The sequence below is a fragment of the Bradyrhizobium niftali genome (genome assembly GCF_004571025.1).
GTDB lineage: Bacteria > Pseudomonadota > Alphaproteobacteria > Rhizobiales > Xanthobacteraceae > Bradyrhizobium > Bradyrhizobium niftali.
This window is the reverse complement of sequence record NZ_SPQT01000002.1, coordinates 1-57,671: the sequence shown is the minus strand read 5'-3', so window position 1 is coordinate 57,671 and position 57,671 is coordinate 1. Positions and strand designations below refer to the sequence as shown.

42 protein-coding genes and 1 pseudogene (1 of these 43 running past the window's edge) are annotated in these 57,671 nt (G+C 64.2%); 28 read left to right on the top strand and 15 right to left on the bottom strand.

The window, feature by feature from the left end:
• The 5 genes in view from E4K65_RS05330 to E4K65_RS05310 are tightly spaced (at most 13 nt apart) and all read left to right on the top strand, a layout consistent with a single transcriptional unit that may run on beyond the window.
• A protein-coding gene (locus tag E4K65_RS05330; protein WP_135173270.1) for a tail fiber domain-containing protein crosses the window boundary here: on the top strand, nt 1-2,005 show its 3' portion. Its footprint begins 269 nt before the window's first position; the window shows 2,005 of its 2,274 coding nt (coding positions 270-2,274); its start codon lies beyond the left edge, outside the window; its stop codon occupies nt 2,003-2,005.
• A gap of 7 nt (nt 2,006-2,012) precedes the next feature.
• Nucleotides 2,013-3,506: a hypothetical protein gene (locus E4K65_RS05325; protein WP_135173269.1), complete on the top strand. Its 1,494-nt coding sequence runs from the start codon at nt 2,013-2,015 to the stop codon at nt 3,504-3,506.
• Nucleotides 3,503-5,518, top strand: coding sequence for an ATP-binding protein (locus E4K65_RS05320; RefSeq protein ID WP_167770554.1), 2,016 nt, complete (start codon nt 3,503-3,505; stop codon nt 5,516-5,518). Before E4K65_RS05325 ends, E4K65_RS05320 begins: the two co-directional genes overlap by 4 nt.
• 13 nt (nt 5,519-5,531) lie before the next feature.
• A complete protein-coding gene (locus tag E4K65_RS05315; RefSeq protein WP_209312038.1) occupies nt 5,532-9,182 on the top strand; it encodes an eCIS core domain-containing protein in 3,651 nt (1,216 codons plus the stop codon).
• Nucleotides 9,179-9,793, top strand: coding sequence for an immunity protein Imm33 domain-containing protein (locus E4K65_RS05310; RefSeq protein ID WP_135173267.1), 615 nt, complete (start codon nt 9,179-9,181; stop codon nt 9,791-9,793). The genes E4K65_RS05315 and E4K65_RS05310 overlap by 4 nt, the downstream gene beginning before the upstream one ends.
• 50 nt (nt 9,794-9,843) lie before the next feature.
• Here the strand turns inward: E4K65_RS05310 and E4K65_RS05305 are convergent, their stop codons facing one another.
• Nucleotides 9,844-10,932, bottom strand: a complete 1,089-nt coding sequence (locus E4K65_RS05305) for a sigma-54 interaction domain-containing protein (protein WP_135173266.1) — start codon at nt 10,930-10,932, stop codon at nt 9,844-9,846.
• A 2,905-nt stretch (nt 10,933-13,837) separates the two neighbouring features.
• Between E4K65_RS05305 and E4K65_RS05300 the strand changes: the two genes are divergently transcribed.
• Genes E4K65_RS05300 through E4K65_RS05290 form a run of 3 tightly spaced genes read left to right on the top strand, consistent with a single transcriptional unit; the run spans nt 13,838 to nt 20,620 of the window.
• On the top strand, nt 13,838-16,804 hold the full coding sequence (locus tag E4K65_RS05300; protein WP_135173265.1) for a CHAT domain-containing protein: 2,967 nt from the start codon (nt 13,838-13,840) through the stop codon (nt 16,802-16,804).
• Nucleotides 16,804-17,268 (top strand): hypothetical protein, encoded by a 465-nt coding sequence (locus E4K65_RS05295; protein WP_135173264.1) that lies wholly within the window; start codon nt 16,804-16,806, stop codon nt 17,266-17,268. Before E4K65_RS05300 ends, E4K65_RS05295 begins: the two co-directional genes overlap by 1 nt.
• Nucleotides 17,252-20,620: a CHAT domain-containing protein gene (locus E4K65_RS05290; protein ID WP_135173263.1), complete on the top strand. Its 3,369-nt coding sequence runs from the start codon at nt 17,252-17,254 to the stop codon at nt 20,618-20,620. The genes E4K65_RS05295 and E4K65_RS05290 overlap by 17 nt, the downstream gene beginning before the upstream one ends.
• A 189-nt stretch (nt 20,621-20,809) precedes the next feature.
• Here the strand turns inward: E4K65_RS05290 and guaA are convergent, their stop codons facing one another.
• Nucleotides 20,810-22,408 (bottom strand): glutamine-hydrolyzing GMP synthase, encoded by a 1,599-nt coding sequence (gene guaA, locus E4K65_RS05285; protein ID WP_167770553.1) that lies wholly within the window; start codon nt 22,406-22,408, stop codon nt 20,810-20,812.
• A gap of 150 nt (nt 22,409-22,558) precedes the next feature.
• Here guaA and E4K65_RS05280 point away from each other — a divergent pair, with 150 nt between their 5' ends.
• The 3 genes from E4K65_RS05280 to E4K65_RS05265 all read left to right on the top strand — a co-directional run bounded on the left by E4K65_RS05280 (nt 22,559) and on the right by E4K65_RS05265 (nt 24,100).
• Nucleotides 22,559-22,930, top strand: coding sequence for a nuclear transport factor 2 family protein (locus E4K65_RS05280; RefSeq protein ID WP_135173261.1), 372 nt, complete (start codon nt 22,559-22,561; stop codon nt 22,928-22,930).
• Nucleotides 22,931-23,290: 360 nt separating this feature from the next.
• Complete coding sequence (locus tag E4K65_RS05270; protein ID WP_135173260.1) at nt 23,291-23,623, top strand: DHCW motif cupin fold protein; 333 nt, start codon at nt 23,291-23,293, stop codon at nt 23,621-23,623.
• Between the two features lie 267 nt (nt 23,624-23,890).
• Nucleotides 23,891-24,100 carry a cold-shock protein gene (locus E4K65_RS05265; RefSeq protein ID WP_008141931.1) on the top strand — a complete coding sequence of 70 codons (210 nt, stop codon included), beginning with the start codon at nt 23,891-23,893 and terminating at the stop codon, nt 24,098-24,100.
• 213 nt (nt 24,101-24,313) lie between these two features.
• Here E4K65_RS05265 and E4K65_RS05260 read toward each other — a convergent pair whose 3' ends face one another.
• On the bottom strand, nt 24,314-25,615 hold the full coding sequence (locus E4K65_RS05260) for an RsmB/NOP family class I SAM-dependent RNA methyltransferase (RefSeq protein ID WP_135173259.1): 1,302 nt from the start codon (nt 25,613-25,615) through the stop codon (nt 24,314-24,316).
• Between the two features lie 36 nt (nt 25,616-25,651).
• Complete coding sequence (locus E4K65_RS05255) at nt 25,652-26,074, bottom strand: MAPEG family protein (RefSeq protein ID WP_135173258.1); 423 nt, start codon at nt 26,072-26,074, stop codon at nt 25,652-25,654.
• Between the two features lie 156 nt (nt 26,075-26,230).
• Between E4K65_RS05255 and E4K65_RS46965 the strand changes: the two genes are divergently transcribed.
• From E4K65_RS46965 to E4K65_RS05205, 10 genes and pseudogenes are all read left to right on the top strand, one after another.
• Nucleotides 26,231-26,845, top strand: a complete 615-nt coding sequence (locus tag E4K65_RS46965) for an acriflavin resistance protein (protein ID WP_167770552.1) — start codon at nt 26,231-26,233, stop codon at nt 26,843-26,845.
• 70 nt (nt 26,846-26,915) lie between these two features.
• On the top strand, nt 26,916-27,755 hold the full coding sequence (locus E4K65_RS05245; RefSeq protein ID WP_135173256.1) for a metallophosphoesterase family protein: 840 nt from the start codon (nt 26,916-26,918) through the stop codon (nt 27,753-27,755).
• Between the two features lie 141 nt (nt 27,756-27,896).
• Nucleotides 27,897-29,191, top strand: a pseudogene (locus tag E4K65_RS05240) (alanine racemase).
• A gap of 11 nt (nt 29,192-29,202) precedes the next feature.
• Nucleotides 29,203-29,862 carry an amino acid ABC transporter permease gene (locus E4K65_RS05235; RefSeq protein WP_135173255.1) on the top strand — a complete coding sequence of 220 codons (660 nt, stop codon included), beginning with the start codon at nt 29,203-29,205 and terminating at the stop codon, nt 29,860-29,862.
• 10 nt (nt 29,863-29,872) lie between these two features.
• On the top strand, nt 29,873-30,523 hold the full coding sequence (locus tag E4K65_RS05230) for an amino acid ABC transporter permease (protein ID WP_135173254.1): 651 nt from the start codon (nt 29,873-29,875) through the stop codon (nt 30,521-30,523).
• A complete protein-coding gene (locus E4K65_RS05225; protein ID WP_135173253.1) occupies nt 30,510-31,238 on the top strand; it encodes an amino acid ABC transporter ATP-binding protein in 729 nt (242 codons plus the stop codon). Before E4K65_RS05230 ends, E4K65_RS05225 begins: the two co-directional genes overlap by 14 nt.
• 31 nt (nt 31,239-31,269) lie before the next feature.
• Nucleotides 31,270-32,067 carry a transporter substrate-binding domain-containing protein gene (locus E4K65_RS05220; protein ID WP_135173252.1) on the top strand — a complete coding sequence of 266 codons (798 nt, stop codon included), beginning with the start codon at nt 31,270-31,272 and terminating at the stop codon, nt 32,065-32,067.
• Nucleotides 32,068-32,122: 55 nt separating this feature from the next.
• Complete coding sequence (locus tag E4K65_RS05215) at nt 32,123-32,467, top strand: RidA family protein (protein WP_092183004.1); 345 nt, start codon at nt 32,123-32,125, stop codon at nt 32,465-32,467.
• A gap of 124 nt (nt 32,468-32,591) precedes the next feature.
• Entirely contained in the window at nt 32,592-33,620 is a 1,029-nt protein-coding gene (locus E4K65_RS05210; RefSeq protein ID WP_135173251.1) for a succinylglutamate desuccinylase/aspartoacylase family protein, read from the top strand.
• Nucleotides 33,621-33,661: 41 nt separating this feature from the next.
• Nucleotides 33,662-34,726 carry a LacI family DNA-binding transcriptional regulator gene (locus E4K65_RS05205; protein WP_135173250.1) on the top strand — a complete coding sequence of 355 codons (1,065 nt, stop codon included), beginning with the start codon at nt 33,662-33,664 and terminating at the stop codon, nt 34,724-34,726.
• A gap of 10 nt (nt 34,727-34,736) precedes the next feature.
• Here the strand turns inward: E4K65_RS05205 and E4K65_RS05200 are convergent, their stop codons facing one another.
• Together E4K65_RS05200 and E4K65_RS05195 are read right to left on the bottom strand one after the other, a co-directional pair.
• Nucleotides 34,737-35,045 carry a hypothetical protein gene (locus tag E4K65_RS05200; RefSeq protein WP_135173249.1) on the bottom strand — a complete coding sequence of 103 codons (309 nt, stop codon included), beginning with the start codon at nt 35,043-35,045 and terminating at the stop codon, nt 34,737-34,739.
• 160 nt (nt 35,046-35,205) lie between these two features.
• A complete protein-coding gene (locus E4K65_RS05195) occupies nt 35,206-36,228 on the bottom strand; it encodes an NADP-dependent oxidoreductase (RefSeq protein ID WP_027543093.1) in 1,023 nt (340 codons plus the stop codon).
• A 184-nt stretch (nt 36,229-36,412) separates the two neighbouring features.
• Between E4K65_RS05195 and E4K65_RS05190 the strand changes: the two genes are divergently transcribed.
• Complete coding sequence (locus E4K65_RS05190; protein ID WP_135173766.1) at nt 36,413-38,494, top strand: methyl-accepting chemotaxis protein; 2,082 nt, start codon at nt 36,413-36,415, stop codon at nt 38,492-38,494.
• A 12-nt stretch (nt 38,495-38,506) separates the two neighbouring features.
• On the opposite strand, the gene guaB is transcribed toward E4K65_RS05190, so the two are convergent.
• Nucleotides 38,507-40,000: an IMP dehydrogenase gene (guaB, locus tag E4K65_RS05185; RefSeq protein WP_135173247.1), complete on the bottom strand. Its 1,494-nt coding sequence runs from the start codon at nt 39,998-40,000 to the stop codon at nt 38,507-38,509.
• Nucleotides 40,001-40,470: 470 nt separating this feature from the next.
• On the opposite strand from guaB, the gene E4K65_RS05180 reads away from it, so the two are divergent.
• Nucleotides 40,471-41,961, top strand: a complete 1,491-nt coding sequence (locus E4K65_RS05180; protein ID WP_027543096.1) for an MFS transporter — start codon at nt 40,471-40,473, stop codon at nt 41,959-41,961.
• 11 nt (nt 41,962-41,972) lie between these two features.
• Here E4K65_RS05180 and E4K65_RS05175 read toward each other — a convergent pair whose 3' ends face one another.
• Nucleotides 41,973-42,836, bottom strand: coding sequence for a Bug family tripartite tricarboxylate transporter substrate binding protein (locus E4K65_RS05175; RefSeq protein ID WP_235885494.1), 864 nt, complete (start codon nt 42,834-42,836; stop codon nt 41,973-41,975).
• Nucleotides 42,837-43,009: 173 nt separating this feature from the next.
• Here E4K65_RS05175 and E4K65_RS05170 point away from each other — a divergent pair, with 173 nt between their 5' ends.
• On the top strand, nt 43,010-43,996 hold the full coding sequence (locus E4K65_RS05170) for a LysR substrate-binding domain-containing protein (RefSeq protein ID WP_167770551.1): 987 nt from the start codon (nt 43,010-43,012) through the stop codon (nt 43,994-43,996).
• Between the two features lie 10 nt (nt 43,997-44,006).
• Here the strand turns inward: E4K65_RS05170 and E4K65_RS05165 are convergent, their stop codons facing one another.
• Nucleotides 44,007-44,693, bottom strand: a complete 687-nt coding sequence (locus E4K65_RS05165; RefSeq protein WP_135173244.1) for an RlmE family RNA methyltransferase — start codon at nt 44,691-44,693, stop codon at nt 44,007-44,009.
• Nucleotide 44,694: 1 nt separating this feature from the next.
• On the bottom strand, nt 44,695-45,768 hold the full coding sequence (locus E4K65_RS05160; RefSeq protein ID WP_135173243.1) for a Ppx/GppA phosphatase family protein: 1,074 nt from the start codon (nt 45,766-45,768) through the stop codon (nt 44,695-44,697).
• A 211-nt stretch (nt 45,769-45,979) separates the two neighbouring features.
• On the opposite strand from E4K65_RS05160, the gene E4K65_RS05155 reads away from it, so the two are divergent.
• Nucleotides 45,980-48,352: a xanthine dehydrogenase family protein molybdopterin-binding subunit gene (locus E4K65_RS05155; protein WP_135173242.1), complete on the top strand. Its 2,373-nt coding sequence runs from the start codon at nt 45,980-45,982 to the stop codon at nt 48,350-48,352.
• 160 nt (nt 48,353-48,512) lie between these two features.
• Here the strand turns inward: E4K65_RS05155 and E4K65_RS46960 are convergent, their stop codons facing one another.
• On the bottom strand, nt 48,513-49,313 hold the full coding sequence (locus E4K65_RS46960) for a hotdog family protein (RefSeq protein ID WP_167770550.1): 801 nt from the start codon (nt 49,311-49,313) through the stop codon (nt 48,513-48,515).
• Nucleotides 49,314-49,419: 106 nt separating this feature from the next.
• Between E4K65_RS46960 and E4K65_RS05140 the strand changes: the two genes are divergently transcribed.
• From E4K65_RS05140 to E4K65_RS05130, 3 genes are read left to right on the top strand one after another with little or no spacing between them, the layout of a single operon-like run.
• Complete coding sequence (locus tag E4K65_RS05140; protein WP_135173241.1) at nt 49,420-49,923, top strand: YaiI/YqxD family protein; 504 nt, start codon at nt 49,420-49,422, stop codon at nt 49,921-49,923.
• A 2-nt stretch (nt 49,924-49,925) separates the two neighbouring features.
• Entirely contained in the window at nt 49,926-51,737 is a 1,812-nt protein-coding gene (locus E4K65_RS05135; protein WP_135173240.1) for an ABC-F family ATP-binding cassette domain-containing protein, read from the top strand.
• A gap of 28 nt (nt 51,738-51,765) precedes the next feature.
• Entirely contained in the window at nt 51,766-52,845 is a 1,080-nt protein-coding gene (locus tag E4K65_RS05130; RefSeq protein ID WP_135173239.1) for a D-TA family PLP-dependent enzyme, read from the top strand.
• Between the two features lie 183 nt (nt 52,846-53,028).
• Here E4K65_RS05130 and E4K65_RS05125 read toward each other — a convergent pair whose 3' ends face one another.
• From E4K65_RS05125 to E4K65_RS05110, 4 genes are all read right to left on the bottom strand, one after another.
• On the bottom strand, nt 53,029-54,261 hold the full coding sequence (locus E4K65_RS05125) for a BaiN/RdsA family NAD(P)/FAD-dependent oxidoreductase (protein ID WP_135173238.1): 1,233 nt from the start codon (nt 54,259-54,261) through the stop codon (nt 53,029-53,031).
• Between the two features lie 153 nt (nt 54,262-54,414).
• Nucleotides 54,415-55,332, bottom strand: a complete 918-nt coding sequence (locus tag E4K65_RS05120) for an SDR family NAD(P)-dependent oxidoreductase (protein ID WP_135173237.1) — start codon at nt 55,330-55,332, stop codon at nt 54,415-54,417.
• Nucleotides 55,333-55,451: 119 nt separating this feature from the next.
• On the bottom strand, nt 55,452-55,931 hold the full coding sequence (locus E4K65_RS05115; RefSeq protein ID WP_135173236.1) for a MaoC family dehydratase: 480 nt from the start codon (nt 55,929-55,931) through the stop codon (nt 55,452-55,454).
• A complete protein-coding gene (locus E4K65_RS05110; RefSeq protein ID WP_135173765.1) occupies nt 55,932-57,662 on the bottom strand; it encodes an AMP-binding protein in 1,731 nt (576 codons plus the stop codon).
• Nucleotides 57,663-57,671: the final 9 nt, after the last annotated feature.

Below are 57,671 nucleotides of genomic sequence, written 5' to 3'. Positions count from 1 at the left end.
AGGCAAGCCGTCGGGGGCTTGGTTTGTCTGGATTGGCCAGCGCGCTCAACAGCAAGCACAATTGCGCGCGTCCTACGGCGTCTGCGACGGCAACGAAGCCTTCGCGCGCGTGCAGGAGCAAGTTGAAGTACTTGTGACAGGCGTGCTGCCGCTGACTGACCAGCAGAGCGGCGTCGCCGTCGCCGACGCGGTAAGACCGGATGCGCGGCTGGCACGGCGCCTGTTCAATCCGGACGGGCCGTTTCAGCTTGACGGTTCGGTCCCGGAACAGGACGCATCTCCACTAGGACTGAAGGCAAAATGGCTTGTGCCCGTTGGTCTCGTCGGCTGGGACAGCGCCAAGAAGAGCGTGCGCGCCTTGTCGGATATAGAAAAGCAGGGCGCCAGGCTATTCCGGCGACACGCCGGCGCGGTAGCGGAAGAACTGCTGGCGCCGGGCGGCCTCCTTCGCGTACGGGATCGCTCCAGCGTCGTTGCAGCCGGCACGCCCGACAGCGCCGTGACAGCCGCCGCCGACGCCATCGCTGCTTCAGCCGGCGACCTCGAGATGGTCAATGGTCGTGCTTCGTTTCGCGAGCTGTTGTGGGTCGATGGCAACAGCCGGATGAAGGGCGACGTCAGGGTTTTCGGCGGCAAGTTCGAGTGGCGAGCCGCCGACGGCGCGGCGCCGAATGGTCCCATGTTCATGCAGCGCATCCTTACGCCAAAGGCGGACGCCGAACTTCGCCTTGCGCTTGGCAGCCCGGCTGCCAAGACGCCGATGAGCCGGCTCGTAATCGGTCCGGTCGTGCCGGGTTCCTCACCCGAGCAGGTGCAACCGACGCTCTGCGCCGGTTCGGACGGTCGGGTCGGAATTGGGACGGCGGCACCGCAGCTCACGCTCGATATTCATGGCGATTTTGGCAACCTGTCGGGCGAGACCACCGCCCATCTCGGATCGTGCTATATTAATGGCGCCGGCAACGGGACCCTGACATTCATCAGCGGCAATCAAACGATCATACTTGGCGACAAGGACCACAAGGTTGGCATCAATACCAGTCCGGCACCCGGCAATGCCCTTCATATAAAAGGCACTGTCCAGATTGACGGACCTGGGGCCCTGAAAATCGCGGGATCGGAATTTATCGATGCCAACGACGCCATCTTGCGCATACGCAGCGGCGGCAATGTCGTCGCTTTCGATGGCGGCGATCGTGTCGGCATCGGCACAGCAACGCCCGCCCCGGATTTCGCGCTCGACATCAATGGCACCTTTGGATCCAACGCCAACCCGGCGCGCATGCGCTTGCTCGGTTCGGAGGTGATCGATACCGGCGACGGGATTCTGCGGGTGCGCAGCGGCGGCAACATAGTCACCTTCGACGGCGGGGATCGAATCGGCATCGGCACCGCAACGCCCGCCGCAGACCTCTCGCTGGACGTCAACGGGGCCTTTGGCTCCACCGCCAACCCGGCGCGGATGCGATTGCTGGGTTCCGAATTGATCGATGCCGGCGATGGAATTCTTCGGATTCGCAGCGGCGGCAATATCGTGACCTTCGACGGCTCGGATAGTGTCGGAGTGGGAACATCGGCGCCAGCGTACCTTCTGGACGTCAACGGCGATGCCCGGATCGCCGGCACACTGCACTACTTCAGCCTGGTCTTCTCGTCCGACCGCCGGCTCAAGACGGATATCGGCGGCATCAGCAATGCGCTGGATCGCGCCCTGGCGTTGAAGGGTGTCTCCTACCGCTGGAAAGAAATCCCCAAAGGCCAGGATGCCAATGCCACGCACTTCGGGTTCGTGGCCGACGATGTGGAAAAGGTGTTTCCCGATTGGGTTGGCCGCGGCCCCGATGGCATGAAATTCGTCCGCGGCGAAAGCCTCGCGGCGCTCACGATCGAGGCCATTCGCGAACTTGCCGAACGCGTGCAAGCGCTGAGTACAGAAAATGCCAGGCTGAAGCAGCGGATCGCAAAGCTCGACAGCCAACATGCGGCGAAGCCGAAGAAAGAATGAGGCGGCCATGCGGCTGGAAATCGGGCGGATGAGCCTCGACTGCCTGGTTGATGCAAATCATTCGAACCCGGCACGCGCAAGCGAGCGAGTACAGGCGCTGTCCCGGCGCATGCCTAGCGCGATGGCGTCATGGCTAGATGGATTGGCCGGCGGTGACGAGATCGTCCTGATCCGTTCCCTCAATCTCGACGTAACGATCGATGTCGATCACTCCGATGCCCTAAATCTCGCACGCTGGTCGAAAGCATTTGCATCTGCCCTCGCCGGCAAGCTAGCCGCGAATGGACAGGGGGTCGTGCGCTTCACCAATCGTGCAGAACAGCTTGCGCAATTTATCCGCGATTTTGGGCGCGGCGATGCTTGGAGCCTCTGGTTTCACCGCCCCTTCGAGGGATTGCGGGGGTTGCCGGCGCCACAGGCGCTCGCCGCCGCGTTGTCCGAGAATCCCCTGGTCGCGCTTGATGCGCTAGCGTCGCTGGACGACGCCACCCTGTTGCGAACCGGCGATGTGCTCGGATCGTGGTCCGAACGTTTCATTGCAGCTTTCCCGGCAGCCGCCGATGCCGTTCCTCCCGATAAACAGATCATCGACTGCCTCTGCGAGGGAGCGCTGCGGTTTCCACCCTCGTCGCGGACGGCAAGACTTCTTGCTACAATGGTCGCCTATAAGGCGGCCACCAGCGTTGCGCCCGGCCCCGACGAACTGGCGCTGTGTAGCTCGGTAGTCGAAATTCTCGAACAGGTAGAAGCCCGGCGCGACGCCGAAGGCTCGACGCCGGCGTTCCTCCCCCCGTCCGATGGCGATCGCGAGGCAAGTCGAACGGGCGAGGTCCGCCTACGGACGCAGTCGGCGCTTTATTCTGCGCGCATCGCAGCGCGCGCATGCGCACTCGATATCCGTCGCATCAGCACGACGATCGGCGGACCTTTGTTGCTTCTTCGTGAAGTCGACCGGCTTGACTTTTCCGCGGTGCCCCCGGTCGCTCCGCACGACGATTTTTCAGCCCAGCACGTCTTCCGCACGCTCGTTCTAGCCAGGCTCGCCGGCCCCAGCCTGGACGCCGAATTTCTGCGCGACCCTTTCTGGCGCAATCTGCTCGCCGTGCCCGCGAACCTGCAGACAAGCACACTGCGCGACTGGGCAAATAGCGCCTTGCGCGGTCCGAGAACTGCACGAGGCAAGATCCAGCGACCACCGGACTGGCCGAGCGAACTCGGACTCGAACGGACCGCCAATCGGCTCCTGACGCAGGCGGCAGGCGAAGTACTGGCGCAATTCGCGCACCGGCTTCCCGGCTTCTCCGGGTCGAGCAGCCTGCATCTTTGGCAGAATTTCCTCAACGTCCGTGCGACCGCAGCGATCAGCATCGAACAATTCGACGCAAGGATCGCGCGACCGCCGCTCGATCCGATTCTCGCCATTTCCGGCGCCGCGGTCTGGACTGAAACCTTCGGATGGACCCGGCCGCCCCGAGTCAGCGTTGCGCGAGAAACCTCATGAGCGAATTGCCCCTGATATCCGAGCGTGCTTGGCTTGATCTTCGCCTGGAGCGCGACTTGCGGGCATTGCGCGCGGCTTACGAAATGTCGGCGGAGGAATTCAAGGGCTTGTGGGTCAGCGACGATCTCGTGGAAGCCTTGCTGCGCACCGACGCCGGCCGCCAATCCCGTGATGCCGCCGAACTTCGGCCATGCCCGCGCAGCGAGCCACTGGCCGCGGCTGCGGATCGGTTCGGATTGAACGAGGTCGAATACGCGCTGCTGACTGTCGCGCTCGCCGCGGAGGTAGACGGCAAGTACGAGCCGATCTTCGCCTATTTGAATGGCGCAGCGTCGCGGCGGTGGCCGACGCTTGGTCTTGCCAGACGTCTGTTCGGTCTTGAATCGGTGGCTTCGCTGTCGCCAAACAACCGCCTGATGACGACCGGTCTTCTGAGTATGGTTGAGGTCGATGGCACGCGGCCGGAGGTCGCACGCGAGTTTCGCGCCGGCCGGGCCCTCACGCAGTTTGTGCAAGGTCTCGACCCGTTGTTGCCGGCCGATACCGTGTGGCTGTCTCCGGTCAACGGTGATCCTGGTCCGTTGAAGCCATTTTCGGAAACCGCCCGGCATTTCGCCAACCCCGTGCTGTTGACCGGACAGGGTGACTGTGGCCGGATCGGCGCACTTCGCGCGCTCGCCGGCAAGCGAGATCGCCGATTGCTGCACGCGAGGCTGGCTTTTGCCGATTCCGCGGCGAGCAACGTCCTGACCGAGCTCGATCTGATCGCTCGCCTCTCCGCCGCGCTTGTTGTGATCGATGGTACAGAACCACAAGGACCGGACGCGATTGCGACCATGACTCGGATGGCGGGCCGTCTTGCACGCATGACTTCGCCGACATTCGTCATGGCCGAACCGGGCTCTCTGCTGTGGCAGTTGAGCCCGCACAGCCGCACCGCACAGGTACATTTCTCGGAACCAAGGCCCCGGGATCGCGAACGAATTTGGCGGCGGGCAATCGCGAACCACGTGTTCGAGGTCGAGCCTGATACCCCGGATCAGCTTGCGCTACGTTTCCGTCTCGGCCCCGATCAGATCGCCGAAGCCGCGGCCGCAGCCGGACTGCTCTTGCGCAGCGACCGGCCTGACATAACCACCGATCGGGAAGCTTTGTTCGCGGCGGCCCGCGAGATTTCCGGACACGAACTTGCGCGGCTGGCGCGGCGCATTCCCTCGACGCATCGGCTCGCCGATCTCGTACTGCCTCCGGTCACACTGGAGAGAGTGAAAGCTGTCGTCAATGCCGTGGAGCATTATGACCTAGTGCACAGCGAATGGGGATTGACCGCCGACGGACGCGCGACCGGCGGGCTGGCCACGCTTTTCCAGGGCCCTTCGGGCACGGGCAAGACAATGACGGCCAGTGCGATCGCGGCCGAGGCGGGACTGGATCTATATCGCATCAACCTGTCTTCGGTTGTGTCAAAATACATCGGCGAAACCGAGAAGAATCTGGAGACGATTTTTTGCGCCGCGCGCCGCGCCAGCGCCGTGCTGATGTTCGACGAGGCAGACGCCATCTTCGGCAAGCGCGCCGAGGTCAAGGATGCCCATGACCGCTACGCCAACATCGAAACAGCCTATCTGCTGCAGCGGATCGAGGAGCATGACGGGCCAGTGATCCTTGCGACCAACCTTGCCAAGAACATCGATCAGGCTTTCTCGCGCCGGCTCCACTACATTGTTGAATTTCCGCGGCCGGACGCCGACAACCGCAAACGCCTGTGGCAACGGATGCTGGCACCGCCAGTGCCGGTGGGTGACGATGTCGACTGCGCCGTCCTCGCCCGCGACTTCGAACTGACCGGCGGCGACATCCGCAAGGCGGTGCTGGAAGCGGCCTATATGTCGGCCGGCGATGGCGGCGTCGTTTCGATGCGCCACCTTACCGCAAGCGCCGTGCGCGAGGCGCGCCGCCAAGGACGGCTGTTCTCGGCGGAAGGCAGCCATGCGATCCAAGAGGTGGCGTGAAACGAGCGGCAGAATGACGGACAAACTTGCCAAGCTGGAAAAAGGCAATACCGCTGCGGCCTCGTTGCTTGCGAGCACGCCCGCTGCCACCGTCAACGCACAGGCGCCCGATCATGATATCCTGTCGCGGCTGATGCAGGCCGGCGTGTTACGGCCCAAATTGAAGATCGGCGGCGCCAACGATCCCGAGGAGCGCGAAGCCGACTGCATGGCCGACAACGCCGTAAACGGCGGCGCCTGCTGTGAGTCCTGCGCGAAGGCACAACCTGGCGAAACACTGCGAATGAAGCCGATCGGCTCGGGGCCAACTGACGCGAGCGGCGGCGGATCGGGCGACGACTCCATCATGAACGGCCTGGGCTCCGGCGAGCCGCTCAACCCGCGCCTTCAGAACCTGTTCCAGCCGCGCTTCGGTCCGGACCTCTCCGGTGTAAGGCTGCACACTGGGAGCGATGCGCAATCAGCAGCGGAATCGATCGGTGCGCGCGCCTTCGCAGTCGGCAACAACATTGCCTTCGGCGCCGGCCAGTTCCAGCCGGAGACGAACGACGGACAGCGGCTGCTGGCGCACGAACTCGCACATGTGGCGCTGGGGCACCCCGGCATACGGCGCGATCCGCTGCCGGACGCAAAGAATTCCCCTTCCTCTAGCTTCACCGACGCCGGTCCGGTCCGGGCCAGCTCCGACTTCTATTCCTTCCGCGGCGTTCTGATGACGACCGATGCCGCGTTCATGCTGGGTGAGCTTCGCCGGTTGATCCGACGCACCGGAATTCTTGGCGGCGATCTCTGGTACGAGGCGCTCCAAGGGCATGGCCGCGACGTCGATCTGCCGTTTTCAGCGCACGCTCGTGGGTATGGTGGCCTGCGTACGCGCACCCCCTTGGACGTCAAGCGCGAAATGGAGGAGGAATCATACCGCAACAGGCTCGCGCCAATAGCGGTCCCGCTGGCGATATGGGGTTATCCGATCGTTCGCGCCGAGGCTGTCGCCTTCATAACCAAGTTCCGCAGTGAAATGAAGAGGACGCTCGAGACTGTCCTGCAGGAAAGCGAACGCAGGATCGGGGTCGAACGAACGCTTTATGGGATCAAGAAGGAAGGCGGTGGCTTTTTCTCCGGTCCGCCAACCTATGAAGCGCAGAATACCGTCGCATTTCAAGCGCTGGTCGGGGCGGCAACGGATTTGCTGGAAATTCGAAAGCGCTCCGAAGTCCTGAGGAAGCAACAGTGGGGACTGATGAGATTGCGGGGTGGTCACGCCGGCCCCTACCTGCCCGAGGAAAACAGACCTCAATACGAGGACTTAGGCCGGCAAATCAACGACGTTGAGGCAGAATACACTAAGGCGCGGATTGGCGCCGCATTGCGTCATCCGGCACTTGGCGCCATTCTCGATGATGCCGACACGCCTTGGATTGCTACCGCTCGCCTCGAAAAACTCGCCAAGGGCGACCTGAAAACGATCCCTGGCACTCATCCCTTCGGACCATCCGGTGCTGCGTACATGATTGGCCAAGTGCTGGACAACAGGCAGGACAGCATTGATACCGTTCGCAAGAAGATTGATGACGATCCAGACAAATTGTGGAACATCGCTTCGATCGTATCTCTGACTCGCGTGACCATGGGCACTGCCAACCTGACGATGGCAGACAGAGTTGTTGACGACAAGCTCGCCGAGCTGGCCTTTGACGAACAGCTCAAAGGCCTTTTCCTGGGCATTGTAGCGCTTGTACTCGCTATCCCAACCGGCGGCACCAGCCTAGCCGTTGGCGCCGCTGTGGCCGGCGCCACCATCAGCGCAATCACCGCGCTCAAGAGCATTCAACAATATCAATTGGAGATGGCGCTCACCAACACAGATCTGGACAAGCGCGCCTCAGCAATAGCAACCGAAGAGCCGTCTCTGTTTTGGGTCGCCCTCGACGTGGTGTTTGCTGTCGCGGACGGCGCTGCTGCGCTCAAGGCTTTTCGCTCGCTCAAGAGCGAAGCCAAAGCGGCTATGGCCGCGAAAGGCGCCGAGGCGGCCGAGGCCGAGGAGCGCCTTGTCAAAGCGGCCGATAATATCGACGGAGGCGCGAAGCCGGCAGCGGAAGGCGGCGCAAAGCCATCCCTGGGTCAAAGGCTGCGCGCCACGCTCGCCCGCATGCGGAAGACAGCTCCGGAGGGCCAAGCTCTCAGCGCCGGTGGAAAAGCGGAAGCCGCCGCCATAGCGCGCGCTACGGAAAGCATCGGGAAGGAAGCTGCCGAGACAGTCACTGCCATCGCAGGCCACGAGGTCAAGGTCACGAAATCCGGCCATTTGGTAATATGCACGGAGTGCTCGTGGCTGCGCGAACGGTTTGGACCCGAGCTTGCAAAGGACAAGAATCTGCTCGCGCGGGTCGAGAAGGCAGAGGAGACGGCGAAGGCTGGCTCGGTAACGCAAAAAACCCGCGCAGAAATCGAGGGCTTGGCGAAGGACCTCCAATCGGCCCAAAAGGCCAGAGTAACCGAGGAACTTGGAGCCGATGCCGCCAAGGCGCTCGAACATATCAATACCGAAATGGACAAGCTCCGCGGCACCTTCACGCCCGAACTAAAAGCCAATCCCGGGCTGGAAGCCGAAGCCGCGAGAATCGAGGCCATTGTCGATCCCATCGACAAGGCGACCGAACTCGCCGCCTTGAAGAAGAAACTGGAAGCCGCCGCGCAACTGGGGGGCGAGATCAAGCTTGCGCCAAGCGCCGTCTCGGCCGGGCAACGGGTAGCCGAGACGCAACAGGCCCTGTCGACAGCTACTGCGCAGTTATCCGGCGCCGAAGCCAAGCTTCGTGCGGCGGAAGCCGATCATACCACTGCAAGAGCATTCGCTGCTAAGAACCGTGGCAATCAGGCTGCCAAGGCGCAAGTCGAGAAGGCGAAAAAGGCGGTAAGCGAAGCCAGAGCGGAGTTGAAAACTGCTCAGAAGAGCGAACAGGTGGCTCGCGTGGAGGCCGAAAAAGTGGCCGCCTCGCGCACGGCGATGTCGAAACTGGAAGACGAGATCGCAGCAATTGATGATCAAATTCACCAGGAACTCTTCCCGGAAGGTGGTTTTTCAAAAGAGCAAATCCGAGCAGGTCGGCGGCCCGGGCTAGTCCCGCCCACCGCGACAGGCGGGAAATATCACGACCTTGTCGCTCAGCGTGCAAAGAAGCTGCAGGAGCTCCAGGGACAAACCGAAGGGCTGACCAAAAGCCTGGCTGAGCGAGTAAACGCCGCAACGCCTGGTGCCGAAGCAAAACCGGTTGCCATGAAGAACGCCACTGAGATCAAAACACCCGGTCTCGCACCAACCAAGGGGGCCCCGATAGACGTTACCACCGGCGCACCGATCAAGGGTGACGAATGGGCGGTCGATCATATCGTATCCCGCAACGAAATCGCCGCAGATCCGCGGTTCAGGCGCTTGTCGCCAAAGGAAATGGACGAAATCCTGCTAGACTTACCGGAGAATTATCTGCCAATCACGAAAGAAGCCAACAGCTCCAAGGGAGCGCTCAGCGTGGACGACTGGATCGCAGCGCGGGCCAGCAATAAGAAGCCACTGCCCGATGCCGTCGTTCCAGCTCTGCGCGATGCGGACAAGCGCGCAAGAGCGGCGATTGAAAAGTACTTCAGGGAACATGCGCCAAAATGAAGATTGATATTCCACTATCGTCCGGCAAGACGCTTGTTGGCGAAGCCGGTGAGGAGCACGCAATCTCGGCCCGTGCGCTGCTCTCGCGCCTTGCCGGGCAGGCGGCAGGACTCGCACCGGGAGAAAGTATAGACGTCGAGATCGATTGGAGCTTGGTTCGGTTGCTGGCGGATGAAACGAACGTAACGGCAAGCGAGCCGGACTATCACGGAGATCCCAAACGCTTCACGCCGTCCCTCGCCTTCACGTGCGGGATCCTCGACGCTCAACGGAAGCTCCTGCAGGGCCTGCAACTGGCGGGTAACCCACCAGACGCGAATTCGTATACCCGCATTGCCGACACAGCGTTGCACGCGGTTTCGGCAGTTGGTGTTCGCCGTGCCGAGCCCGACAGGATTTTCACGGGCTGGCAAATCGTGAGTACCGAGCGAGGTCCCGATGATCAGTTCGGCCAGTATCGACCGATCGAGTTTGCGGCGCGGCACCCGGCATGGCTGGCCGCCATGAGCTTGCCCCCTGGCTGGGCGTTTCGCTGCGTCGGCCGGACAGTCTTGGACTGTGTCTCACCTGACGACGTAACGCATGCCGTAATGATCTCGGTCGATGTTTAGAAACGCCCCTCCCCACTCAGGACGGCGAACGGCTTTGGCTCGGCACCCCTTTAGCGCAGGCCGCTCCTGCCGATACCGTGCCGCTTGAGCATCCGCCCCAGGGCGCGGCGCTCGGTGCCGGCGCGGCGGGCGGCCTCGCTCACATTGCCGCCAACCTCAGCCATGAGCTGCCGCAGATAGCGATCCTCGAATTCGAATGCCACGCGCTTGCGGGCCTTGATCAGCGGACCTTCGGTCAGTGCATCGCGATCTGCACCCGCGCGAGGTGACGCCTTTGCCGCGGTGGGCCATATCCGAAGCAGCAGATCGGCATCGATTTCATCTCCGGTCAATGCAGCGACCGCGCGGTGCATCACATTTTCCAGCTGGCGCAAATTACCCGGCCACTCGCGGCTGCATAGCCAATCGATCGCGGCAGGCGCTAAGACCGGTACGCTCCTCGCGTAACGCGCTGCTAGCTTCTCAAGGAAATGGACAGCAAGCAGCGGGATGTCGGAGCGACGTTCAGCCAACTCGGGAATGATACAGTTGCAGACATCCAGACGGAATAGGAGGTCCTGGCGAAAGTCGCCGGCGGCAACCTTCTGCTCGAGATTGGCGTTCGTCGCTGCGATAAGGCGCACGTCGACCTTGCGCACGGCCCCTCCGCCTACCCGACGGAACTCGTGCTCCTGCAGAAAACGTAACAGCGAGACCTGGCCTTTCGGAGGGAGGCAGTCTACCTCATCGAGGAACAGCGTTCCCGTATGCGCCAGTTCGACGAGGCCTTCGCGATTGGCGGACGCGCCAGTGAAAGCACCTTTGGTCGCACCAAAAAATTCTGCTTCCACAAGGCCTTCGGGGATGGCGCCACAATTGATCGGCACGAACGGCTGGCTGTGTCGGCCGCTCAAATAATGGATGGCGCGAGCGAATACTTCCTTGCCGACACCTGTCGCACCTTGTAACAGCACCGGCGCCTCCGACAACGCAAACTGGCGGGCCAGCTTGACAGCATCTACCAGAGCGGGAGAGTCTCCGCAGATACCAAATTGCAACTGTAACGCGCGTAACTCGCGCCTGTCCTGGTCGATATCGAGACCAACCGTTCGCTTTGATTTTGCCTGCAGAAACTTAGGGGCATCATTGAGCGATGTCATGACGGTGCCACCCGGCTAACGCAAAACACGCCTCTGCCGCATGCAATCACGTACGCGGGCTTCTTCGCTCGCGAGAGCGCAACATAACATGAAACGGCTAGCTGAATAGAGAATTCGTCATTCGTCGCGCTTGCTGAGGTCGGTTGAAATTCTCCACCAAAAAATGACTGGCGCATCTCCGCAAAACGTTCACCAATGAGCGTGCGGGAATTTCGGATCTAATTGCGGCAATAATCCGTTCCGTCAGAATGAGCACGACCGATTCACACGGCGGACATGGGCCGTTTAGGTGCAAGTCTGGGTTGAAAAGGTGTCGTACAATCAAAGCGAGTGATCGCGATGGTACCCAAACACCCGAACGATCGTAAGCGCCTTGCGGTCCCCGTCGATGTCGAAACTTGTCCGTTGAATCGATGCACGTTGTCCTGGCAGCGATGTGCGACTCGCTGAAACGGGAAGCGAGAACGAGACGCGGACGAGCTATGAAGAGAGCTCACTTCCCGTGTGGCCGTTATTCCGCAACCGTTTGAAACGCTTGATGGGCGGAGCTCGAATCTGGGGCCCGCTGATTAACAGTCAGCAAGGCCACGGCGGCCAGACGCGCATGAGCTCCGCAGTAGCGCGATGTCTAGAGACGCTGGGTGCGTTCTGAAAAATTCGGCCGCTCTTCTAAGGGTTTTCACAAAGGCATCAGCAATCACGCCCAATGCAACCGTTACCTTGTCAGGAATTTCCCAACCCACCTGTTTGCGACATAAACTCCCACGACGACCACCACGATCACGGTGGTCGTAATGGTCACATCCCTCTTGCCATGCTTACCAGTCTTGCCAACCTTTGCCATCGGCGGCCTCGCGCCGTTAGATAATAACCGAATAATATCGGCGCGATAAGTTATTCAAGGCTCGGGTCATTGTCGCCGGTGCAGCACAAGGTGGATTGGTCAGCGGCGCGCTCGGCAAATTTTCATCCGAAAGAGTCGCCTGTTATTCTCGCGGTAATCCCATTTCCCGATGGAGATGGTGCCCGAGATCCCCGGCGTCCGTGGCGGAAATGGGTCTTTACCTTGCGACCAGCCCTGAGCTTGTCCCAGTCCCCTTGCGGTGGCGGGGGCACGAACGCCTTTACGCAGTGCTTCCGCAGTCCGTTGTCGGACAGCCTAGCTTCTGCGCGACGTCACGCATCGGTCCGGACCAGACCAAATCGTGCAATTGCTGACGTGCGTAGGTTTCCATGTCGGCCCGCTTTCTTCTGTGGAGTTAACCGGTCTTCCGCACCCTAATGCGCTCCGACATAAGCATTCTTCACCCATAGGCTGGGCAGCAATTCCTACCGGCGACACGAAGGTAGGTCTGTTCGCCTTGCGACGAACGAAACCCGTCTCTCGTGTGTAGGTGGCCGCTTTGCGCTCATCAATTTCGGTCGCGTCGAGCCCGAGATCCCCATCGCGCCTCGGACCGACTAGCTCAGATTTGCCGCAAATGGATTTTTCTGGACTTCTCAGTGCACACGTCGTGCAGACGACGTTCTTTAATTGATTGAAAAAATTAAACTCTCGCTCCCATCATGGGCCAATTTGAGCTAGCTACGGCCAATGCGATCGAGGCCGATATTGAGTGGTCCGTTTTGCGCCAAAACCTGTTGGTGCTCCGGTCAGAATTCTCAACGCGAAGGAAGCGAGAACAACTCGACAAAACCACGCTAAACTGCGCGATGCCAGCCGGCCGCACTACTCCCACTCTATCATTTTGGACTGCACTACCGCGTTGACTTGCAGGCACAATGTCTCAAAGTTGACGGACAAATTCCGACGGTACATCCGACCAAACTTTTCGGTCTTGAATCCACAGTAAAATTTGTGGGGGTTCTCAAAAAAGGCTTTTCGCCAACTATCGGAGTCAATCGACTAGGTGAACGCGTACGCATAGTTGCAACGATCGCTGCCGCTTCTCACCCCTTCCGTACGGTACCGTCAATCGTCATCAGTTCCCGGCCGATTGAGATATGGTCCGCTCTGCGTGAAGAGCGGCGTTCCAGGTAAGCCAGCGCACCATTCGTTGCATCTCTCGCTTGAGGTCACGCGGTGTCAATTCTCTGACATGCTGAGACTGCTTGAGGCGAACCGTCTGAAGTCTCCACTTCACGGTCGAGGACGAAACTAACGACTCATGGCCGGTTACAGCTGGGGAATAGCACGCCACGCCGAGGGCGGTAGGTAACTGTCCAACCGCTTGCGCACCGACCGCTTCGCTTAGCGAGAGCGAGCAAGCAGGTTCGACCGACGCAGAACCTGCCGATTTTCAGCGGATTATCGGAAGGAATATGCGTGCATCCCCAAATACGCGTTCGCAGGAAGCCAGTGGGTCGAACTCCCATTGGTTGAGGGCCCCCGCATTTCGCGGATTCTTTGCTCCCACGGCGACAAATACACCGGCCCCTAGGCGGCCACCGCCACTCCGACTCGCCCTGTTCGGTGCTAGGGCCGCTTCGAACGCAAGCGCTTCAATCCCCGCGACTCCGAAGGCGGCCGCCTTAAGTCGGTATTTTTGAAGGCGTGCCCCCGGGCATCAGGTGCCGCGCTGGTCCAGTCTTTGTTTCCGAAATGAACCGGGTAACAAGGCCGTCAGATACTCCCAGGCGCGGCAATTTTTCTACCCTAGCCCACTCGACTTTGGATCGAAATATTGTCACTATTGCAATTTCTCGCTGAGCTCGTTTTTTGACCTCGGCGAGGCTGCATAGTTCGTTCATTACAGAGCCTAATAGGTGCGGCCGTGCCCCACTATGGAAAGCCCGTGAAGCTTTATTAGCGAACATGAGGAAGTGCCGCTGGTTGCCGCCCACGCCTGCTATAGGCCAGTGCCGAACGAAGCAACGGGAGAACAGCGATAGGGCCTCAAGCGAGATGAAGAAGCTTTTGGCGATTACTAGGAATCTTGCCGCATCTCACGAAGAGGCCGCGGCAGTTCTCGCTGCTGCCGGTGTGCTAACGGCAGCAGGTTGGGACTGGTTGGCCAAATTTGATCCGGCGCGCGCCGCACAGAGTATGCAGTCGCTTGGCGCCAAGCGAATATGGGCACCGCCACCTACCTATTCCTATGACGTGATTAGCACCGTTGCATCCGAGATCGCAGAGGCTTGGCTTCATTCCTTTCGCGACGCGAGCGAGCCTGGGCCTGCGCGATTGTTGCTCAAGCCATCACAACGGCAATGGGGCGACAGTGAGCGTTTCGCCCTCCCCCCTCTGGTGCATGCGATGCTCGGTGGCCTTCAGCAACTGCGCGGCAGCTGGCCCAGTTGGACCGCTATCGACCACGCGACAGTTGGCTCCGTTGCGATCAAGATCGGACCAGGTGGAGGTGACCGAAATCATTGGAAGTGGCCGCTGCGTCTGTCGCTGGAGGGGATCGAACCGAAGTCGTTCGACGCGACATTTCGGCCCGCCGAGCGCGGCCTTTCTCGTACTGTCAAACTGGGCGCGCCGTCCGAATATGCCTTTGTCCGAAGCCTGGACGGACTTGACGCAGCAGATACGGCCTTCGTTACGTTCATCTCGGACGAGTCCTACGATCTGGTTGCGCCTCTGCTGGCTACTGGGCGGCGGCGTGCAATCCGCCCGGTGGCCTGGCTTCAGGGTGCCGACATCGATATCAAGAGTCTCGCCAAGGAGCTAATATACGAGACCGCCCACGACGCTCCACCAGACCTGGCGCTGAACCTCGCCTGGCTCAGAGCGGGCGGCAACGCCGCACCACCAATAGTCTTCGCGAGGCAGGACTATTTTGAGCAGATGGACGCGGCGCGCTTGTCGCAAAGTGTGAAAGATCTCTCTCAACAGCTCCGCGCGCTGGCTCTTGCGAATAATTTGCCGATATCCATACCCGAAAGCGCAGCCTATTGGTTCGGTGTTCCCGCACACAACAATATTCGGCCTTCTGAGCTGGCTGACGCGATCGCTAACGCCGTCGAACAGGACAGCATCTCCTATCAATCAGAGGATCATGCCGCACACGCGACCGCACTGATCACGGGTCTCATCGACGATCGTGGGGCCGACTCTCGACGATCGGCCGAGGCAAAGGTGACGGCGGAAGACGTGGCGCCTTCTCCAGGGGCAAGGGAAATCGAGACCGAGCGATTTAGCGACCTCTCGATCCTTACGGGGTCATGGTGGCTCGGTGATGTGATACCTGATGACGCGCGACTGGCGCGGGATGCGCCGTTGGGTGAAGCGAGTGAGTACACACTCGAGGTAGCGATACGAGCAAACCCGATTGCAAACAAAGACAACCGAAAACCAATCCTGCCCCCGCGCCGCACGAAGGAGTCGATCACTATCTATGCACGCGTTATAGCTCGAGCCGACATCAAGCTTGCGGACGAGCTTCTTCCAATCACCTGGCCGTTCGACGAAGATAGCACTCCGGCATTGTTTCGCTTCTCGCTCGGTACCGCTCTCAACAGTGGCACGCTGCTCGAAGTCCGGCTCCTGAGCCGCGATCTCCGGCTGCTCGACCAAATCAAATACGTCTTCGAGAACCAACAATGGCGCGTATACCCGGTCGACCCGCTCGCAACGCTTGCCCGGCCTGCTAGCGAGCGGGCCCGCGACGTATTATCTTTGGCGATCAGCGGCGCTCGGAATGGGTATACTGTCCAGGCCGAGCTCGTGCGCGACGGCAGCACTCCTCTCGCGGTCGCCCTTCGCCAGACCATCCGCTCAGACGACGTTGCGAGGTTGCTTACCGACGTTCGGCGCCATTGGACGAAGCTCGTAATCGGCGTGATGAGCAAGCGCAACCAGCTCACTGAACCCTCCTATAAAGTAGCGAGCGACGAGCTCGCCGCGTTCGGCCGTGAGGCTTGGCGGCTGCTCTTCGGCGACAGGCGCGGTGGTCAAAAAGGGGCGGGCGAGGCATTAGGCACATTGCTCGCCGACACCCCCCTGCCATCGAACGCACTTGTGCGTGTCTCCTTCTCCGACGATGCTCAGGATTTCACCTTTCCGTGGTCCATTGTGACGCCACCAAAACGGAAAAAAGGCGCTGCATCTCTTGAACCTTGGGGCCTGTCCTACCAGATCGAGATTGCGCGCACTCAGGGCCGGACACCTCCTCCAAAAAGCGGCTCGCTACGCATGACCGCAATTGTTGACGACGGATTTGTCTCATTTGTGGACCATCGTAAGACACTCCAGGACATCGTCACGGCAAACCCGTTCCTTGCCCTGACCCAAGCCGACCTGAACGACGAAATCAGGGCAGCGCTCGTTGCGGACGATCCTTCGGACGTTTTCTACTTCTTCTGTCACGGGATGATGGCGAGCGCTCCGCCCGCCTTGCTGGCCGAGATGCAAGCTGAGATCGGCGCCGCGGTCAAAGCGCTGGACAAGGCGAGCCAAGAACCGTGGCAGCTCCTTGTCAACGCACTCGGTGGTAACGATGGCGGTGCGCGTATCTCCAGCAGCCGTGCCGACTTCAGCGAACGCGCGTTGCGCGAGCTGGAATTCTTCAATGGCTTGCGTCGCCCGCTCGTGTTCCTCAATATGTGCCACTCAGCCTCGAGCCTTCCCGCGTCGCATATAGGGTTACCGGCTGTGTTCCTTGACCGTGATGCGATCGCCGTGATCGGCACGGAAGCGCCGATTACGGCACAGTTCGGTGACGCCTTCGCTCGAGCCTTACTCGGACGATTGCTCAATGGTGAAGCTCTGGGGACGGCGATGCTCGCGACTCGTCGCACCTTTCATCAGCAGAATAACCCGCTCGCGCTCATTTATACGCTTTACGGCCGTGGAGATACGAGGCTCGTACCCAAGCGGCCGGAGAGTCCCTCGCCTCCCACCAACAATCAGCCGAAGGAGATTGCCTGATGAATTCCCTCACGCAGATCGAACAACAGTCCGTTTCAGTCGCGCAACGCCTTGCACGCGATGAAGACGATGCGCTGTACGTCCGAATTGGAAAGCTTGCAAAGACGATTGACGACCATCCTGCGCTCGCCTTTAGCCCGGAGCTCGACCCGCCGTACAAGAAGGATCAGATGGGCCCGCTGGAAGATCTGCGCGATCTTGGCCGCAAGATCGTGCGCAAGTGGGCAGCGGCCCTCCACGAGCTGGTATGCGGAGGCACAGACGACGAGGCAAGAAAGCAGCTATTCTCGGCGCTAAACGTGAGCGAAGCCGCCGCCATAGGCGTCGTCACAACAATGTTGTTGCCGGTACTCTCACCAGCGATTGCGGCCGCCGTGTCGGTCGTGATCGTCAAAAAGTTTCTGAAGCCGGCCGGAGGCTTGATCTGCGAGTTTTGGGGCGAACAGCTTGAGACCGCAGGCTGAAACACCCGTGGGGTCGCGCGGCGATACCGACAAGGTCGATCTAACGCTCGTCGACATCTACCGAGCGCGATGTCCGTTGTGCAAGACGGAGTTTGACGCAAAACTCTGGCGGATCATCGATTTGGATGCCAATCCAGACCGGCAGTCAGACATTCGCGATGGTACTCTGCAGCGAAGCTTCTGCCCGGTATGCATCGGCCCCGGCGTAGAACGCCTCGGCGCCTTGTGCGTGGTCGGTCGTGGACCGGAAGGACTGGCGCGCGTTCAGTTTGCGTTCGATCGCAAGAGCGTCCTTGAGGCGTTTGAAGCATTGAGTGCGCGCTTCTCCAAGCGCTGTACGGACTACAATCTAGACCCCGCTTCTGTTCCAATCGTCGGCACTGGCCTTGTGGATAACATGGTGCAGGTGGGTCAAAAGCTGACCGAGATTTCTGGTCTTTCGTTGCCAGCGAGTTCCCTTGACCGAATGCAGGCGGCAATCGCGCTGATCTTTGCCAGCGATTGTAATGAACGCCGCGAGATTCTCATGAAGAATCCCGACCTTGTCCGCCCTGGCGCTATCCGTTTGCTTGCCTCCGCACCTGACATGAACGCGGACTTATCGCGCGCTCGTGTTCGACCTATCCTTGGGCTTCTGACCGCCGCATCGCGAACTGGGATCGATGCAGCGATCACCTCCTGCCGAGCCGAGTTTGACGGCGAGATGGTCTTGAACAGCCTGCCAAGGCCGGTCAGCGACGCCTATCTCGACGCGTTTCCCGGATCCGACACGCCAACTGCCGCAGAGCTTGAGGTGCGTAGCGCGCGTACAGAACGTCTGCTCGCAGAGCACCCCGAGTTGCATGGTGACCTAAAGGCTGATCTGTTTCTATCGCTTGGTGAAGGATGGCAGGCGCTCGCAGCAGATTTTGGCGACAGTGCGGGGTCGCGTGCGCGGAGCTGGTATACTCGTATTCTCGATGATAACGATCCGACTGTCACACCGCGCGTCAGGCTCGAGGCACACCGAGGGTTATCCGCTTCGTGGGATACGAGGCTCGAGGGGGATCCAGCAGAGAACAACCGACAAGCATTGCTGCATGCGGAGACATCAATTGCAATTGCAGAGCTGCTCTCCGACGAAGAGTTAGCACTCGCGCTTATGGAGCTTGGCATTGCTCGCACACGCCAAGTGACTGGCGACCCTTTTGCAAACCGTGTGCTTGCTCGGGAGGCTTTCGACCGCGCGGAACTTCCTGGCGTGTCGTCCCTCACGAGCTTTATGGTAAAATACAACAGGGCCCTGACGTGGATCGAAGAAGGGTCCGGCGACATTGTAGGGAAAATCGACCTTGGCATTCGAATTCTGGAAGTTCTTCGCGAGGGAGCCTCTGATGCGTTCGGACCCGAGCAACTTCAGCTGATTCATCAAAGCCTCGGCGCAGCGCTTTTGCAGCGGGGTACCTTCACCGGCGATATTGATGACTTTGGCGAAGCAGCGAATGAATTCGCCGCTGCCGTCCAGTTGGCGCTCAAACGAGGCGATCGCCGCGCCCGCGCGCGACTCATATATCTTCACTATGCGGCGCGCGTGGAACTGGCGGTTCACGGCGGCGAATTGCCCAATCCGGCAATTGTGCTGTCGCATATCGACGAGATTCAGAACACCTACGGACCCGAGCAATCGCCCTACTTCTACGTTGAGACCGAGCGGCTGCGCGCCAAGGTGCTTGAGGCATTTCCGCCTCCGGACGCACCGGAGGATGCGGCACTGCTCGCCCGCGAGCGGGTTGTCCACACACTCTCGTCGAACGGAATGATGAGCGTTGCCCTCCCGGATTTCTTTGGACTGGGACGAGCCCAAGAACAACGTGGCGCCATAGGCGAGGCCGCACGCAGTTACGCAGCCGCGGCGCAGTGTGCAGAGGGCCGGCTAGGGTCAGCGAGCACATCCGGGCGCCGCGACGAGGAGATTGCAAATATCTCCCAAATCTTTTCGGCGCTGATCCGCACATTGATGATCCTCTTCGGTCGTGGAGAGGCGGACGGCTGGCATGTGCTCGCCGCCATGGAGCGAGGGCGCGCGCGCGACTTGCTGGAAGAACTCGGCGGCCGCGAACTTGCCGAACCGGCGGGCGTTCCAGTCTCGCTACTCGTGGAAGAACGGCAGCTGCGTTCCGCGCTGGGCAGCGAACCTGAGGACAATTTGGCGCGAATGCTCGGCACAAATGCCGACACCGGCCGCCGAATCATGCAACGCCAAGCACTTCATGATCGCCTACTGGAGATCTATGATGCGATGGCCGCTTCGGGCGAAGCGGGCGCGGCCTATGTTTCACTAAGACGACCGCAACCGCCCGATTTGGATTCCCTTCGCTCCGTAGTCGATACGCTCGCCGATGATACCGGTGTGCTCTCATTTTGGATTGAGCCAACGGGCGCCGTCGGCATATTTGGGAGGACTCGCACCCCTATCGCTGTCCACCCGCTTGAGTTCACCGAGGCCGACGCGCGTGCCCTGCTGGAGGCGCTTGAGGCCCAAGTTGAAGGACCGGTCCGGGCCGAGAAAGAGCCACTGGGTACCTGGCAGGAATACGGGCTGCAATTGCTCCATCCTTTCGAACGTGAGATCAGAGGCTGCCGGACGCTGGTCATTGTTCCGCACGGACTCGCTCATCGGTTTCCATTTCACGCATTGTTGCTATCGCCCGGTGAACTGCTCGTTGACGTCGTAGCAACGCAGACCGTCCCGTCACTCGCAATCTTTCGAGATCTCGAGCCGGCCTCGATACTACCCGGCTCGATAACTGCGAAGGTCCTGTGCAGCGCCCGTACGCCAAACGAGCGCGAGAGCTTTCATGCAGAAGCCGAGCTGGTCGCCGACACGTTCGGCGTCGGAGCAATTCTCGACGCGAAGCGCGATGACCTGCTCGCGGGAACATCGCAGTCGGACATCATTCACGTAGTTTGCCACGGCCGGTTCGACGACGAAGATCCCCTGGCAGCAGAACTCATTCTCTCCGATGGCCCTGTCGCGGTGCGGGAACTGCTGACCGTGCGGCTTCGCGCATCGCTCGTGTCTTTGGCGGCGTGCGAGACGGGCATTCTCGCAGCAACAAAGGGCGATCGCTTGAAGGGCTTCGCTCAAGCGCTCCTGCTCTCCGGGGCCCGCACAACGCTGCTTTCTCTCTGGAGTGTGTGGTCGGAACCGACCCGTTTCTGGATGGAGCAATTCTATCGGGCGCTATTGGAGCCAGAAGCGCACTCGAATAGGCTGGCACACGCTCACCAAATGGCGACGCTTGCGACACGGAGACGCTATCCGGACCCCACCAATTGGGCGCCTTTCATGCTCTCGGGCCGAGCCGAATGATGGCCACGGTCTCCGGCCCTTCTGTACGCTGCAATTCGCTGCGGTACTCTGTCAACGAGAGCGCGGTGGAGTTCCTACCTCGATCCGGTCAAGTTGACAGCCATAACTTTCGTCGCCCCCCGATGTAAAAGGTACAGAGAATAGCGGCACCAAAACCTACGACAAACCACGCGATGGCAGCCCGTCCCACTACTCCCACTCAATCGTCCCGGGCGGCTTGCTCGTCACGTCGTACACCACCCGATTCACGCCCTTCACCTCGTTGATGATGCGCGTCGCGGTCTCGCCTAAGAACTTCATGTCGAACTGGTAGAAGTCCGCGGTCATGCCGTCGGTGGAGGTGACGGCGCGCAGGCCGACGACGAAGTCATAGGTGCGGCCGTCGCCCATGACGCCGACGGTCTTGACCGGGAGCAGCACGGCAAAAGCCTGCCAGATGTCGTCATAGAGGCCGTGCTTGCGGATCTGGTCGATGTAGATGGCGTCGGCCTTGCGCAGGATGTCGAGCTTGTCGCGGGTGATGTCGCCGGGGCAGCGGATGGCGAGGCCCGGGCCCGGGAACGGGTGGCGGCCGACGAAGATTTCGGGGAGGCCCAGCTCGCGGCCGAGCTTGCGCACTTCGTCCTTGAACAGCTCGCGCAAGGGCTCGACGAGCTTCATGTTCATGCGCTCGGGCAGACCGCCGACATTGTGGTGCGACTTGATCGTCACCGAGGGGCCGCCGGTGAAGGAGACGCTCTCGATCACGTCGGGATAGAGTGTGCCCTGCGCGAGGAAGTCGGCGCCGCCGATCTTCTTGGCCTCCGCCTCGAACACCTCGATGAAGAGGCGGCCGATGGTCTTGCGCTTCGTTTCAGGGTCGGTGACGCCTTCGAGCTCGCCGAGGAACTGCTTGGAGGCATCCACGTGCACGAGCGGGATGTTGTAGTGGTGGCGGAACAGATCGACCACGGTCTTGGCTTCGTCGAGACGCAGCATGCCGTGGTCGACGAACACGCAGGTGAGCTGGTCGCCGATCGCCTCGTGGATCAGCACGGCCGCCACCGCGGAATCGACGCCGCCGGACAGGCCGCAGAGCACCTTGCCCTTGCCGACCTGAGCGCGGATCTTGGCGATCTCCTCCTCGCGGAAGGCGCGCATGGTCCAGTCGCCGGTGAGGCCGGCGATCTTGCGCACGAAGTTGCGGATCAGCTTGGCGCCGTCGGGCGTGTGCACCACTTCGGGGTGGAACATCAGGCCGTAATATTTGCGCTTCTCGTCCTGGATGATCGCGAAGGGGGCGTTCGGCGAGGTGCCGGCCACCGAGAAGCCCGGCGGCATCTTGGTGATGCGGTCGCCATGGCTCATCCAGACCTGGTTCTTGCTGCCTGATGACCAGACGTCCTCGAACAGCTTGCTGTCGGCCTTCACCTCGACATCGGCGCGGCCGAATTCGCGGTGATGGCCGCCCTCGACCTCACCGCCGAGCTGGGCGGCCATGGTCATCTGGCCGTAGCAGATCCCCATCACGGGAACACCGGAGGCGAAGATCAATTGCGGGGCGCGCGGCGAGCCGGCCTCGTGCACCGATTCAGGCCCGCCGGAGAGGATCACCGCCTTCGGCTTCATCTCCAGAAAAGCCTGTTCGGCCTTGTTGAACGGGACGATCTCGCAATAGACGCCGTCCTCGCGCACGCGACGCGCAATCAGCTGCGTCACCTGGCTGCCGAAGTCGACGATGAGAATCTTGTCATGCGCCGAGGCCACTGATGGCGTCGACGCGGAGCGGTCGTTCTGTGCTGCTGTCATGGCAAGCAGATACGCGACGGCGCGACGACCCGCAACCGCGCAGGTTTGCGCGCCCACATTCTTCTTTGGGCATGGACAAACGGATATAGGTAAGTATTATTGACCTAACTTGCCCCACCCTTCAACCAGGGGCCGATCAGGGAGAATGCCATGCCACAGCACCATCAGCCATCATCGCTTGCCGCGCTCGGCCGGACCTGGGTCGAGGCCTGGAATACGCGCGATCTCGAGCGCGTGCTCACGCTCTATGACGAGACCGCCGTGATGACCTCGGACCGCATCCCCGCGCTGGGGTTCGACGCCAGCGGCACCGTGCGCGGCAAGGACGCGTTGCGGGCGTACTGGGGCAAGGCGCTCGGGTTTGTGCCGGAGCTGCACTTCACGCTGATCGATGTGTTCGTCAGCCCGGACAGCATGGTGGTGCTCTACGCGAACGAACGGGGGAAGAAGATCTGCGAGTATCTGCGGGTGAATGACGCCGGGCTGATCGTGCAGGGGTCGGCGAACCATCTGGTGGGGTGACGCGTATTGAACGGTGCCGCCCCACCCACCGCTGTCATTCCCCGCGAACACCGCTGTCATTCCCCGCGAAGGCGGGGAATCCAGTACGCCGAGGCCTGTCGATTCAATCACGACCGTCTCGGCGTACTGGATCGCCCGCCTTCGCGGGCGATGACAGCGAGAGGGCGGAACGCTCTTGCCCCAAGCTCGTCATTGCGAGCTCCGCGACTTTGTCCGCCAAAGCCTTGGCGCGGGCGGAAGCAATCCAGACGGCCTCCGCGGATGCATTTCTGGATTGCTGCGCTGCGCTCGCAATGACGGAGACTGGGGCAACGGCCTGCGCTAACACCAGCATTGCCGGCTCTGAGACAGGATCCCCCCATGAAACTCCCCACCTCCCCCTTCACCGTCACCGACTGGAGCAAGGTCGAGCCGACCACCCATGCCGGGGAGAACGGCCAGGCGCTGTGGCGCACGCTCAATATCGGCGAACTCCGGGTGCGGATGGTCGAGTATTCGCCGGGCTATCTCGCCGACCATTGGTGCGACCGCGGCCACGTGCTGTACGTGCTGAAGGGCGAGCTCGACTCAGAGCTGCGCGACGGCCGCAAGTTCAAGCTCACGGCGGGGATGAGCTACCAGGTTTCGGACTTCGGCGACGCCGCGCACCGGTCCTCGACGGCCACCGGGGCGACGCTGTTCATCGTCGATTGAGATGCGCCGGAGTGGTTAATTTGCACCGCAAAATAGAAAATCCGGGCGAGGTACCGGGCGGCGGGTGATGCCTTGAAGTGGCCCAAAATTCTCGCTATATTGTGATCATCGATACTTGGCCGAACGACTGGGCCGCTTCGCCTCGTCTAAGACAGGCGCGCACGCTTCAGATGATTTCTCCAAAACATCGACTCATCAGGGCTATGGGCGCAGCGCTGCGTTCCGGTCCGCGTGCGTATCCTCTCTAACTAACTAAAGGAAATTCCCATGGCTATGGGCACCGTGAAGTGGTTCAACACCCAAAAGGGTTATGGTTTCATCCAGCCGGACGACGGCCAGAAGGACGTGTTCGTGCACATCAGCGCCGTCGAGCGCGCTGGCCTCTCCTCCCTCAACGAGGGTCAGAAGGTCTCGTTCGACATCGTCGCCGACCGCCGCAGCGGCAAGTCGTCGGCGGACAATCTCCGCGTCGGCTAACGCCCGCGCACCAGCGCTTCTGACCGCGGACGTACCGGCAGAACGCTAGAATTAGAAAGCCCCGCGACCGGGATCCGGTCTGCGGGGCTTTTTGTTTTTGGCCCGTCATTCCGGGGCTCGCGTAGCGAGAGCCCGGAATCCATGGACCCGCAGAGACTGCCGCGCGATGGATTCCGGGCTCGCCCTGCGGGCGCCCCGGAATGACAGCGTTGATCAGCCCGCCTTCTTCAGCACCGAGACGAAGAACCCGTCCGTGCCCGTCCGCCGCGGCGTCATCAACCAGCCCTCGGGCGATTGCTGGGCGGCTTCCGCGAAGGCCTCCGCCTTGTCCCAGAGCACGCTCGCGGTCTGCTCCGGCGGCACCACCGCGAACTCGCCATGGCGGCCGATGAACGCCCTCACCTGCTCGCCGTTCTCTTCCGCCAGCACCGAGCAGGTGATGTAGGCGATGCGGCCACCTAGCTTCACCAGCGGTGCGGCGCGTTCCAGCACCTCGGCCTGGTCGCGCAGGCGGATCTCCAGCGCGCCCGGCCGCATCCGCCATTTGGCGTCGGGGTTGCGGCGCCAGGTGCCGGTTCCCGTGCAGGGGGCGTCGATCACGACGAGGTCGGCCGTGGCACTGATGTCGGCCAGCGGATCGACCTCGCCCTTGGGCGTGCGGACATCGGCATTGTGGACGCCCGCGCGCGACAGGCGTTCGTGAATCGGCGCAAGCTGCCGCTTGTCGCGGTCGGTGGCGATCAGCCGCCCCTTGCCCTGCATCATGGCGGCGAGCGCCAACGTCTTGCCACCGGCGCCGGCGCAGAGATCGATCACCTGCTCGCCGGGTTTTGCCGCGGTGAATTGGGCAGCAAGCTGCGATCCCTCATCCTGCACTTCAACGGCGCCCTTGATGAAATCCTCCTCGGCCTGGATGCCGGGGTTGCGCGCGTCGGCGGAAAGCTCGATGCGGAGGCCCGTTGCGGACCACGGCGTCGGTTTCGCATGAAGATGAGCAAGCGCCTTTAGCACCTTGTCGCGGTTGGATTTTAGCGTGTTGACGCGCAAGTCCAGCGGCGCCCGGCTCGCCATCGCGGCCGCTTCCGCGGCGCGGTCCTCGCCGAACACTTTTGCAAGATGCGGATCGAGCCATTCGGGGTAGTCGCCTGCGATCGCGGCCGGTGCGTCCTTGAGGGAGCGATGGCTGAGCGCCGCCTGCTCGGCCTCCGTCAGCGGCGCCGGCGCAAACCGGCTGCCGTCGAACAAGGCCGCCATGGTGGCCGCATCCATGTTGCGCTCGAGGCGGAGCATGCCGATCAGCCTGGCACGCGCGGTGTCGGCGTCCATCAGGAAGGCGCTCGAGGCATAGCGGCGCAGCACATCCCAGACGAGGCCGGCAATCGCGGCGCGGTCGCCGGAGCCGGCGAAGCGGTGCGCGGTGCCCCACTCCTTCAGCGCCTTGGCCGCGGGCACGCGGTCCTTCTCGATGGTGTCGATCAGTTCGATGGCTGCGGACAGCCGGGCAGCGGGAGTCATTTCAAATCTTTCAGGTCAGGATCGGCGGATAAGCGCCTAGATCAGCAACAGCATCCTCAGCGCGAAGTAGATCCACATCGCGAGCAGCACCAGCACGCCGGCGAGCCAGATCGTGGAGCGGCGGCCGAGATCGTTCGAGGAGACGAACACGCCGGCATGGGCAAAGCGCGTCACCACGAACACCCAGGACATCAGCACGATGAAGAGATCGGCATGGCGCAACGGGAGCGCCAGCGCGATCAGGGCGTAGAACAGCACCGGCAGCTCGAACTGGTTGCGGTAGCAATTGGCGATTTGCGTGGTGCTCTTGGGCCAGTTCGGCTCGCCCAGCGCAACGTCGCGGATCTTGGTCTCGCCCGAGACCAGCGAGCGGCGGCGCGCCAGCGCCATGCCGATCAGGAGCGCGAAGGTGAGACCGACCTGCACGAAGACAGGCAGCAGGACCATTTGGGCAGACATCGGAACTTTCCCGTAAGGCGGAACACCGCGGACCGTCATTAGCCGCGACTGTTGGCGCTGACAATCAACGAGTTGAACCGGCGTTCCCGATCAGGCGACCAACGGGCGATAGTTAAAGCAATTTCGGCCCGTTCGGGCCCAAGGCGAGCGAGCGCCATGAACACCCTGTCCAGCCTTTTGACCGAATCCGCTGACGGCCGGCTCGGCATCCTGATGTCGGCGCTATCAGGCATCGCGGCGGCGCTCGCAGTCGCGCTGGCGATGACGGTGTATTTCCGCATGAGCTACCGGACCTGGCGCGACGTCGTCAGGCATGGCCTCGCCACGCTCGCCGCCCTCGTCCTGTTCGGCTTTGCCGCCTACGACATGCGCCACGCCGCGCTCGCCTATCTCGGCCTCAACCCGTCCAAGCCCGCGGTGGAGTTCGAGATCCGCATGCCCAGGGAGACGCTGACGGCGGTGTCCGATTCCCAGATCGAGCTGCACACCGACCGCAACCAGACGCTGGCGCTGGTCGACGGCGTGCGCGACCTCGCCGACGGCCGCGCGCTGCTGCGCGGCGCGGTGGCGCTCAACCACCGCACCGCCGACCGCGTGCTGGTCGTGAGCCTGCCCGGCAAGGGCACGTTCGAATTCCGCCTCCGCCTTCCGGCCGAGCCGCATCGCTCCGAGCAGTTCGGCCCCTGGCATCTCGCCGACCGCATCGCCTCGCCGCTGGCGGGCAGCGTCGCGCCGCAGGACGCCTACACGATCCGCTACCGCGTGCTTTAAACTTTGTTCGATCGCGGACGATACAGGCGCCGTCATCGTTCCGACGCTTCACGGGGCTACACCTTGCCCCATGTCCGCATTTCGCCTGACGCAGATTTCCGACACCCATCTCGGCCGGCGCTTTCCCGGCCTGGTCGCCAACTTCCACCGCGTCTGCGAGCACATCGACGCTGACAGACCCGATCTCGTCGTCAACACCGGCGACGTCTCCTTCGACGGGCCGACCAGCCGCGACGATGTCGTGTTCGCCAAAGGCCTGCACGACGCCCTGCCCGTCGCCTGCCGTTACCTCCCCGGCAATCACGACATCGGCGACAATCCGACCGCGATCGGGCCGGCGCCGAAGCCGCCGGTCAGCGAGACGCACCGCCAGCAATTTCGCGACATCATCGGCGACGACCATTGGTCGTTCGAAGCTGCGGGCTGGTGCTTCGTCGGCCTCAACTCGCTGGTGATGAATTCGGGTCTCGCGTTCGAGGCCGAGCAGTTCGACTGGCTGTCCCAGGAGATCGCGCGCGTGAACGGCAGACCGGTCGCGCTGTTCCTGCACAAGCCGGTGTTCCTCAACCTGCCCGACGATCCGGAGACAGCGGAGACCGCGATCCGCTACGTGCCGCAGCCGGCGCGGGCGCGGCTGATCGAGATGTTTGCGCGCGTCGATCTGCGCCTCATCGCCAGCGGCCACGTGCACCAGCGCCGCGACTTCACGTTCCGTCATACACGCCACGTCTGGGCGCCGTCGGTCGGCTTCAAGATCAACGATGCGCGCCAGGACCGGATCGCGATCAAGGAGACCGGCCTCGTCGAGTACCGCTTCCAGCGCGACAGTCTCGAGGTCCGCCACCTCAAGGCCGCCGGCCAGGTCGACATCGATATCGAGGAGATCCTCGCCCAGATGGACCCGCACTAGCCCAAACCGCGGGCACGCATCCCTACGTTTATACCTATTTGCATCGATCTTGGTCTGAAAATGGCTAAAAAACCCTAATGACAACGTTGTCATTCCGACATATCGTTCCCCTGGCGGTCGAGGGCCGCCGAGGGAGCGACGATGCAGTTCTTGTCCCGGTGGGATAGCCAACGCCTTTCGACGACGATTCGGGGCATTCCCCTGGTCGATGGCCTGGCCACTGAAGACATCGGCAGCCAGCGCTGGTCACCTTCGCGCGGCGATCTTGCCCTGCCGCCCTCACCCTCGACGAGGCCGCCTTCGCGGCCAACCGCGACCTCTTCCTCAAATGGTGCGCGAGTGCCGGCGTCAGCGTCGCGCCCCACGCCAAGACCCCGATGTCGCCGGAGCTCGCCCGCTCGCTGCGCGCAGCCGGCGCCTGGGGCACCACGGTCGCCAACATCCAGCAGGCCGCGGTGCTGCTCGCGAGCGGCGAGCGGCGCCTGCTGCTGGCCAACGAGATCGGCGGGCTCGCGGCCGGCCGGCGGCTCGGCGCGCTGCTCGGCGCCTATCCCGACGTCGAATTTCACGCCTTCGCGGATTCACCGGCCGCGGTCGCGGCGCTCGCCGAGGCCGCGCGGATCGCCGGACGCCGCGAATTGTCCGTGCTGGTCGAGCTCGGCGCAGGCCGTGCCGGCGCGCGCGATCGCGCCGCAATCGAGGCGACGATCGCAGCCGTGCTTGCCGCCGACCGGCTCGTGCTCGGCGGCGTTGCGACCTATGAGGGCGCCGCCGCAACGTCCGATCCCGACGAGACGATGCGCGCGATCGCGGCACTGTTGGAGCGCACCATCGAGACGTTTGCGCTGGTGCGCGCCGCCGCCCCGCAGCAGCCGTTGATCATGAGCGCCGGCGGCTCGGCCTATTTCGACATCGTCGCGCGCGCGCTCGCGCCAGTCGCGCAGGCTGACGGCAACGCCGGCGTGATCCTGCGCTCCGGCGCGCTGTTCTTTGCCGATCACGGCATCTATGCCCGCGCCTTCGCGGAAGTGGACCGGCGCGGCGGTCTCCTCATCGACGGCACGCGCCACTCCGCGGCGGAGGGTTTCCGCCCTGCGCTAACGCTCTGGGCCGAGGTGCTGTCGCGGCCCGAGGCCGGGCTTGCGATCGCCGGCTTCGGCATGCGCGACGCCTCCTTCGATCAGGGACTGCCGGTCCCGTTGCGCGTATTCCGCGACGGTGTCGAGCAGCAAGGGCTCGCCGCTGCGCTGGCGGTAACGCGCCTCAACGACCAGCATGCGTTCCTGTCCGTTGCTTCCGAAAGCGCCCTTGCCGTCGGCGACATCATCGCCTTCGGCATCTCGCATCCCTGCACCTGCCTCGACCGCTGGCGCGTGATCCTCGGCCTCGACGCCGACGGCGTCGTCGCGCGCGCCCTCCCCACCCAGTTCGGCTGAGAGCGCACGCGATGAATTTCCTGCCGCTCTGGCGCTACCAGAACCAGCTCATCGACGGGGCCATCGTCACGCTCGAGCTGACGGTGATCGCGGCGCTGGCCGGGCTCCTGATCGGCGTTGCCGGCGCGGTCGCGCTGAACGGCCGCATCACGCCGCTGCGCTGGCTGGTGCGCGGCTACATCGAGCTGTTCCGCAACACGCCGTCGCTGATCCAGATCTTCATCGTCTTCTTCGTGCTGCCGACCTTCGGCCTGAAGCTGCCGGCCTTCGAGGCCGCCGCCGTCGCGCTGTCGCTGTATTTCGGCGCCTATTCGGTCGAGATCATCCGCGCCGGTCTCGACTCCGTGCCGAAGAACCAGATCGAGGCCGGCCAGTGCCTCGGGCTATCCGGCTGGCAGGTGTTCCGTCACATCCTGCTGCCGCCGGCGCTGCGCAACGCCTATCCGGCCGTGACCAGCCAGTTCGTCCTCTTGCTGCTCGGCACCTCGCTCGCCTCGCAGGTCGCCGCCGACGAACTGTTCCACGTCGCGGGTTTCATCGAGAGCCGCACCTATCGCAGCTTCGAGGTCTATGCGGTGATCTGCGCGGTCTATTTCGCGATGGCGATGTCGTTCAAGGCGCTGTTCGCCATCATCGGTTTGGCGGCCTTCCGCTGGCCGCGACGGCGCTGAGGGGACAGCGATGCGATCCTTCTCCCTCATCGATTTCGTCTCGCTGTTCGCGGCGCTGCGCTGGACCGTCGCACTCGTCGTGCTCGCGCTCGCCTTCGGCGCGCCGCTGGCGCTCGGGCTTGCCATGGGCCGCATCAGCCGCTTCGCCGGGCTGCGCTGGACGATGGCGGCATGCATCCAGGTGATCCAGAGCGTGCCGCTGCTCGGGCTGTTGTTCTTCTTCTATTTCGGCATGCCGGTGTTTTTGGGAATCCAGGTGCCGGCGCTCGTTGCCGTGACCATCGCCTACACGCTCTACACCGCCGCCTTTCTCGGCGAGATCTGGCGCGGCGGGCTGGAAGCGGTGAAGCAGGCGCAATGGGAGGCCGGCGCCTGCCTCGGTCTCTCCGCCTGGCAGCAATTCCGCCACATCATCGCGCCGCAGGCGCTGCGGCTGTCGCTGCCGCCGACCGTCGGCTTCCTGGTGCAGCTCATCAAGGGCACCTCGCTCGCCTCGATCCTCGGTTTCGTCGAACTCGCCCGCGCCGGCCAAGTGGTGAGCGCAGCGACGTTCCAGCCGCTGCTCACCTACGCGCTCGTCGCCGCGATCTATTTCGCGCTGTGCCTGCCGCTCACGCTCTGGTCCCGCTCCTTGGAGGCCCGCCTCGATGGCTCTCGTTGAAATCCGCGACGTGCACAAGACATTCGGCAAGGTCGAGGTGCTCAAGGGCGTCTCGCTCGACGTCGAGGAAGGCGAGATCGTCACGATCATCGGCCGCTCGGGCTCGGGCAAGTCGACGCTGCTCCGCTGCATCAACGCGCTGGAGAGCGTCGATTCCGGCGAGATCCGGGTCGAGGGGCAGAAGGTTCACGCCAGGATGCCCGACCTGAAGAAATTCCGTCAGCGCGTCGGCATCGTGTTCCAGGCCTTCAACCTGTTTCCGCATCTGAAGGTCGAGCGCAATATCACCCTCGCTCCTCTCCTCACCGGCCGCATCGAGAAGGCGAAAGCCCGCGCACTCGCCGAGGACGTGCTCACCCGCGTCGGCCTTGCCGACAAGATCGACGCCTGGCCCGAGCAGCTCTCCGGCGGCCAGCAGCAGCGCGTCGCGATCGCGCGCTGCCTCGCCATGGCGCCTCACCTCATGCTGTTCGACGAGGTGACCTCCGCGCTCGACCCCGAGCTCGTCGGCGAAGTGCTGAAGGTGATGGAGGCGATGGCGAAGCAGGGCATGACCATGATCCTGGTCACGCACGAGATGGGCTTTGCCCGCAACGTCGCCAACCGCATCGTCTTCATGCACCAGGGCCGCGTCTGGGAACAGGGGCCGCCTGCAAAACTGTTCGCCAATCCCGAAACCCCCGAGCTCGCCAGCTTCATCGCCTCGGCGAAATGATCATCCAGCCATCCGCCACCAGGAGAGAGTCATGAGACAACTGAAATCGCTCTTTGCAATCGCAGCCACGGCACTCGCGGTGATCGCCGCGCCGAACCTCGCGCACGCCGACAAGCTCCAGGACGTGGTCGGCTCCGGCAAGCTTCGCGTCGGCATCCTGACCGACGCCGCGCCCTGGGGCTTCAAGGACGACAAGGGCGAGATCGCGGGTCTCGACGCCGATCTCGCGCGCCTGATCGCCGCCGACATGGGCGTGAAGCTCGAGCTCGTCCCGGTGACGGGACCAGCGCGCATCCCGAGCCTGCTGTCGGACAAGATCGACATGCTGATCGCAGGCCTCGGCGCCACGCCCGAACGCGCCCAGCAGGTGATGTTCTCGCAGCCCTATGCGGTGGTGAATCTCGGCGTCTACGGCGCCAAGGCGCTGCCCGCCGCCACCGGCAAGAAGCCGGACAATCTCGACGGCCGCAGCGTTGCCGTGGCGAAGGGCTCGACGCTCGACGTCTGGCTCACCGACAACGCACCCAAGGTGAAGCTGGTGCGTTTCGAGGATACCCCCGCCGCACTCGCCGCGTTTCTCGCGGGCCAAGCCGACACCTTCGCCGAGAACAGTGCCATCGCGCTGAAGGTGCAGGATCAGAATCCGACCAAGGAGGTCGAGTTGAAATTCCTGATCCGCCAGTCGCCGGCCCATGTCGGCGTGCGCCAGGGCGAGCAGAACCTGCTCAACTGGATCAACACCGACATCTTCTTCAACAAGCTCAACGGCAAGCTCGGCGCACTTCAGCTGAAATGGTTCAAGGAAGAGCAGACGCTGCCGACGCTGTAAGTTCACAAGCGGCTCCCGCGTCGCGCGGGAGCTGCTTTCACAAGGAGACTTCGAGATGATCAAACGTTACGTCGTCGGATCGCGCATGAGCCAGGCCGTCGCCGCCGGCGGCATGGTGCACATCGCTGGCCAGGTCGCCGACGACCGCAAGGCCGGCATCGTGTCGCAGACCCAGCAGGTGCTCGCCAAGATCGACGCGCTGCTCAAGGAGGCCGGCTCCGACCGCTCCAAGCTGATCGCGGTCAACGTGTTCCTGCCGCACATCACCGACTTCGACACCATGAACTCGGTCTACGATTCCTGGATCGATCCGGCCAATCCGCCGGCGCGCGCCTGCGTCGAAGCCCGTCTCGCCGATCCCGACCTGCGCGTCGAGATGACCGCGGTGGCCTTGCTCTAGATTTTGTTTTGACGCGTTTTCTTTACGCGAACCGGTATCCACTTCGCTCGAAAACGCTCTAAAGGCACCGCACTTCCTTCCACCTTCGGCCGGCGTCGGCGACGACGCGGCCCCGAGGCAAGCCATGCATACCGGACTTTTCCACGAGATCGATTTCGAGAAGGACCAGAAATGGTCCGGCCATCTCGGCATTCCCTTCTCGATCGATCGATCGCCCTACTTCCAGCTCAAGATCCCGATCTTCCGGATCAAGAACGGCGCCGGGCCCAAGCTCCTCTTGATGGCCGGCAATCACGGCGACGAGTACGAGGGCGAGATCACGCTGACGCGGCTCTATCGCCGGCTGGATGCAAACGCCATCAAGGGCGAGATCACCATCCTGCCCTTCGCCAATCTTCCCGCCGTGATGGCGGCGCGCCGCCGCTCGCCGCTCGACGAGGGCAATCTCAACCGCGCCTTCCCGGGCGATGCCGCGGGCACGCCGACCTTCCGCCTCGCGCACTTCCTCGAGCACGAGCTGTTTCCGCGCCATGACGTCGTCTTCGACATCCATTCCGGCGGCACGTCGATGGCGCATGTGCCTTGCGCGCTGATCGAGCGGCAGGGGCCGCCCGAGATGTTCGGCCAGGCACTGCGGCTGATGGAAGGGATGGGAATGCCCTTCGCCTTCGTCGCCGAGAACGGCGCCACCGCGCCAACCTCGATGGCGGCGGCCGCACGCGCCGGTGCTGTCGGGCTGTCAGGGGAGTTCGGCGGCGGCGGCACCGTCACGCCGCAGACGATGGCGCTCACCGCGCGCGCGGTCGACCGGCTGCTGCTCGCGCTCGGCATCGTCCAGGCCCCGGTGCTGGGGCCGCACGCGCCGGTCGAGCGTGCCACCGAGTTGCTGGCGCTGCAAAGCCATGCGCAGGCGGTGTTCGCGACGCGGCGCGGCTGGTTCGAGCCCGCGGTCATGGTCGGCGCGCGCGTTGCGGCCGGCGACGTCGCCGGCTGGTATCATGATTTCGAGCGCCCCGAACTGCCGGAGGAAGTGCTGCGCTTCCCCGCCGACGGCATCGTGATCTCGCAACGCCTGCACACCGACAGCCAGAGCGGCGACTGCCTGGTCCAGGTCGGCCGCGCGCTGTCGCGCGACGAGGTCGTGACGCGCTGAGCTTTGGAGACGATACCGACTTCGATTACCCTCGGGATTCGATGACCGATCCGGCAAAGCCAGGCTATGACGACGTGGTGCGCATTCCGGCGCCGCCCGGCCGCGCCAGTGCGACCGGGCGGCCGCCGCGCATCGCGGAGGTGGCGGAGCGCGCGGGCGTCGCGCCGATCACGGTGTCGCGGGTGCTGCGCCATCCCCAGAAGGTCAACCGCGAGACCCGCGAGCGCATCCTCGAGGTCATCGAGGCGACCGGATACGCCTCCAACCCGCATGCGCGCGCGCTGCGCTCGGGCCGCTCGAACGTGGTCGTCGCCTTCGTCTCCAACATCCTCAGCCAGCAGTTCGGGCTCGCCGTGCGCAGCTTCGCCGCGACGCTCGAGCCGGAAGGCTTCGAGGTGCTGGTCGGCCAGACCTCCTACTCCTATGCCAAGGAGGTCGCGATGATCCAGTCGCTGCGCGGCCTCCGCCCCGCCGCGGTGATGTTCACCGGCGTGATCGAACTCGAGGAGAATCGCGCCGCGCTGCTGGAGCTCGGCATTCCCGTGATCGAGACCTGGGCGTTTCCGCGCGATCCCATCGACATGCTGGTCGGCCTGCCCAATGCGGATGCCGGTGCGATGGCGGCGCGCAGGCTGGCCGAGGGCGGACATCGCCGCGTTGCCTTCATCGGCCGCAGCAGCGGCCGTGGCGCGCTGCGCCGCGACGGCTTTCGCGCCGCAGCCGCACAGCTCGGCCTCGAGATCGTCCACGAGATCGGCGTCGGTGAGATCACGGGCCTCATCGACGGCCGCGCCGCCTTCACCGCCCTGCTCGACCGCGGCGGCCGCGTCGATGCCGTGTTCTGCGCCAACGATCTGCTCGCAACCGGCGCGCTGATCGAGGCGCGCGCCCGCGGCCTGTCGGTGCCGCGCGATCTCGCCGTGCTCGGCTTCGGCGACAACGACGTCGCCGATCAGATCACGCCCGGCCTCACCACCATCTCGTTCGATGCGGCGGCCGTGGGGCGGATCGCGGCCGAACTGCTGCTGGCGCGCCTGTCCGGCACGCAGCTTGCCGAACAGCGGCTCGCCGTCGAGCTGTTCCTGGTCGAACGCGGCAGCGTCTGAGGATTGCGGCTTACGCCACGCTCTTGAGGTCCTGCTGGATCGCAGCCAGCAAGGATTCCAGCGCCGCGCTGTTCACCGGCTTCGCCTCGGCCATCTCGGGCTGGACCTTCGCGGACTGAACACCGGCGGGCTGCGCAGCTTTCAGCGGACGCTTCGGGAATGGCGGCGGTGCCGGCATCGCGGGGCGGGTGACATCGCCCTCCTCCTCGGCATGAACGAACTTGCCATGGATGACGTCGTCGCGGCGGCCCATGACGAACATGGTCGTCCAATAGCCGGCGGCGAGAAGGATTACGCTGAAAACACTGATCTCTAACATCGCAACACCCAAAATATGCGCGATGATTCAACGCCTTCGCTCGCCGGTCAATGAACCGGCGGTCACACCTGCGGCTTTTGCGGGCAGGTGTGACCATTTGGTGACTCTTTTTTAACTATCCCCACCCGGAGTGTAGCTCTGGTGCAACTAGGCCTTGCAGCTAAGCCTTATCTTGCCCGACCCGCACCAGCTGCTTGCCGAAATTGGCCCCCTTCAGGAGCCCCATGAAGGCGCCGGGGGCGCTCTCCAGGCCCTCGGTGACGAACTCCTTGTACTTGACCTTGCCGTCGCGGACCCAGCCGGACATGTCGCGCAGGAAGTCGCCATGGCGGTTGGCGAAGTCGGAGACGATGAAGCCGCGGAAGGTGAGCCGCTTGGTCAGCGTCGCGCGCATCATGCTGGCCGCCCATTTCGGCGGCTTGGCCTCGGTGTCGTTGTAGTGGGCGATCAGGCCGCAGACCGGCACCCGCGCGAACGGATTGAGCAGCGGGAAGACCGCTTCGAACACGGCGCCGCCGACATTCTCGAAATAGACGTCGATGCCCTTCGGGCAGGCAAACTTCAGCTTGGCCGGAAAATCGGTTTCGCGATGATCAAGACACGCGTCAAAGCCGAGCTCCTTCACCACGTAGTCGCACTTGTCCTTGCCGCCGGCGATGCCGACCGCGCGCGCGCCCTTGATCTTGGCGATCTGGCCGACGGCCGAGCCGACCGCACCTGACGCGCCGGCGACGACGACGGTCTCGCCTTCCTGCGGCTTGCCGATGTCGAGCAGGCCCGTATAGGCGGTCATGCCGGGCATGCCGAGCACACCGATCGAGGTCGAGATCGGGCCGAGCTTGGGATCGACCTTGATCAGGCCCTTGCCGTTGGAGATCGCATGCGACTGCCAGCCGGTACGGGCTCGCACAATGTCGCCTACCGCGAAATCAGGATTGTTGGACGCCGCGACCTCGCTGACCGCCTCGCCCTCCATCACGCCGCCGATCGGCACCGGCGCGGCATAGGATGGACCGTCACTCATGCGGCCGCGCATATAGGGATCGAGCGACAGCCAGATCGTGCGTAGCAGGACTTCGCCCGCGCCGGGCGTCGGGAGCGCGAATTCCTCGATGCGGAAATCAGACGGCTTGGGCTCGCCGACGGGACGCGCGGCGAGAACGATGCGTTTTGCTTGGGACATGGTGGTTTCCTCCTGACTACTTGTTGCAGTCATTTAGGAGGTGTGTGGGAATGAAGCAAACTCTTGGTCGATTAAGGCTTTGGTCGCGATTGCAAACTAGAATTGTGCGGCCCTCCCATGATCGAAGAGCCCTTTCGTGCCAGAGCTTTCCCTGCCGTCCGAACCTTCCTTCAAGATTGGCGCGATGGGCGGTATAAGCCTGCGCTGGCGCGTCCTGGCCGGCAATCTGATCACGAGCCTTCTCGCTGTAGCCTTCGCCGGTGCAGTCGCCTGGGGCGGATGGGGCGATCTGCGCAAGCGGGAGGCGGCCGCGCGCTCGCTGACCGCCTTCGAGCTGGTGATGAAGGCCAACAGCCTCATTCCGGTCGAACGCACCGCCTGGTACGCGGCCGCGACTCCCGCCGACCCGGCCACGTCCGAGAAATTGTCGGCGCTCGACAAGACCATCGCCAACACGGACGCCGCCATCAACGCGGCCAAAGCGGCCATTCGCGCGGCAGAGCTGCCGACGCGGTCGATCGAAGCAGCCGAGCAGACGTTGCAAAAAACCCGTAGCGCCGGACGCCAGGCCGCGGTCCTGCCCAAATCGCAACGCCCCGCCGACAGCCAGGCGGCGATCGTGGACGGCCTTGCGCGCTCGGTCGACGCCCTCACAGCGGCGACGAGCGAAGCCTTGATCAGCCTGTCGCGCACCGGCAGCGACATCGAGAACCTCCTGCCATCGGCGGCGCTGGCGCAGAGCGCGCAAAGCATGCGCACCATCAACGGCGCGCGCGCCGCCGTACTCGGCCTTTTCGCCCGCAACCAGCCTTTGTCGGCAGCCCAGCGCGTCGAGGTGACTGAATTGACGGGGCAGGTCGCGCTGATCTGGACCCAGATCGAGCAGGGAGTCCACAATGCCGGCGATGCGCCGGCGCTCGCGAACGTCATCGACCAGGTGCGCGCGAAACTGATGACCGAAGGGGAGCCGCGGTTTCGGGAATTGGTCGCGGCCGCTCGCGAAGGTCGTCCTTGCTCGATCAGCGAGGCCGAGTGGCCCGGCTGGCTCGGCCCCATCCTGAACAGCGTGCTCAGTCTGCGCGACGCAGCCTTGACCTTCGCCCACGACGCCAACGACACTGCGATCTCACAGGCGCAGACGCGACTGATCTGGGCGCTCGCGGCCCTGCTGGTCGTGCTGGTCGCCTCGGTTGCCGTCGTCATCGCCGTGATGCGCCAGGTGATCGGTCCGCTGGTGCGGCTGACCGGAGCGACGCTGCGGCTTGCCGACGGCGAGCTCGATGTTGCAATCCCCGACGGCCATCGCAAGGACGAGATCGGCACCATGGCCAACGCGCTGCAGATCTTCAAGGACGCGCTGGTGGCGAAGAAGCTCGCCGACGAGGATGCTGCCCGTAACGCCGAAGCGCAGATCGAGCGCGGCCGCCGCGTCAACGTCATCACGCGCGATTTCGAGACCGCGATCGGCGAGATCGTCAGCACGGTGTCGTCGGCAGCGACCGAGCTTGAAGGTTCGGCCGGCACCTTGAACACCACGGCGGATCGCTCGCGGACGCTGACGACAGCCGTTGCGGCCGCGTCCGAGGAGGCATCCGCCAACGTGCAGTCGGTCGCCTCCGCGACCGAAGAACTCACATCGTCGGTCAACGAGATCAGCCGACAGGTTCAGGAATCGGCGCGCGTCGCCGGCGATGCCGTCGAGCAGGCCCGCCGCACCAACGACCGCGTCGGCGAATTGTCACAAGCGGCAAGCCGGATCGGCGACGTCATCGAGCTGATCAACTCGATCGCGGGCCAGACCAACCTGCTGGCGCTGAACGCGACCATCGAGGCCGCACGCGCCGGCGACGCCGGTCGCGGCTTCGCGGTGGTCGCCTCGGAGGTGAAGGCGCTGGCGCAGCAGACCGCGAAGGCGACCGAGGAAATCCATCAGCAGATCGGAAGCGTCCAGGCGGCAACGCAGGAATCCGTCGGCGCCATCAAGGCGATCAGCGAGACGATCGAGAGACTCTCGGAAATCTCCTCGACGATTGCCGCGGCCGTCGAGGAACAGGGCGCAGCCACGCAGGAAATCGCGCGAAACGTGCAGCAGGCGGCGCACGGCACCCAGCAGGTCTCCGCCAACATCAACGACGTCCAGCAGGGCGCCAGCGCGACCGGCTCGGCCTCGTCCCAGGTGCTGACCGCCGCGCAGTTGCTGGCCTCGGATTCGAGCCGCCTCAAGCTCGAGGTCGGGAAATTTCTCGAGGCCGTCCGCGCGGCCTGAGGCCGCGCGAGACTAACCCCCGCCCGGATAGTTCGGCGCCTCGCGCGTGATGGTGACGTCGTGGACGTGGCTTTCGCGCAGGCCCGCGCCGGTGATGCGGACGAAGTTCGCCTTGTCGTGCAGCTCCTTCATGTCCTTTGCGCCGACATAGCCCATCGCAGCGCGCAAGCCGCCGGCGAGCTGATGCATGACGTTGCCGACCGGACCCTTGTAGGGCACCTGGCCCTCGATGCCTTCAGGCACGAGCTTGAGCGTGTCCTTGATGTCCTGCTGGAAGTAGCGATCGGCAGATCCCCGCGCCATTGCGCCGACCGACCCCATGCCGCGATAGGCCTTGTAGGAACGGCCCTGCCACAGGAAGACTTCGCCGGGCGTCTCGTCGGTGCCGGCGAGCAGCGAGCCGACCATCGCAATGTCGGCGCCGGCGGCGAGCGCTTTGGCAAGGTCGCCGGAGAACTTTATGCCGCCGTCGGCGATGACGGGGATGTCGGACTTCTTCGCGGCGTCTACCGCGTCCATGATCGCGGTGAGCTGGGGAACGCCGACGCCGGCGACGATGCGGGTGGTGCAGATCGAGCCCGGGCCGATGCCGACCTTGATGCAATCCGCGCCCGCATCGATCAGCGCCTGCGCGCCTTCGGAGGTCGCGACGTTGCCGGCGACGACCTGCACCGAGTTGGAGAGACGCTTGATGCGGTTCACCGCGTGCAGCACGTGGCGCGAATGGCCGTGCGCGGTGTCGACCACGACGAGGTCGACGCCGGCGTCGATCAGCCGCTCGGTGCGCTCGAAGCCGGTGTCGCCGACGGTGGTGGCGGCGGCGACGCGGAGGCGCCCCTGCGCGTCCTTGCAGGCGAGCGGATGGGCGACCGCCTTTTCCATGTCCTTCACGGTGACGAGGCCGACGCAGCGATATTGCTCGTCGACCACGAGCAATTTCTCGATGCGATGCTGGTGCAGCATCCGCCGCGCCTCGTCCTGGCTGACGTTCTCGCGCACGGTGACGAGACCTTCATGCGTCATCAGCTCGGAGACTTTTTGCCGGCGGTCGGTGGCGAACCGCACGTCGCGGTTGGTGAGGATGCCGACCAGCTTGCCCGGCGTGGACTTGCCTGCACCGGTGACGACGGGAATGCCGGAGATGCCGTGATCGCTCATCAGCTTGAGCGCATCGTCGAGCGTGGCCTCGGGGCTGATGGTGAGCGGGTTCACCACCATGCCCGACTCGTAGCGCTTCACCTGGCGGACCTGGGCGGCCTGCCCTTCGGGATCGAAATTGCGGTGGATGACGCCGAGACCGCCGGCCTGCGCCATGGCGATCGCCATGCGGGCCTCGGTGACGGTGTCCATGGCGGAGGCCATGATCGGGATGTTGAGGGGGATGGCGCGGGTGACGCGGGAGCGGATGTCGACCTCGCCCGGCATGACGTCCGAGAGGCCTGGCTTCAACAGCACGTCGTCGAACGTAAGGGCTTCGCGGATGCCTTGAACTTGCACCGTGGCCATCTGCCAACTCCTTCCTGCGGCCCTGCCGCAAATAGCTATGGATGAGCGCCGCCCTCGGCGTACCTTGCGGCATCGCCGGAGAATCGGAGCCCATCGGTGGGGTTGACGCGGGTCGATAGCACGGCCGCGTGACGAATCAAAGCAAATCGCACCGCCGGCCAGCCATGCACAGGCTTTTTGGGTAAATTCAGCGTGGATAGCCGGTTCAGCGTGGATAGCCAGGGGGCGGCCCCTCCTCGTCATTCCGGGGCGCGACGACGTCGCGAGCCCGGAATCCATCCCGCAGCAGTCTCCGGGGCCCGATGGCATCAGGGCTCGCGCCAGTTGGCGCGCCCCGGAATGACGAGAGAGGGTCACACCGTTATGACCGAGGATTTAGGTGCTATGCGTCGATCCGCAATGGTCGCGGCCCGGCGGCGGTGTTAAGCCGCAATTCCACCCTTCCTTCCGATTTTCATTACCAATCCGTCATGGTCGACAAGCAACGCGTCATTCCGCTGATCGTGGCCACCGCTCTCTTTATGGAGAACATGGATTCGACGGTGATCGCGACCTCGCTGCCGGCGATCGCGGCCGACATCGGCACCAGCCCGCTGACGCTCAAGCTCGCCATCACCTCCTATCTGCTGTCGCTCGCGGTGTTCATCCCGGCGAGCGGCTGGACCGCCGACCGCTTCGGCGCGCGCATGGTGTTCGCGATCGCCGTCGGCGTGTTCATGGTCGGCTCGGTCGGCTGCGCGCTCTCGACCTCGGTCACCGATTTCGTGTTCGCGCGCATCCTCCAGGGCATGGGCGGGGCGATGATGACGCCGGTCGGGCGTCTCGTGCTGCTGCGCTCGGTCGACAAGAGCGCGCTGGTCAATGCGATGGCCTGGGTGACGGTCCCTGCCCTGATAGGCCCCGTGATCGGCCCGCCGCTCGGCGGCTTCATCACGACCTACGCGTCCTGGCACTGGATCTTCCTGATCAACATACCGATCGGGCTGCTCGGCATCTTCATGGCCTTGCGCTTCATCGATCCCATCAAGAGCGAGGAGCGCGAGCCGTTCGATCTCTACGGCATGGTGCTCGCCGGGATCGGACTTGCCGGCATCGCCTTCGGCCTGTCGGTGGCCGGCCTCAATTTGCTGCCCTGGAGCACGGTCGCCGCGCTGATCGCGGGCGGCGCGATCTCGATGACGCTCTATGTCATCCATGCCCGGCGCACGGGATCGCCGGTGCTGGACTTCTCGCTGCTGACCCTGCCGACGCTGCGCGCGGCCGTGCTCGGCGGCTTCCTGTTCCGGCTCGGCATCGGCGCGCTGCCGTTCCTGCTTCCGCTCCTGATGCAGATTGGCTTCGGCCTGTCGCCATTCCATTCCGGCCTCGTCACGTTTGCCTCCTCGCTCGGCGCTATGGGCATGAAGACGCTGGCGGCGCGGATCATCCGCACCTTCGGCTTCCGCAATCTGATGACGGTGAACGCGATCGTCAGCGCGGTTTTCCTCGCCGCCTGCGCGCTGTTCACGGTGACGACGCCGCTGCTCATCATCATGATCATCCTGGTCGTCGGCGGCTTCTTCCGCTCGCTCGAGTTCACCGCGATCAACACGGTGGCCTATGCCGAGGTCGAGACCGCGCAGATGAGCCGCGCCACCACGCTCGTCAGCGTCAACCAGCAGCTCGCGGTCTCCGCCGGCGTCGCCGTCGGCGCAGCGTCGGTGGAGACGACGATGTGGCTCAGCCATGTCAGCGAGCTCAACGCCACCGTGTTCGCCCCGGCCTTCGTCGTGGTCGCGCTGACCTCGGCGGCGTCGAGCTGGTTCTTCTGGCAGATGCCCGCTGATGCCGGCCACGAGATCTCCGGCCGCAAGGCGACAGAGATCGCAAGCCGCAAGGGCGCCGGCAAGGGCGCAGAGAAGGCGGCCGTCAAGGCGGCGACCGAGGATACCCAGGACGTGCGCGACCAGCGGCTGGGGTGAAGCTGGCGCGACTATTTCGAGCGAATGACGCCCGACCGGATCAGGACGGCGTACTTCTCGGTCTCTTCGGCAATGAACTTCGCAAATTGCGCCGGCGAGCCTTGAATCGGGCTGGCGCCAAGCTCCATGATCTTCGCCCTGACGGCGGCGTCGCCGAGTGCCTCGTTGATCGTTCCGTTCAGTCGATCGACGATGGCCTCGGGCGTGCCTCTTGGTGCACCGATCCCGAACCACGATCCGGCCTGATAGCCCGGGACGGTATCCGCCGCGATCGGAACGTCCGGCAAATTATCCGACCGGGCTGGCGAAGTAACGGCCAGCGGAACCAGTCTGCCGGCCTTGATATGGCCGATCGAGGACGGCATGGGATCGAACATCGCATCGATCCGCCCGGCCAGGAGATCTTCCAGTGCAGGCGTCGACCCCAGATAGGGCACCAGCGTCAGGTCGACAGCGGCCATCGATCTGAACAGCTCAATTCCAACGTGCTGCGGCGTGCCGAGACCTGCAAATCCCACCCTGAGTTTTCCGGGATTTTGCTTCGCGTAACTGATGAGCTCCCCGACTGTCCGGACCGGCACGGCAGGATTCACCTCGATGACGAGCGGAACGCGATATAGACCGCCGATGGCGACGACGTCGCGGCCAAAATCGAAATCGAGATGATCGAACAGCGTCGCGTTGATCGTGTTGACGGGACCGCAGACGAGGAGCGTGTACCCGTCGGGGGCCGCCCGAACCACGGACCTGGTCGCAACGTTTCCGCTTTCACCTGGAACATTGTCCACGCTGAACGACTGGCCCAGCCGCTCCGACAGCCAGGGAGCAATCAGCCGGCCGGCGATATCGACCGGGCCTCCCGCGGGAAATCCCACGACGAGGCGACTGCCGCGAGAAGGGTAAGCCTGAGCCGTGGCCATCGCCGGCAAAACCGATGTCGCGATTGCCGCCAGTGCTGAACAAAGCAAGCGCCGTCTCTGCGTATCCATGTCACGATCCTTCGCTGCCATGGACCGCCATAGCTCGGCAGCGCCGGTTGAGCTATGATATGCCAACGTCGATCTTGATACCTTTGAGGTATGGCATGGATCTCAGGCACCTTCGCTATTTCGTCATGGTTGCAGAGGAAGGGCACATCACGCGGGCAGCAGAGCGGCTTGGCATCCAGCAGCCCCCGCTCAGCCGGCAGATCAGCCAGATGGAGAGAGAGCTCAAGGTTCAACTGTTCAGGCGGTTGCCGCGGGGGGTAAGCCTGACAAGCGCGGGTCAGGCCTTTTTCTCCGAGGCCAAGGCAATCCTGTCGCGGCTCGATCACGCCGTCGAAACGGCCCAACGCACGGCACGCGGCGAGCAGGGAACGCTCTGCATCGGCATCGCACCAACTGCCCCCTTCAATCCGCTCGTACCGCTTGCCATCCGGTCCTTTCGTGAAACCTTCCCGCGCGTGTCCCTGATCCTGCAGGAAGGCCTGAGCAACGAAATCGTCGGCCAGTTCGAGCGTGAGCAGATGGACGTTGCCTTCGTGCGCGCGCGGCAAATTCATGCGGAAGGCGTCTCCGTTGCTGCGCTTCAGGAAGAGCCTCTGGTCGCGGCCCTCCCGAGCCGTCACACGTTGGCGAGGACAAGGACAAAGCCCCTTCAGCTGAGGAGCCTGTCAAGTGACTCCTTCATCATGATCGGGCCGCCTGGTACCGGATTGTATGACGAGACCGTCGCGGCCTGCAGGGCAGCCGGATTTGTTCCGCGTCTCGGGCAGCCGGCGCCGCGAATTACCTCGACCTTGGGTCTTGTCGCGGCGGGACTCGGCATTGCGCTCGTGCCCTCGACGCTGCAGGGCGCACGCATGACCGGCGTCGTATACCGGCGCCTGCAAGACCCTACTCCGAAGGCCTTTCTCGGACTGGCGTGGCGGCGCAGCAATCCATCACCGATCCTCAGGAATTTCCTGGGCCTGGTTCGAGGCATGGCCGAGCGCCGGGCCCCTGAGCATCACCGGGCAGCGAAAACCGCAAACGACGATCGTTCGCGAACGTGACGGTTTTGCGCTACGCCTTCGGCTCGCCCCGAAACCCCGTCGCCAGCACGTAGCGTTCCGACGAATCCTGCCGGCTCGCGGCCGGCTTGACGTGACGGACCGTGGCGAAGTCGCGCTTGAGCTGGGCGAGCAACTCGGCGTCGGCGCCGCTCTGGAACGTTTTTGCCAGGAAGGTCCCGCCGGGCTTGAGCACGTCGCAGGCAAACGCCGCCGCGGTCTCGATCAGGCCGACGATGCGGAGCTGGTCGGTCTTGCGGTGACCGGTGGTGTTGGCGGCCATGTCGGACATCACGACGTCCGCGCCGCCCCCCAGCATCGCGGTGAGCTTTTCCGGCGCGCCGTTGTCCATGAAGTCGAGTTGCGCGAACTCGACGCCGGCAATTTCGGGCATCTCTAGCAGGTCGATCGCGACGACCTTGCCCTTGCCATCGATCGAGCCGACGCGCTTGGCCGCGATCTGGCTCCAGCCGCCCGGCGCGGCGCCGAGATCGACCACGGCCATGCCGTGCTTCAGCAGCCGAAACTTGTCGTCGATCTCGAGCAGCTTGAATGCCGCGCGCGAGCGATAGCCCGCGGCCTTGGCCTTCGCCACATAGGGATCGTTGAGCTGCCGCTCCAGCCACAGCTTCGATGACAATTTGCGCTTGCCGCCGGTCTTGACCTGGACGTGCAAGCGGCCGGTGGTGTCCTTGGCCATCTCACCAGCTCCTGAGCGCGCCGTCCTCGCGCATCATCTCGACCAGCATGCCTTCGCGCAGGCCGCGGTCGGCGACGCGCAGGCGCGGCAGCGGAAAGGCGTGGCGGATCGCATCGAGGATGGCGCAGCCGGCCAGCACGAGATCGGCGCGCTCGACGCTGATGCAGCTGTTGTTCGCGCGCTCCTCGTAGCTCATGCCGAGCAGCTTGTTGATGGTCGCGGTGATGTCGGAATCGTTCATCCAGATGCTGTCGATGCGGCGGCGGTCGTAGCGTGCGAGATTGAGATGGATGCCGGCAAGGGTCGTCACGGTGCCAGAGGTGCCGAGCAGGTGCATCTCAGTGAGATCGCCGCCGTGCTGTTCCGCGAACGGCGCAACATGATTTGCGACCTCCCGCTCCATCGCGGCGTAGATCTCCGGCGTCACGTCGCGGCCGCCGAATTGCTCGGCGAGCGTGACCACGCCGAACGGGATCGACATCCAGGCTTTGATGCGCGGCTCCGGATTTGTGGGATCGCGCTCGATCCGCACCAGCTCGGTCGAGCCGCCGCCAATGTCGAACAGGATGGCGCCGCGCCCCCTGGGGTCGACCAGCGGCGAGCAGCCGAGTACGGCGAGCGAAGCCTCGGTCTCGCGGTCGATCACCTCGAGCTCGATGCCGGTCTCGGCCGCGACGCGGCTGCGAAAGCCCTCCGCGTTCGAGGCCGCGCGGCAGGCTTCGGTCGCGATCAGCCGCAGCCGCCGCGCTCTCCGCAAGTTGATCTTGTCGCGGCAGATGCTGAGCGCCGCGATGGCGCGCTCGATCGCGGCCTCGCTGATGCACCCCGTCGCCGAGACCCCCTCGCCGAGCCGGATGATCCGGGAGAAGGAATCGACCACGCGAAAGCCATCGCTGGTCGGACAGGCGATCAGGAGCCGGCAATTGTTGGTTCCGAGGTCCAGCGCCGCATAGACGCCGGTTCCCGGCGCTTGCGCGACGACGGCCGGCTCAGTGGCCAATGCCACCGCCGCCATCGACCCCTCGAGCTCACCGTGCGGCCCATGGCCGTCGCGGAGCCGCGTGTGGTCATTCATACAAACTGTCTTTCCGCGGCCCGCTGGGGCCGAGCTGGAATTGCTTTTTCGCCTGAAACATTAGCAGCGCGGCAGGCCTGCGCAACAACGCATCACATGGGACCATGCCCATTCGTGCGTTGTCGTGAACGGGACCGTGGGCTATTTTTGAAGGGTCCGGCCCCCAAGCGCCCCCCAAAACGCGCAATTGCCGGCTTTTCAGGTCAATTCCATGCAAGAACACACCAAATCGTCCACGCTCGAAAACGCTATTGCACTGCAAAAATACGGCGTCGGGCAGCCCGTCCGCCGCAAGGAGGACGACACGCTGGTCCGCGGCAAGGGCCGCTACACCGACGATTTCAACCTGCCCGGCCAGGCCTATGCCGTGGTGGTCCGCTCGACCCATGCCCATGGAATCATCCGCGGCATCGGCCTTGATGCCGCCAAGGCGATGCCGGGCGTGCTGGGGGTCTGGACCGGCAAGGACCTCGATGCGGCCGGCTATGGCCCCTTCACCTGCGGCCTGCCGCTGAAGAGCCGTGACGGCTCGCCCCTGCTCCAGACCAACCGCCAGCCGCTGGCGACCGACAAGGTCCGCTTCGTCGGCGATCCCGTCGCTTTCGTGGTGGCGGAGACGCTGGCCCAGGCGCGCGATGCGGCCGAGGCGGTCGAGCTCGACATCGAGCCGCTGCCGGCGGTGACGGACCCCGAGGAGGCCGCGAGGCCCGGCGCGCCGCAGCTCTACGACCACATCCCGAACAACGTCGCGCTCGACTACCATTATGGCGACATGGACAAGGTCGATGCGGCCTTTGCCAGCGCCGCCCATGTGACCAAGATCGACATCGAGAACACCCGCGTCGCCGTGGTCTCGATGGAGCCGCGCGTGGGACTTGCCTCCTACGACAAGAAGGCCGAGCGCTACACGCTCCAGGTTCCGACGCAGGGTGTCGCCGGCAACCGCGCCAACCTCGCCAAGAACCTGAAAGTGCCGAACGAGAAGGTGCGCATTCTCACCGCCAATGTCGGCGGCTCCTTCGGCATGAAGAACATCAACTACCCCGAATACATGTGCATCCTGTACGCGGCCAAGGCGCTGGGACGGCCGGTGAAGTGGCTGGACGAGCGCTCGACCAGCTTCCTCTCCGACAGCCACGGCCGTGCGCAGAAGATTCATGCCGAGCTCGCGCTCGACGCCGAGGGGCATTTCCTCGCGGCCAAGCTTTCCGGTTACGGCAATCTCGGCGCCTACATCACCGGCGTTGCGCCGGGCCCGCTCTCGCTCAACACCGGCAAGAACTTTTCCAGCGTCTACCGCACGCCGCTGATGGGCATCGACATCAAGACGGTGCTGACCAACACAACGCTGATGGGCGCCTATCGCGGCGCCGGCCGGCCCGAGGCGAATTACTACATGGAGCGGCTGATCGACCGCGCCGCCGACGAGATGGGCATCAACCGGCTGACGATGCGCAAGCGCAACTTCATCAAGCCGAACCAGATGCCGTTCCCGGCCTCCTCCGGCGTCACCTATGACAGCGGCGACTTCCAGGCCGTCTTCAACAAGGCGCTCGAAATCTCCGATCACGAGAATTTCGCCAAGCGCAAGAAGGAGAGCAAGAAGGCCGGCAAGCTGCGCGGCATCGCCGTCGGCTCTTATCTCGAGGTCACCGCGCCGCCGAGCCCCGAGCTCGGCAAGATCGTGTTCGACCCTGACGGCAGCGTGCAGCTCATCACCGGCACGCTCGATTACGGCCAGGGCCATGCCACCCCGTTCGCGCAGGTGCTGTGCGACCAGCTCGGCGTCCCCTTCGAGAGCGTCAAGCTGGTGCAGGGCGACAGCGACATCGTTCACACCGGCAACGGCACCGGCGGATCGCGCTCGATCATGGCGAGCGGCATGGCGATCGTCGAGGCCTCCAAGCTCGTGATCGAAAAGGGCAAGCGCGCCGCCGCGCACATGCTGGAGGCCTCCGAAGCCGACATCGAGTTCGAAGGCGGCAGCTTCACCATCGCCGGCACCGACCGCAGCATCGACATCATGGAGCTCGCCAAAAAGCTGCATGACGGCAAGGTGCCGGAGGGCGTGCCTGATAGTCTCGACGTCGATCACACCAGCGAGCCGGTGCCCTCTGCCTTCCCGAACGGCTGCCACGTCGCCGAGGTCGAGATCGATCCGGAGACCGGCGTGGTGCAGATCGTGCGCTACAGCGCGGTGAACGATTTCGGCACGGTGATCAACCCGCTGCTGGTCGCGGGCCAGCTTCATGGCGGCGTCGTCCAGGGCATTGGACAGGCGCTGATGGAGCACGTCCGCTACGACGAGAGCGGCCAGCCGATCACGGGCTCGCTGATGGACTACGCGCTGCCGCGCGCCGAGGACGTGCCGAACATGACGGTCGGCGACCACCCGGTGCCGGCCACGACCAATCCGCTCGGCAGCAAGGGTTGCGGCGAAGCCGGCTGCGCCGGCAGCCTGTCGACCGTGGTGAACGCCGTGCTCGACGCGCTCTCCGACTACGGCATCAAGCACATCGACATGCCGCTGACGCCGGAGCGGGTGTGGCGCGCGATCCAGGACGTGAAGGGCAAGGCGGCGTAAGGCCGCGCTTCTGCCTCCACACGCACACTGTCATCGCCCGCGAAGGCGGGCGATCCAGTACTCCGTGACAGATGTGATTGAATCGAGAAGCCGCGGCGTACTGGATGCCCCGCCTTCGCGGGGTATGACAGCCAATGTGGAGACGCGCCTTGCCCCTTCCCTACGCCGCCGCCTCCTCGCGCGGCTGGTAGATCGCGGTGTGCTGGCAACGCGCCAGCGGTGTCTCGCCATTGGCGACGACCAGTGCGTCGAGCTCGACGAAGCGGTGGCCCTTCTTCTCGTAGTTCGCGGTCACCTTGGCCCGCGCAACGATCTCGTCGCCGGCGCGCGCGGGCGACAGCAACTGCATGCGGCTGCCGGCGTGGATCCATGGGCCTAAAATGGTGTTGTCGACGAGGACGCAGTTCATCACGCGCTGGATCAGGCCGGGATGGCCGAGCCCCTCACGCGCGAAGATCGGATCGGTTTCCCTGATCTCGGCGAGATATTCCGCGGCGGCCTGCCCGATCCATCGACGCGGCTCTGTGCCGAGCCATTTGCCGGTCTCGAAGGTCGCGGGGCTGACCGGCTTGCGCTCGGCGACCGCGGGGACCGCGAGGTAGTCGCTCAAATCCTCAGCCGGCGCGGCCGCCGGCAGCGAGGCCGTCCCGGTGGCGCACAGCTCGGTGCGGCTGAACACCTCGATCGTGAGCAGGCCATTGTGCTCGGTTGCATCGACATCGGCCGTCTCGCCGTCATAGACCGGCTTGATGAAGCGGGCCTCCACCAGTCCGCGTGACAGGAAATCGCGGCCCCAGTACGCGACCGGCACATGCATCATGTAGGCGAAGACGTCGACACCAGGCACCAGCCCGCCGGAAAAGCCGAAGCGACGCGCTACGTTGTCGTCATGCATCTTGTTTTCGGATTGTTTGGCGGTGTTGTAGGCCTCGACGCGGTAGGTCTCGAGCCGGTTCGGCATGGCTGCCCTTCCCCACAATTCCTGTTGTTTCGGGCCGATCGTAGGCCCCGGGGAACACCGGTCAATCCCCTCGCCTTTGCGGCCCGAATGGGCTACCACCCCGCCGATGACTGACACGCCCACCCGCATCTATGTCGACGCCGACGCCTGTCCGGTGAAGGACGAGATCTACCGCGTCGCGCTCCGGCACGGCGTGCCCGTGAGCGTGGTGGCCGGCAATTTCATTCGCGTGCCGCAGGATCCCTTGATCGAGCGCATCGCCGCAGGTAGCGGCATGGATGCCGCCGACGACTGGATCGCCGAACGCGCCAAGCCGGGCGACGTCGTCGTCACCTCCGACATTCCGCTCGCCAGCCGCTGCGTGAAGGCGGGCGCCGACGTGATCGCGCCGAACGGCAAGCCGTTCACCGAAGAATCGATCGGGATGACGCTGGCGGTGCGCAATCTCATGACGGATCTGCGCTCGGCTGGCGAAGTTACCGGCGGCCCGCGATCGTTCGCACCGCGCGACCGGTCGACGTTCCTCTCGGCGCTCGACCAGACGCTGCGCCGGATCCAGCGCCGCCGCGCTGATGCGGCTGCAACGAGCCAGAATTCAAGTCAGGGCTGACGATGGCGCCGCCGCTGATCCAACTCAAGGACATCAAGCTGACGTTTGGCGGCACGCCGCTCTTGAACGGCGTCGAGCTCAACGTTGCGGCTGGCGAGCGGGTCTGCCTGATCGGCCGCAACGGCTCGGGCAAGTCAACGCTTCTCAAGATCGCGGCCGGCCTCGTCGAGCCCGACGGCGGCACACGCTTCGTGCAGCCGGGCGCCACGATCCGCTATCTGCCGCAGGAGCCTGATTTCGGCGACCACAAGACCACGCTCGCCTATGTCGAGGCGGGGCTCGCGCCCGGCGACGACCAGCATCAGGCGCGCTATCTGCTGGAGCAGCTCGGGCTGACCGGCGACGAGAACCCGCACAACCTCTCTGGCGGCGAAGCTCGCCGCGCGGCGCTCGCGTGTGTGCTGGCGCCCTCGCCCGACATCCTGCTGCTGGACGAGCCGACCAACCATCTCGATCTTTCCACCATCGAATGGCTGGAACAGGAGCTCGACAGCCGCCGCAGCGCACTGGTGCTGATCAGCCACGACCGCCGCTTCCTCACCAATCTCTCGCGCTCCACGGCGTGGCTCGACCGCGGCCGGATCAAGCAGATCGACCGCGGCTTTGCCTCGTTCGAGAGCTGGCGCGACGAGGTGCTCGCCGAGGAAGAGCGCGACCAACACAAGCTCGACCGCAAGATCGTCGACGAGGAGCACTGGCTGCGCTACGGCGTCTCCGGCCGGCGCAAGCGCAACGTCAAGCGGCTTGCCAATCTGCACACGCTGCGCGACCAGCGCCGCAACTATCGCGGCACCGCCGGCAGCGCCAATCTCGCAGCCGCCGAGGCTGAGCAGTCCGGCAAGCTGGTGATCGAAGCCAAAGGCATCACCAAGGCCTATGGCGAGCGCAAGATCGTCGACAATTTCTCCACCCGCATCCAGCGCGGCGACCGGCTCGGCATCATCGGGCCGAACGGCGCCGGCAAGACCACGCTGGTCAATCTGCTCACCGGCGGCATGCAGCCTGACACTGGCACCGTGCGGCTCGGGGCCAATCTGGAGATGGCGACGCTCGACCAGCACCGCGAAAGCCTCGATCCCAAATCGACGCTGGCGGAGGCGCTGACCGGCGGCCGCGGCGACCAGATCATGGTCGGCGGAAAGCCGAAGCATGTCGTCGGCTACATGAAGGACTTTCTGTTCGCGCAGGAGCAGCGCGGCACGCCGCTGGAAGTGCTCTCGGGCGGCGAGCGCGGCCGGTTGATGCTGGCGCGCGCATTGGCCAAGCCATCGAACCTGCTGGTGCTGGACGAGCCGACCAACGATCTCGACCTGGAAACGCTCGACGTGCTCGAGGACATGCTCGGCGACTACGAGGGCACCGTGATCCTGATCAGCCACGACCGCGACTTCCTCGACCGCGTCGTCACCTCTGTGATTGCGCCCGAGGGCAACGGCAGATGGATCGAATATGCCGGCGGCTACAGCGACATGCTGGCGCAGCGCGGCGCGGACTTGAAGCGCGAGACGGCGAAGGCGCAAGCCCCCGCGGAGAAGAAAGAGGAGCGGCAAGCTGCTCCCGCATCCGCGCCGAAGCGGCGGTTGAGCTTCAACGAGAAGCACGCGCTGGAAACGCTGCCGAAGAAGATGGAAAAATTGCATGCCGACATCGCCAAGCTGCAACGCGTGCTCGACGATCCCAACCTCTACGCCAAGGATCGCAAGAAATTCGACGACGCCTCCGCCGCGATCGCCAAGGCGCATGACGAATTGTCCGCCGCCGAAGAGCGCTGGCTCGAACTCGAAATGCTTCGCGAAGAAATTGAACAGGCTTAGCGCGTATTCCGCCAACTAGGGGACTGCCATGACAACGACTCTCGCCGCCAAGATCGCCCGCGAATACGGCACGCCCTGCGCCGTCATCGACATGGACAAGGTCGAGCGCAACATCGCGCGGATCCAGAAGGCCTGCGACGACGCCGGAATCGCCAATCGTCCTCACATCAAGACGCACAAGAACCCGACCATTGCCAAGATGCAGGTGGCGGCCGGCGCCAAGGGCATCACCTGCCAGAAGATCGGCGAGGCCGAGATCATGGCCAATGCCGGCATCGACGACATCCTGATCAGCTACAACCTGCTCGGCGAAGAGAAGATGGCGCGGCTCGGCGCGCTGCAGGCGAAGGCGAACATGACGGTGGCCGCGGACAATTCGACGGTCGTCGCAGGTTTGCCGAAGGCGGCCGCAGCATCAGGCCGCCCGCTCTCGGTGGTGGTCGAATGCGATACGGGCCGCAAGCGCGCGGGCGTCGAGACACCGGCGGAGGCGATTGCGCTGGCGCGCGAGATCGCCGGGTCCAAAGGGCTCGAGTTCGCCGGCTTCATGCTTTATCCGACCGAGACCGGCTGGGCGGACGCGCAAAAATTCTACGACGAGGCGCTGGCCGGCGTGCGCGCGCACGGGCTGGATGCAAAGATCGTCTCGACCGGCGGCACGCCGAACCTCGTCAATCTCGGCAAGCTCAAGGGCGGCACCGAGCATCGCTTCGGCACCTACATCTACAACGACCGCATGCAGGTCGCTGCCGGCTCCGCGACGTGGGACGACTGCGCGCTGCACATCTATTCAACCGTCGTGAGCCGCGCCGCGCCCGAGCGCGGCATTCTCGATGCCGGCTCCAAGACGCTGACCACGGACACCGGCGGGCTCGACGGCCACGGCCTGATCCTGGAGCACCCCGAAGCCAAGATCGCGCGCTTTGCCGAAGAGCACGGCTTCCTCGATCTCTCCCGCAGCAACACCCGGCCGAATGTCGGCGATGTCGTGCGCATCGTGCCCAATCATGTCTGCGTCGTCGTCAACATGATGGACGAGGTGCTGATGGTCCGCGGCGAGGAGATCATCGGCACGCTGCCGGTGGCGGCGCGGGGGAAGCTGCGCTAAGGTGTTCGCGCCCGCGCATCCTTCGAGGCTCGGTTTCCGGTGCTCTCGCACCGGAAACGAGCATCTCAGGATGACGCTCTCGTTAGGCCGACTTAAGATGATGCTCGCGGATAGCCGTCACCCCGAGGTGCGAGCCTTGCGGCGCACTGCGCCGCTGGGCGAGCCTCGAAGGGCGACGGCGTTCTATGAACGCTTCAGCCACTCCAGCACCCCCCTACCCGCGGCGGCCCCAGTCGCGAACGATGCCTGCAACAGATAGCCCCCGGTCGGCGCCTCCCAATCCAGCATCTCGCCGGCAGCGAACAGGCCGGGCAGCTTGCGCAGCATGAAGCCCGCGTCGAGCTCGTCAAACGAAACGCCGCCAGCGGTCGAGATCGCGCGATCGATCGGGGCAACGCCAGTGAGCCGAACCGGAATGGCATTGACCAGGTGTGCGAGCTCGGCCGGCGAGAACGAGGCCAGCGGCCGGCCAGATGCGATGGCGGCCTCCTGCATCAGGCCGATGCCGACCGGTGACAGCTGCGCCGCCTTGCGCAGGAAGTTTGCGAGCGATTGCTTGCCGCGCGTGCCCGACAGGCGCACGGTCAGCGCGGCAGCGTCGAGGTCGGGCCGCAGCGCGATTGTGAGCGTCGCCTGTCCGAGACCCAGCACCGCCTCGCGCAGCTCCGCCGACAGCGCATAGATCGCGCCGCCTTCGATGCCGCCGCGGGTGATCATCGCTTCGCCGCGCACTGTGTGTGCACCGATCGTCAGGGCAACGCCCTTGAGCGGCTGGCCCTCGAAACGATCACGGAACAATTCGGACCATGCGACCGTGAAACCGGAATTGGCCGGCCGCAGCCTCGAGATGGCAATGTCTTTGGACGCGAGGATATCGACCCAGCTGCCGTCCGACCCGAGCCGCGGCCAGCTTGCGCCGCCGAGCGCGAGCACAGTGGCGTCGGCTGCAACGGCGGAGGTGCCGCTCGGTGTTTGGAACAACAACCGCCCTTCCCCGTCCCAGCCGGTCCAGCGATGGCGGAATGCAAACCGCACGCCGGCGGCGTCGAGCCGCCGCAGCCAGGCGCGCAGCAAGGGCGAGGCCTTGAACGCTTTTGGAAACACGCGGCCGCTGCTGCCGACGAAGGTCGGCTCACCCAGTGCCTCGCTCCAGGCGCGCAGCGCGTCGGGTGAAAAGGCTTCGACCGCAGCTTGCAGCTTCGGTGCCGCCTCGCGATAGCGCGGCATGAACTGCGGCAGCGGCTCGCTGTGGGTGAGATTGAGCCCGCCCCGGCCTGCCATCAGGAATTTACGGGCAGCGGATGGCATTGCGTCATAAACGGTGACGCGCGCGCCGCCCTGCGCCAGCACCTCGGCCGCCATCAGCCCGGCGGGACCTGCGCCGATGATGGTGACGTGGGATTCGGATGGTGTCATGGCGGGAGTTTAGGCCAGATTCTCGCGCCAAAAACAGCGTCATTCCGGGGCGCGCCCGCTTGGGCGCGAACCCGGAATCCATTGGGCGGCAGTTTCTGTAGCACGATGGATTCCGGGCTCGTCGCTTTGCGACGCCCCGAAATGACAGTGGAGCTAGAGCTTGATCCCCGCCCTCGCCGCGGCCTGCGCCACATATTTCTGCGTCTGCTCGAACGCTCCCGTCAGCGCCTTCGCCTTCGACATGTCGCTGATCTCGGCGAAATGCGCGGCGACCGCGTCCGGCGTCCATTCGGACTCCGGCAGGTTGATGCCTTCGCTCTCGACAATCTTGATCACCGCGAAGGAGCCGGCGCCGGCGCCCATGATGGTGCGGGTCGGCGCATCCTCGCTCAGCATGTACTCGACGGCCGGCGTGATCGCGTTCGGCTTCATCAGCTGCAGCGCCTGTGGCGGCAGCAGCTCTTCGGTCATGCGGGTCGCCGCGGTCGGCGAGATGATGTTGACACGGATGTTGGTCTTGCGGCCCTCTTCCGCCAGCACGTTCATCAGGCCGACCATGCCGGATTTCGCCGCGCCGTAATTGGCCTGGCCGAAATTGCCGTAAAGACCGGAGGACGAGGTGGTCAGCACGATGCGGCCGTAGTTGCGGTCGCGCATGCCGGCCCAGGCCGCCTTGCAGCAATAGAAGGTACCGACGAGATGCACGTCGAGCACCTTCTGGAAATCGGCGGCCTCCATCTTGCCGAACGACTTGTCGCGCAAAATGCCGGCATTGGCGCACAAGAGGTCGACGCTGCCCCATTCCTTTGTGGCGCGTTCGACCATCGCGGTGACCTGCTCGAAGTTCGAGACGTCGGCGCCGTCGGCCATCGCGGTGCCGCCTGCCTTGCGGATCTCCTCGACCACGGTTTCCGCCGGCGACAGCGAGCCGCCGGTGCCGTCGCGCGCGCCGCCGAAATCGTTGACCACGACCTTCGCGCCGCGGCTGGCCAGCCCCAGCGCATGCGCCCGTCCGAGGCCATTGCCCGCGCCGGTGACGATGGCGACGCGTCCGTCAAACCTGATTGCCATGAGTGCGTTTCCCAAACGTTGGATCGTCGTGGCCGGGCTTGACCCGGCCATCCATCAAAATCGAAAAGCTTTTGAGCAGCGATGGATTGCCGGGTCAAGCCCGGCAGCGACGCGTGGTATCAGGCGAAATAGATCAGGCCGAGCCAGTCGGCGACCAGCGCGGGCTTGTCCTCGCCCTCGATCTCCACCGTGACATTGGTGCGGGACTGCAATTCGTTCGGCTTGCGCAGCCTGGCTTCCGCCAGCACGAACCGGCCGCGGACGCGCTTTCCCGAGCGCACCGGCGAGATGAAGCGGAGCTTGTCGAAGCCGTAATTGACGCCCATCGTGGTGCCGGCGATGACAGGCATGACTTCATAAGACATGATCGACAGCAGCGACATCGTCAGAAAACCGTGCGCAATCGTGGTGCCGAACGCGGTCTCCTTCTTCGCCCGTTCAGGGTCAACGTGGATGAACTGGTGATCCTCGATCACGTCGGCATAGGTGTCGATGCGGGGCTGGTCGATCAGGTGCCATGACGACACGCCGACCTCCTTGCCGACCATGGCCTGATAGGCATCCAGCGTAATCGGCGGCTTCTTCCAGACTTCGTTCACTTAGGTCTCACTCCGTGTTTTCGGCAATTCCGGAAAATCCTCCTCCCGGAATTCCCGGCCGCGCAGGGGATCGCTGCGGTCGTCGTCGCGTTCCAGCCGTCGTAGCTGCACACGGCGGATTTTGCCAGAGATCGTCTTCGGCAGCTCCGTGACGATTTCGAGGCGGCGGATGCGCTTGAACGGCGCCAGGCGCGTATGCAGGTGCTTGAAAATCGACAGCGCCGTCTCCGGCGTTCGCTCGGCGCCCGATGTCAGCAGCACGAAGGCCTTGGGGATCGCAAGGCGGATCGGGTCCGGGCTCGGCACCACGGCGGCTTCGGCGACGAGCTCGTGCTCGAGCAACACGCTTTCCAGCTCGAACGGGCTGATGCGGTAGTCGGAGGATTTGAACACGTCGTCGGAGCGGCCGACGAAAGTGAGATAGCCGTCTTCGTCTTCGAACACGACGTCGCCACTGCGATAGAGCGTGCCTTCGGCGCCCGAGAGCTTGCCATCGTCGCCCTGATAGCCCTGCATCAGGCCGGCGGGACGGCTCGCCCCGAGCACCAGCGTCACCTCGCCCTCCTTCGCCGGGTTGCCGTCGGCATCGCTGACCTGCACGCGATAGCCCGGCAGCGGCCGGCCCATCGACCCGACCTTGATCTTTTGCCCGGGCGAGTTGCCCGCCAGCGCCGTCGTCTCGGTCTGGCCGTAGCCGTCGCGGATGGTAAGGCCCCAGGCCGCCTGGACCTGATCGATCACCTCCGGATTGAGCGGCTCGCCCGCGCCGCAGACCTCGCGCAACGCGACCTTGAACGACGCGAGGTTCTCCTGGATGAACAGCCGCCATACCGTCGGCGGCGCGCACAGCGTGGTGACGCCGCACCGCCCGATGGTGGCAAGCAGCGCCTTGGCATCGAAACGCGGCTGGTTGACCACGAACACGGTGGCCCCCGCGTTCCACGGCGCGAAGAAGCAGCTCCAGGCGTGCTTGGCCCAGCCGGGCGAGGAGATGTTGAGGTGGACGTCGCCCGGCTTCAACCCGATCCAGTACATGGTGGAGAGATGGCCGAGGGGATAGCTGCGCTGGCTATGCAGTACCAGCTTCGGCTTTGCCGTCGTGCCCGAGGTGAAATAGAGCAGCATCGGGTCGTCGGCGTTGGTGGGGCCGTCGGGCGCAAAACTCTCCGGAGCTTTCGTCGCCTCGTCATAGGCGAGCCAGCCATCGAAGGCATCACCGACCACGATACGGACGACATTCTCGGCGCCAAGCTCGGTGCCAAGGCTCGCGAACTTCGCGACCTGATCCTGCGCGGCCACCACCGCCTTCGCCTTGCCGCGATCGAGCCGGTCGCGCAGCTCGTCGGCGGTGAGCAGCGTGGTGGCGGGGATGACGACGACGCCGAGCTTCATCGCAGCCAGCATGGTCTCCCACAGCGGGACCACATTGCCGAGTAGCAGCAATAGATGATCGCCACGCTTCAGGCCCTGCGCGCGAAGGAAGTTTGCGACCTGGTTGGAACGGCGCGACAGCGCCGCAAAGGACAATTTCGTTTGCCGATCCTGTGCGGCATCGACAATCCAGAGCGCGGGTCGGTCCCTGCTCTCCGCATTCCCCGCCAGCCCGGCGTCGAACCAGTCGAGCGCCCAGTTGAAGGGAACCGGATCGGGCCAGCGGAAGCCTTTGACCGCCGTCCCGTAATCCGTGCGGTGCTGTAGAAGGAACGCGCGCGCTTCCTGAAATGTCGTCATGATCCGGGC

Excerpts from the sequence above, each read along its gene's own strand:
- E4K65_RS05325 (WP_135173269.1), top strand. The coding sequence starts at position 2,013 with ATGCGGCTGGAAATCGGGCGGATGAGCCTCGACTGCCTGGTTGATGCA.
- E4K65_RS05320 (WP_167770554.1), top strand. The coding sequence starts at position 3,503 with ATGAGCGAATTGCCCCTGATATCCGAGCGTGCTTGGCTTGATCTTCGC.
- E4K65_RS05315 (WP_209312038.1), top strand. The coding sequence starts at position 5,532 with ATGACGGACAAACTTGCCAAGCTGGAAAAAGGCAATACCGCTGCGGCC.
- E4K65_RS05310 (WP_135173267.1), top strand. The coding sequence starts at position 9,179 with ATGAAGATTGATATTCCACTATCGTCCGGCAAGACGCTTGTTGGCGAA.
- E4K65_RS05305 (WP_135173266.1), bottom strand. The coding sequence starts at position 10,932 with ATGACATCGCTCAATGATGCCCCTAAGTTTCTGCAGGCAAAATCAAAG.
- E4K65_RS05300 (WP_135173265.1), top strand. The coding sequence starts at position 13,838 with ATGAAGAAGCTTTTGGCGATTACTAGGAATCTTGCCGCATCTCACGAA.
- E4K65_RS05295 (WP_135173264.1), top strand. The coding sequence starts at position 16,804 with ATGAATTCCCTCACGCAGATCGAACAACAGTCCGTTTCAGTCGCGCAA.
- guaA (WP_167770553.1), bottom strand. The coding sequence starts at position 22,408 with ATGACAGCAGCACAGAACGACCGCTCCGCGTCGACGCCATCAGTGGCC.
- E4K65_RS05280 (WP_135173261.1), top strand. The coding sequence starts at position 22,559 with ATGCCACAGCACCATCAGCCATCATCGCTTGCCGCGCTCGGCCGGACC.
- E4K65_RS05270 (WP_135173260.1), top strand. The coding sequence starts at position 23,291 with ATGAAACTCCCCACCTCCCCCTTCACCGTCACCGACTGGAGCAAGGTC.
- E4K65_RS05265 (WP_008141931.1), top strand. The coding sequence starts at position 23,891 with ATGGCTATGGGCACCGTGAAGTGGTTCAACACCCAAAAGGGTTATGGT.
- E4K65_RS05260 (WP_135173259.1), bottom strand. The coding sequence starts at position 25,615 with ATGACTCCCGCTGCCCGGCTGTCCGCAGCCATCGAACTGATCGACACC.
- E4K65_RS05255 (WP_135173258.1), bottom strand. The coding sequence starts at position 26,074 with ATGTCTGCCCAAATGGTCCTGCTGCCTGTCTTCGTGCAGGTCGGTCTC.
- E4K65_RS46965 (WP_167770552.1), top strand. The coding sequence starts at position 26,231 with ATGAACACCCTGTCCAGCCTTTTGACCGAATCCGCTGACGGCCGGCTC.
- E4K65_RS05245 (WP_135173256.1), top strand. The coding sequence starts at position 26,916 with ATGTCCGCATTTCGCCTGACGCAGATTTCCGACACCCATCTCGGCCGG.
- E4K65_RS05235 (WP_135173255.1), top strand. The coding sequence starts at position 29,203 with ATGAATTTCCTGCCGCTCTGGCGCTACCAGAACCAGCTCATCGACGGG.
- E4K65_RS05230 (WP_135173254.1), top strand. The coding sequence starts at position 29,873 with ATGCGATCCTTCTCCCTCATCGATTTCGTCTCGCTGTTCGCGGCGCTG.
- E4K65_RS05225 (WP_135173253.1), top strand. The coding sequence starts at position 30,510 with ATGGCTCTCGTTGAAATCCGCGACGTGCACAAGACATTCGGCAAGGTC.
- E4K65_RS05220 (WP_135173252.1), top strand. The coding sequence starts at position 31,270 with ATGAGACAACTGAAATCGCTCTTTGCAATCGCAGCCACGGCACTCGCG.
- E4K65_RS05215 (WP_092183004.1), top strand. The coding sequence starts at position 32,123 with ATGATCAAACGTTACGTCGTCGGATCGCGCATGAGCCAGGCCGTCGCC.
- E4K65_RS05210 (WP_135173251.1), top strand. The coding sequence starts at position 32,592 with ATGCATACCGGACTTTTCCACGAGATCGATTTCGAGAAGGACCAGAAA.
- E4K65_RS05205 (WP_135173250.1), top strand. The coding sequence starts at position 33,662 with ATGACCGATCCGGCAAAGCCAGGCTATGACGACGTGGTGCGCATTCCG.
- E4K65_RS05200 (WP_135173249.1), bottom strand. The coding sequence starts at position 35,045 with ATGTTAGAGATCAGTGTTTTCAGCGTAATCCTTCTCGCCGCCGGCTAT.
- E4K65_RS05195 (WP_027543093.1), bottom strand. The coding sequence starts at position 36,228 with ATGTCCCAAGCAAAACGCATCGTTCTCGCCGCGCGTCCCGTCGGCGAG.
- E4K65_RS05190 (WP_135173766.1), top strand. The coding sequence starts at position 36,413 with ATGGGCGGTATAAGCCTGCGCTGGCGCGTCCTGGCCGGCAATCTGATC.
- guaB (WP_135173247.1), bottom strand. The coding sequence starts at position 40,000 with ATGGCCACGGTGCAAGTTCAAGGCATCCGCGAAGCCCTTACGTTCGAC.
- E4K65_RS05180 (WP_027543096.1), top strand. The coding sequence starts at position 40,471 with ATGGTCGACAAGCAACGCGTCATTCCGCTGATCGTGGCCACCGCTCTC.
- E4K65_RS05170 (WP_167770551.1), top strand. The coding sequence starts at position 43,010 with ATGCCAACGTCGATCTTGATACCTTTGAGGTATGGCATGGATCTCAGG.
- E4K65_RS05165 (WP_135173244.1), bottom strand. The coding sequence starts at position 44,693 with ATGGCCAAGGACACCACCGGCCGCTTGCACGTCCAGGTCAAGACCGGC.
- E4K65_RS05160 (WP_135173243.1), bottom strand. The coding sequence starts at position 45,768 with ATGAATGACCACACGCGGCTCCGCGACGGCCATGGGCCGCACGGTGAG.
- E4K65_RS05155 (WP_135173242.1), top strand. The coding sequence starts at position 45,980 with ATGCAAGAACACACCAAATCGTCCACGCTCGAAAACGCTATTGCACTG.
- E4K65_RS46960 (WP_167770550.1), bottom strand. The coding sequence starts at position 49,313 with ATGCCGAACCGGCTCGAGACCTACCGCGTCGAGGCCTACAACACCGCC.
- E4K65_RS05140 (WP_135173241.1), top strand. The coding sequence starts at position 49,420 with ATGACTGACACGCCCACCCGCATCTATGTCGACGCCGACGCCTGTCCG.
- E4K65_RS05135 (WP_135173240.1), top strand. The coding sequence starts at position 49,926 with ATGGCGCCGCCGCTGATCCAACTCAAGGACATCAAGCTGACGTTTGGC.
- E4K65_RS05130 (WP_135173239.1), top strand. The coding sequence starts at position 51,766 with ATGACAACGACTCTCGCCGCCAAGATCGCCCGCGAATACGGCACGCCC.
- E4K65_RS05125 (WP_135173238.1), bottom strand. The coding sequence starts at position 54,261 with ATGACACCATCCGAATCCCACGTCACCATCATCGGCGCAGGTCCCGCC.
- E4K65_RS05120 (WP_135173237.1), bottom strand. The coding sequence starts at position 55,332 with ATGGCAATCAGGTTTGACGGACGCGTCGCCATCGTCACCGGCGCGGGC.
- E4K65_RS05110 (WP_135173765.1), bottom strand. The coding sequence starts at position 57,662 with ATGACGACATTTCAGGAAGCGCGCGCGTTCCTTCTACAGCACCGCACG.